Annotated in this window: 54 protein-coding genes, 2 tRNA genes and 1 pseudogene (2 of these 57 running past the window's edge); 27 read left to right on the top strand and 30 right to left on the bottom strand. The window is 66.0% G+C overall.

All coding sequences use genetic code 11. The features are described from left to right. Positions 1-1,388, bottom strand: partial view of an NAD-dependent succinate-semialdehyde dehydrogenase gene (locus MLD63_RS13290; protein WP_255330382.1) — the 5' portion only. The gene continues 88 nt to the left of window position 1, outside the view; only the first 1,388 of its 1,476 coding nucleotides appear in the window; the start codon lies at positions 1,386-1,388; its stop codon lies beyond the left edge, outside the window. A gap of 202 nt (positions 1,389-1,590) precedes the next feature. Between MLD63_RS13290 and MLD63_RS13285 the strand changes: the two genes are divergently transcribed. Further along, the gene (locus MLD63_RS13285; protein ID WP_255330381.1) at positions 1,591-2,244 is read left to right on the top strand and encodes a DUF1236 domain-containing protein; all 654 of its coding nucleotides are present in this window, start codon (positions 1,591-1,593) and stop codon (positions 2,242-2,244) included. A 53-nt stretch (positions 2,245-2,297) separates the two neighbouring features. On the opposite strand, the gene MLD63_RS13280 is transcribed toward MLD63_RS13285, so the two are convergent. Then, on the bottom strand, positions 2,298-3,284 hold the full coding sequence (locus tag MLD63_RS13280) for a P1 family peptidase (RefSeq protein ID WP_255330380.1): 987 nt from the start codon (positions 3,282-3,284) through the stop codon (positions 2,298-2,300). Next, positions 3,281-4,933 (bottom strand): thiamine pyrophosphate-binding protein, encoded by a 1,653-nt coding sequence (locus MLD63_RS13275; protein WP_255330379.1) that lies wholly within the window; start codon positions 4,931-4,933, stop codon positions 3,281-3,283. Before MLD63_RS13275 ends, MLD63_RS13280 begins: the two co-directional genes overlap by 4 nt. 108 nt (positions 4,934-5,041) lie before the next feature. Here MLD63_RS13275 and smpB point away from each other — a divergent pair, with 108 nt between their 5' ends. The 3 genes from smpB (at position 5,042) to MLD63_RS13260 (ending at position 7,626) form a co-directional block, all read left to right on the top strand. Beyond that, the gene (gene smpB / locus MLD63_RS13270) at positions 5,042-5,518 is read left to right on the top strand and encodes an SsrA-binding protein SmpB (protein ID WP_255330482.1); all 477 of its coding nucleotides are present in this window, start codon (positions 5,042-5,044) and stop codon (positions 5,516-5,518) included. Positions 5,519-5,590: 72 nt separating this feature from the next. Continuing rightward, entirely contained in the window at positions 5,591-6,445 is an 855-nt protein-coding gene (gene sseA, locus MLD63_RS13265; RefSeq protein ID WP_255330378.1) for a 3-mercaptopyruvate sulfurtransferase, read from the top strand. Next, complete coding sequence (locus tag MLD63_RS13260; RefSeq protein WP_255330377.1) at positions 6,445-7,626, top strand: amino acid aminotransferase; 1,182 nt, start codon at positions 6,445-6,447, stop codon at positions 7,624-7,626. Before sseA ends, MLD63_RS13260 begins: the two co-directional genes overlap by 1 nt. A gap of 19 nt (positions 7,627-7,645) precedes the next feature. Here the strand turns inward: MLD63_RS13260 and MLD63_RS13255 are convergent, their stop codons facing one another. Genes MLD63_RS13255 through ubiA form a run of 3 tightly spaced genes read right to left on the bottom strand, consistent with a single transcriptional unit; the run spans position 7,646 to position 11,226 of the window. After that, positions 7,646-7,987, bottom strand: coding sequence for a hypothetical protein (locus MLD63_RS13255; protein ID WP_255330376.1), 342 nt, complete (start codon positions 7,985-7,987; stop codon positions 7,646-7,648). Then, a complete protein-coding gene (locus tag MLD63_RS13250; RefSeq protein WP_255330375.1) occupies positions 7,984-10,188 on the bottom strand; it encodes an OmpA family protein in 2,205 nt (734 codons plus the stop codon). Before MLD63_RS13250 ends, MLD63_RS13255 begins: the two co-directional genes overlap by 4 nt. A gap of 60 nt (positions 10,189-10,248) precedes the next feature. Further along, positions 10,249-11,226: a 4-hydroxybenzoate octaprenyltransferase gene (ubiA, locus tag MLD63_RS13245; RefSeq protein WP_255330374.1), complete on the bottom strand. Its 978-nt coding sequence runs from the start codon at positions 11,224-11,226 to the stop codon at positions 10,249-10,251. Positions 11,227-11,238: 12 nt separating this feature from the next. Between ubiA and MLD63_RS13240 the strand changes: the two genes are divergently transcribed. Beyond that, positions 11,239-11,961, top strand: coding sequence for a 16S rRNA (uracil(1498)-N(3))-methyltransferase (locus MLD63_RS13240; RefSeq protein WP_255330373.1), 723 nt, complete (start codon positions 11,239-11,241; stop codon positions 11,959-11,961). 172 nt (positions 11,962-12,133) lie between these two features. Beyond that, on the top strand, positions 12,134-12,328 hold the full coding sequence (locus tag MLD63_RS13235) for a DUF1127 domain-containing protein (RefSeq protein ID WP_255330372.1): 195 nt from the start codon (positions 12,134-12,136) through the stop codon (positions 12,326-12,328). Between the two features lie 72 nt (positions 12,329-12,400). Here MLD63_RS13235 and MLD63_RS13230 read toward each other — a convergent pair whose 3' ends face one another. Beyond that, a complete protein-coding gene (locus MLD63_RS13230; protein ID WP_255330371.1) occupies positions 12,401-13,270 on the bottom strand; it encodes a 50S ribosomal protein L11 methyltransferase in 870 nt (289 codons plus the stop codon). Positions 13,271-13,277: 7 nt separating this feature from the next. Next, entirely contained in the window at positions 13,278-13,853 is a 576-nt protein-coding gene (msrA, locus tag MLD63_RS13225; protein ID WP_255330370.1) for a peptide-methionine (S)-S-oxide reductase MsrA, read from the bottom strand. A 124-nt stretch (positions 13,854-13,977) separates the two neighbouring features. Between msrA and MLD63_RS13220 the strand changes: the two genes are divergently transcribed. After that, the gene (locus tag MLD63_RS13220) at positions 13,978-15,060 is read left to right on the top strand and encodes a YeeE/YedE family protein (protein WP_255330369.1); all 1,083 of its coding nucleotides are present in this window, start codon (positions 13,978-13,980) and stop codon (positions 15,058-15,060) included. Positions 15,061-15,063: 3 nt separating this feature from the next. Here MLD63_RS13220 and MLD63_RS13215 read toward each other — a convergent pair whose 3' ends face one another. The 3 genes from MLD63_RS13215 to fsa are packed head-to-tail and all read right to left on the bottom strand — an operon-like array spanning position 15,064 to position 17,347. Then, complete coding sequence (locus MLD63_RS13215) at positions 15,064-16,005, bottom strand: tyrosine recombinase XerC (protein ID WP_255330368.1); 942 nt, start codon at positions 16,003-16,005, stop codon at positions 15,064-15,066. Beyond that, positions 16,002-16,685, bottom strand: a complete 684-nt coding sequence (locus MLD63_RS13210) for a DUF484 family protein (RefSeq protein WP_255330367.1) — start codon at positions 16,683-16,685, stop codon at positions 16,002-16,004. The genes MLD63_RS13215 and MLD63_RS13210 overlap by 4 nt, the downstream gene beginning before the upstream one ends. Next, on the bottom strand, positions 16,682-17,347 hold the full coding sequence (fsa, locus tag MLD63_RS13205) for a fructose-6-phosphate aldolase (protein ID WP_255330366.1): 666 nt from the start codon (positions 17,345-17,347) through the stop codon (positions 16,682-16,684). The genes MLD63_RS13210 and fsa overlap by 4 nt, the downstream gene beginning before the upstream one ends. A 132-nt stretch (positions 17,348-17,479) precedes the next feature. On the opposite strand from fsa, the gene MLD63_RS13200 reads away from it, so the two are divergent. Then, entirely contained in the window at positions 17,480-19,681 is a 2,202-nt protein-coding gene (locus MLD63_RS13200; protein WP_439957665.1) for a primosomal protein N', read from the top strand. A gap of 249 nt (positions 19,682-19,930) precedes the next feature. Continuing rightward, on the top strand, positions 19,931-20,884 hold the full coding sequence (locus MLD63_RS13195; protein ID WP_255330365.1) for a DUF4394 domain-containing protein: 954 nt from the start codon (positions 19,931-19,933) through the stop codon (positions 20,882-20,884). A 45-nt stretch (positions 20,885-20,929) separates the two neighbouring features. On the opposite strand, the gene MLD63_RS13190 is transcribed toward MLD63_RS13195, so the two are convergent. The 3 genes from MLD63_RS13190 to MLD63_RS13180 all read right to left on the bottom strand — a co-directional run bounded on the left by MLD63_RS13190 (position 20,930) and on the right by MLD63_RS13180 (position 23,734). Continuing rightward, positions 20,930-21,850: a lytic transglycosylase domain-containing protein gene (locus MLD63_RS13190; RefSeq protein ID WP_255330364.1), complete on the bottom strand. Its 921-nt coding sequence runs from the start codon at positions 21,848-21,850 to the stop codon at positions 20,930-20,932. 99 nt (positions 21,851-21,949) lie between these two features. After that, on the bottom strand, positions 21,950-22,765 hold the full coding sequence (locus MLD63_RS13185) for a hypothetical protein (RefSeq protein WP_255330363.1): 816 nt from the start codon (positions 22,763-22,765) through the stop codon (positions 21,950-21,952). Between the two features lie 120 nt (positions 22,766-22,885). Continuing rightward, positions 22,886-23,734, bottom strand: coding sequence for a L,D-transpeptidase (locus MLD63_RS13180; RefSeq protein WP_255330362.1), 849 nt, complete (start codon positions 23,732-23,734; stop codon positions 22,886-22,888). A 301-nt stretch (positions 23,735-24,035) separates the two neighbouring features. Between MLD63_RS13180 and MLD63_RS13175 the strand changes: the two genes are divergently transcribed. Both MLD63_RS13175 and MLD63_RS13170 read left to right on the top strand, forming a co-directional pair. Then, positions 24,036-24,287, top strand: a complete 252-nt coding sequence (locus MLD63_RS13175) for a GlsB/YeaQ/YmgE family stress response membrane protein (protein ID WP_255330361.1) — start codon at positions 24,036-24,038, stop codon at positions 24,285-24,287. A 149-nt stretch (positions 24,288-24,436) separates the two neighbouring features. After that, entirely contained in the window at positions 24,437-26,065 is a 1,629-nt protein-coding gene (locus tag MLD63_RS13170; protein WP_255330360.1) for an MFS transporter, read from the top strand. 12 nt (positions 26,066-26,077) lie between these two features. On the opposite strand, the gene MLD63_RS13165 is transcribed toward MLD63_RS13170, so the two are convergent. Then, the gene (locus tag MLD63_RS13165) at positions 26,078-26,533 is read right to left on the bottom strand and encodes a universal stress protein (protein ID WP_255330359.1); all 456 of its coding nucleotides are present in this window, start codon (positions 26,531-26,533) and stop codon (positions 26,078-26,080) included. A gap of 172 nt (positions 26,534-26,705) precedes the next feature. Here MLD63_RS13165 and MLD63_RS13160 point away from each other — a divergent pair, with 172 nt between their 5' ends. Then, a complete protein-coding gene (locus MLD63_RS13160) occupies positions 26,706-27,458 on the top strand; it encodes a sugar transferase (RefSeq protein WP_369697005.1) in 753 nt (250 codons plus the stop codon). Between the two features lie 3 nt (positions 27,459-27,461). Here the strand turns inward: MLD63_RS13160 and truA are convergent, their stop codons facing one another. The 8 genes from truA to MLD63_RS13120 all read right to left on the bottom strand — a co-directional run bounded on the left by truA (position 27,462) and on the right by MLD63_RS13120 (position 33,571). Further along, complete coding sequence (truA, locus tag MLD63_RS13155; protein ID WP_255330358.1) at positions 27,462-28,241, bottom strand: tRNA pseudouridine(38-40) synthase TruA; 780 nt, start codon at positions 28,239-28,241, stop codon at positions 27,462-27,464. A 1-nt stretch (position 28,242) separates the two neighbouring features. After that, positions 28,243-29,199 carry a 5-bromo-4-chloroindolyl phosphate hydrolysis family protein gene (locus tag MLD63_RS13150; protein WP_255330357.1) on the bottom strand — a complete coding sequence of 319 codons (957 nt, stop codon included), beginning with the start codon at positions 29,197-29,199 and terminating at the stop codon, positions 28,243-28,245. A 160-nt stretch (positions 29,200-29,359) separates the two neighbouring features. Beyond that, complete coding sequence (locus MLD63_RS13145; protein ID WP_255330356.1) at positions 29,360-30,139, bottom strand: NAD(P)-binding domain-containing protein; 780 nt, start codon at positions 30,137-30,139, stop codon at positions 29,360-29,362. Between the two features lie 50 nt (positions 30,140-30,189). Continuing rightward, positions 30,190-30,263 (bottom strand) — tRNA-Gly (locus tag MLD63_RS13140). Between the two features lie 44 nt (positions 30,264-30,307). Further along, complete coding sequence (locus MLD63_RS13135; RefSeq protein WP_255330355.1) at positions 30,308-30,913, bottom strand: HAD family hydrolase; 606 nt, start codon at positions 30,911-30,913, stop codon at positions 30,308-30,310. Continuing rightward, positions 30,910-31,362, bottom strand: coding sequence for a nucleoside deaminase (locus MLD63_RS13130; protein ID WP_255330354.1), 453 nt, complete (start codon positions 31,360-31,362; stop codon positions 30,910-30,912). The genes MLD63_RS13135 and MLD63_RS13130 overlap by 4 nt, the downstream gene beginning before the upstream one ends. After that, on the bottom strand, positions 31,359-32,336 hold the full coding sequence (gene lpxK, locus MLD63_RS13125) for a tetraacyldisaccharide 4'-kinase (RefSeq protein WP_255330353.1): 978 nt from the start codon (positions 32,334-32,336) through the stop codon (positions 31,359-31,361). Before lpxK ends, MLD63_RS13130 begins: the two co-directional genes overlap by 4 nt. Continuing rightward, complete coding sequence (locus tag MLD63_RS13120; RefSeq protein ID WP_255330352.1) at positions 32,336-33,571, bottom strand: 3-deoxy-D-manno-octulosonic acid transferase; 1,236 nt, start codon at positions 33,569-33,571, stop codon at positions 32,336-32,338. The genes lpxK and MLD63_RS13120 overlap by 1 nt, the downstream gene beginning before the upstream one ends. Positions 33,572-33,911: 340 nt before the next feature. Between MLD63_RS13120 and MLD63_RS13115 the strand changes: the two genes are divergently transcribed. Continuing rightward, positions 33,912-34,358, top strand: a complete 447-nt coding sequence (locus MLD63_RS13115; RefSeq protein ID WP_255330351.1) for a YtoQ family protein — start codon at positions 33,912-33,914, stop codon at positions 34,356-34,358. Positions 34,359-34,376: 18 nt separating this feature from the next. On the opposite strand, the gene MLD63_RS13110 is transcribed toward MLD63_RS13115, so the two are convergent. The 4 genes from MLD63_RS13110 to tsaD are packed head-to-tail and all read right to left on the bottom strand — an operon-like array spanning position 34,377 to position 37,081. Further along, the gene (locus tag MLD63_RS13110) at positions 34,377-34,790 is read right to left on the bottom strand and encodes an EVE domain-containing protein (protein WP_255330350.1); all 414 of its coding nucleotides are present in this window, start codon (positions 34,788-34,790) and stop codon (positions 34,377-34,379) included. Further along, positions 34,790-35,062 (bottom strand): YciI family protein, encoded by a 273-nt coding sequence (locus MLD63_RS13105; protein ID WP_255330349.1) that lies wholly within the window; start codon positions 35,060-35,062, stop codon positions 34,790-34,792. The genes MLD63_RS13110 and MLD63_RS13105 overlap by 1 nt, the downstream gene beginning before the upstream one ends. 1 nt (position 35,063) lies before the next feature. Further along, entirely contained in the window at positions 35,064-36,008 is a 945-nt protein-coding gene (locus MLD63_RS13100; RefSeq protein WP_255330348.1) for an NAD(P)H-dependent glycerol-3-phosphate dehydrogenase, read from the bottom strand. Beyond that, positions 36,005-37,081, bottom strand: coding sequence for a tRNA (adenosine(37)-N6)-threonylcarbamoyltransferase complex transferase subunit TsaD (tsaD, locus tag MLD63_RS13095; protein WP_255330347.1), 1,077 nt, complete (start codon positions 37,079-37,081; stop codon positions 36,005-36,007). Before tsaD ends, MLD63_RS13100 begins: the two co-directional genes overlap by 4 nt. A gap of 168 nt (positions 37,082-37,249) precedes the next feature. Between tsaD and MLD63_RS13090 the strand changes: the two genes are divergently transcribed. From MLD63_RS13090 to MLD63_RS13075, 4 genes are all read left to right on the top strand, one after another. Further along, positions 37,250-37,879: a uroporphyrinogen-III synthase gene (locus tag MLD63_RS13090; RefSeq protein WP_255330346.1), complete on the top strand. Its 630-nt coding sequence runs from the start codon at positions 37,250-37,252 to the stop codon at positions 37,877-37,879. A 72-nt stretch (positions 37,880-37,951) separates the two neighbouring features. Continuing rightward, entirely contained in the window at positions 37,952-39,685 is a 1,734-nt protein-coding gene (locus MLD63_RS13085) for a COG4223 family protein (RefSeq protein WP_255330345.1), read from the top strand. Positions 39,686-39,695: 10 nt separating this feature from the next. After that, complete coding sequence (locus tag MLD63_RS13080; RefSeq protein WP_255330344.1) at positions 39,696-41,477, top strand: heme biosynthesis protein HemY; 1,782 nt, start codon at positions 39,696-39,698, stop codon at positions 41,475-41,477. 95 nt (positions 41,478-41,572) lie between these two features. Beyond that, a tRNA-Thr gene (locus MLD63_RS13075) sits at positions 41,573-41,648 on the top strand. A 76-nt stretch (positions 41,649-41,724) separates the two neighbouring features. Here MLD63_RS13075 and MLD63_RS13070 read toward each other — a convergent pair. Next, positions 41,725-42,093, bottom strand: a complete 369-nt coding sequence (locus MLD63_RS13070) for a hypothetical protein (protein ID WP_255330343.1) — start codon at positions 42,091-42,093, stop codon at positions 41,725-41,727. A 140-nt stretch (positions 42,094-42,233) separates the two neighbouring features. On the opposite strand from MLD63_RS13070, the gene zapE reads away from it, so the two are divergent. Continuing rightward, complete coding sequence (gene zapE / locus MLD63_RS13065; protein ID WP_255330342.1) at positions 42,234-43,334, top strand: cell division protein ZapE; 1,101 nt, start codon at positions 42,234-42,236, stop codon at positions 43,332-43,334. Positions 43,335-43,344: 10 nt separating this feature from the next. Here zapE and MLD63_RS13060 read toward each other — a convergent pair whose 3' ends face one another. Beyond that, positions 43,345-44,616: a bifunctional folylpolyglutamate synthase/dihydrofolate synthase gene (locus tag MLD63_RS13060; RefSeq protein WP_255330341.1), complete on the bottom strand. Its 1,272-nt coding sequence runs from the start codon at positions 44,614-44,616 to the stop codon at positions 43,345-43,347. 13 nt (positions 44,617-44,629) lie between these two features. Then, positions 44,630-45,610 (bottom strand): acetyl-CoA carboxylase, carboxyltransferase subunit beta, encoded by a 981-nt coding sequence (accD, locus tag MLD63_RS13055; protein ID WP_255330340.1) that lies wholly within the window; start codon positions 45,608-45,610, stop codon positions 44,630-44,632. Between the two features lie 88 nt (positions 45,611-45,698). Between accD and cls the strand changes: the two genes are divergently transcribed. The 9 genes and pseudogenes from cls to MLD63_RS13010 form a co-directional block, all read left to right on the top strand. Next, positions 45,699-47,126, top strand: a complete 1,428-nt coding sequence (gene cls / locus MLD63_RS13050) for a cardiolipin synthase (RefSeq protein ID WP_255330339.1) — start codon at positions 45,699-45,701, stop codon at positions 47,124-47,126. Positions 47,127-47,171: 45 nt separating this feature from the next. After that, positions 47,172-47,513 (top strand): 4a-hydroxytetrahydrobiopterin dehydratase, encoded by a 342-nt coding sequence (locus tag MLD63_RS13045; RefSeq protein ID WP_255330338.1) that lies wholly within the window; start codon positions 47,172-47,174, stop codon positions 47,511-47,513. Between the two features lie 60 nt (positions 47,514-47,573). After that, positions 47,574-49,307: a dihydroxy-acid dehydratase gene (gene ilvD, locus MLD63_RS13040; RefSeq protein WP_255330337.1), complete on the top strand. Its 1,734-nt coding sequence runs from the start codon at positions 47,574-47,576 to the stop codon at positions 49,305-49,307. 10 nt (positions 49,308-49,317) lie between these two features. Then, positions 49,318-50,097, top strand: a pseudogene (locus MLD63_RS13035) (DUF6478 family protein). Positions 50,098-50,122: 25 nt separating this feature from the next. Then, positions 50,123-50,515: a hypothetical protein gene (locus MLD63_RS13030; RefSeq protein WP_255330336.1), complete on the top strand. Its 393-nt coding sequence runs from the start codon at positions 50,123-50,125 to the stop codon at positions 50,513-50,515. An 87-nt stretch (positions 50,516-50,602) separates the two neighbouring features. Next, entirely contained in the window at positions 50,603-51,721 is a 1,119-nt protein-coding gene (locus MLD63_RS13025; protein ID WP_255330335.1) for a carboxynorspermidine decarboxylase, read from the top strand. 30 nt (positions 51,722-51,751) lie between these two features. Then, positions 51,752-52,990 (top strand): saccharopine dehydrogenase family protein, encoded by a 1,239-nt coding sequence (locus tag MLD63_RS13020; RefSeq protein WP_255330334.1) that lies wholly within the window; start codon positions 51,752-51,754, stop codon positions 52,988-52,990. Between the two features lie 128 nt (positions 52,991-53,118). Next, positions 53,119-54,501: an AI-2E family transporter gene (locus tag MLD63_RS13015; protein ID WP_255330333.1), complete on the top strand. Its 1,383-nt coding sequence runs from the start codon at positions 53,119-53,121 to the stop codon at positions 54,499-54,501. 109 nt (positions 54,502-54,610) lie between these two features. Next, a protein-coding gene (locus tag MLD63_RS13010; protein WP_255330332.1) for a hemolysin family protein crosses the window boundary here: on the top strand, positions 54,611-55,601 show its 5' portion. Its footprint extends 308 nt past the window's final position; the window shows 991 of its 1,299 coding nt (coding positions 1-991); it begins with the start codon at positions 54,611-54,613; the stop codon falls past the right edge of the window.

Raw genomic sequence — 55,601 nt, 5'->3', positions numbered from 1 at the left:
CCGCCGAAGGGCGCGACCTCGGTCGAGATCAGTCCTGTATTCACGCCGACGATGCCGTATTCCAGCGCCTCCTGGACGCGGGTCATGCGGCTGACATCGCGGGCATAGAAATATGACGCCAGGCCGAAGATCGTGTCATTGGCCTTCTGGATCGCCTCTTCCTCGGTCTCGAAGCGGAACAGTGGTGCGAGCGGGCCGAAGGTTTCCTCGGTCGCGACCTTCATGCTGTCCTTGACGCCGGTCACGACGGTCGGCTGGAAGAACAGCCCTTCCATCCGCTTGCCGCCCGTCACGATCTGACCGCCGCCGTCCAGAACGTCCTTGATGTGTTCCTGAACCTTCTCGACCGCGTCTTCATTGATCAGCGGACCGGCCTTGGCGTCCTCGTCAGCAAGCCCGTCGCCGACCTTCAGATCATCCACGGCCTTCGCAAGCTTCTCGGCGAAGGCGTCGTAGACCCCCGACTGCACATAGATGCGGTTCGCGCAGACGCAGGTCTGACCGTTGTTGCGGAACTTCGACGCCATCGCGCCCTCGACCGCCTGATCCAGATCGGCGTCGTCGAAAACGATGAAGGGCGCGTTGCCGCCAAGCTCCATCGAGCATTTCATCACCTGATCGGCGGCCTGGCCCAGCAGGATGCGACCGACCTCGGTCGAGCCGGTGAAGGTCAGCTTGCGCACCAGATGATTTTCGCAGAATTCTTTGCCGATGTCGGACGACCGGCTGGATGTCACCACGCTGAACAGGCCCTTGGGCAGACCCGCGCGTTCGGCAAGAACCGCCATCGCCAGCGCCGACAGCGGCGTTTCCGCGGCGGGGCGCGAGACCATGGCGCAGCCCGCGGCCAAAGCCGGTGCGACCTTGCGGGCGATCATCGCGTTCGGGAAGTTCCACGGCGTGATCGAGGCGCAGACGCCGATCGGCTGGCGGATCACGGTGATCCGCTTGTCGGCCTGATGACCCGGGATCGTCTCGCCGTAGATGCGCTTGGCTTCTTCGCCGAACCATTCGATGAAGCTGGCGCCATAGGCGATCTCGCCCTTCGCCTCGGCCAGGGGCTTGCCCTGTTCGGCGGTCAGGATGCGGCCCAGATCGTCCTGATTTTCCATCATCAGGTCGAACCACGCGCGCAGGACCTTCGCGCGGTCCTTGGCGGTCTGCCCGGCCCAATCCTTCTGCGCCTTGGCCGCCGCGTCGATGGCGCGCGCGACCTCTGCCCGGCCCAGATCGGCGACCTTGCAGATCACGTCGCCGCGCGCGGGGTTCGTCACATCGAACGTGGCGCCGTCATCGGCATCCACCCACTCGCCCGCGACATAAGCGCGCGTTTCCAGCAGCGAGGGATCGTTCAGGAGCATCTTCAGATCGGTGGAATGTTTGGTCATCGTCGCCTCCAAGGCCGTATTCGGGCGCAGATCACCACGCGCCCCGCCCAATGTCAAAGCGACGCGCGCGCCGCCATCGCGCTCAAGCGGGCGTTAACCTTCGACGCAAAGATGTGAAGAGGGGAGCGGAACGATGCGCGCGGATCAAAGGTTGGATGGCCATGCGAGGCCCGCACGGGCCGGAAACAGAAGGAACAGTCTCATGCGTAACCTGTTCGCGACGACCGCCCTTATCGCGACTGCCATGGCGGGCGCAGCATCGGCACAGACCATGGCCACGACCAGCACCGATCTGAACGTGCGCTCGGGGCCCGGTGTCCAGCACGACGTGATCGGCTACATCGAAGGCGGCGACGAGGCGACGGTCGAAGGCTGCATCGAAAGCGCCAATTGGTGCGAAGTGCAATTCGAAGGCGGCACCGGCTGGGTCTATGGCGATTACCTGAACGTCGGGCTGGGTGAAGAGGTCAAGCCCCTTTACCCGAACCGGACCGAGGCGCAGGTCGCCGTGATCGAAGCCCCGGCTGAGGATACGAACGCCGCACAGGATACCGCGGTCGGCGGTGCGACCGGCGCCGCCATGGGCGCGCTGGTCGGTGGTCCCGTGGGTGCGGTCGGCGGCTCGACCGGGGCGGCAGCGAATGTCGAGCCTGCGCCGGAAGTTCAGACCTACGTGGTCGAAAACCCGCAGGAGCCGGTGATCCTGGATGGCGAAGTCGTCGTCGGCGCTGGCGTTCCCGATACGGTGACGCTGTACGATGTACCGGACTATCCGGATTATCGCTATGTCACCATCAACGGACAGACGGTGCTGGTCGAACCCGACAATCGCCAGATCGTCTATATCTATCGCTGAGACGTTCCCGCTTGGCGATCTGTGGGGGCGGGGCCGACAGGTCCCGCCCTTGCTCATGAGCTGAGGCTGGACCAGCAGGGTTGAAGGTCGCGGTCGGCAGGACGCGCGGCGTGAACGCCGCGCGCGATGGCGCGGGCCATACATGATGCGGCGGCGTGGCCGAGGCCATAGGGATCGGTCGCCGGATCCAGCGGGCGTGCGCCGGTCGAGACGGCGAAGATCAGGTCACCGTCGAACGGGGTGTGGCTGGGGACAAGCGCGCGGGCCATGCCGTCATGGGCTGCGGTCGCGAGCCGTTGCAGCCCGGCCTTGTCCAGCGCGGCGTCGGTCGCGACGATGGCGATCGTCGTCGCCTCTGCCAAGCGCTTGCCCGGCGTCGGCTCCGTCGCGGCGGGGAAGCGGTCCGGCAAACCGATGCCGCCGAATTCGTCGTCCAGCTCCCAAGGAGCCGCCCAGAAGTGGCGCGTCTCGCCCACGGTGGGCGAGCCGAGCGCGTTGACGACGACCAGTGCGCCGACGGTGTGGCCGCTGTCGAGGATCGCGGAAGCGCTGCCCAGCCCGCCCTTGAGCCAGCCGGTCAGGGCACCGGTGCCGGCGCCGTGCGTGCCGATGGCGAAATCCTGTTCCGCCGCCTCCAGCGCGGCACGGCCGAGCGCGGGGTAGGGGTTGTCGTCCCACGCCTTGTCGCCGCCGTTCAGCAGATCGAAGACGATCGCGCCCGGAACGATGGGCACCCGCGCCGCACCCACCGCAAAGCCCCTTCCGGCGGCAGCGAGGCCGGCCATCACGCCATCGCATGCGGCAAGCCCGAAGGCGGATCCGCCCGACAGCACCAGCGCATCGACGGCCGGAACCAGCTTGTCGGGAGCGAGGAGATCCGTGTCCCGCGTGCCCGGCGCCCCCCCCATGACGTGGACGGATGCGGCGAAGGGGGCGTCACCCGTCAAGATGGTCACGCCGGATTTGAGCCGCCCGTCCGCCGCATTGCCGACGCGCAGGCCCGCGACATCGGTGATCAGGTTGCGGGGTCCGGCTCTCATCCCGCCTGCGCCGCCGCGCGGGTCTCGGACAGCGTCGCGCCTGTGGTCAGCGCCTCGGGGTCGAGCCGCAGGTCGATCAGCGCCAGCGTGCCCGCGTCCCGCGCGCGGGCGAAGGCATCGGCGAAATCCGCCTGGGCCGTCACCGTCTCACCATGTCCCCCATAGGCGCGCGCGAGCGCCGCGAAGTCGGGATTGAAAAGGTCGGTCCCCGAGACGCGGCCGGGATAGGTGCGTTCCTGATGCATGCGGATCGTGCCGTAGCGGCCGTTGTTGGCGACCAAGACAATCACCGCGACACCGTGCTGGCGGGCGGTCGAAAGCTCGTTGATCGTCATCTGCAGATCGCCGTCACCCACGACCGCCACGACGACCCGGTCCGGGCATTGCAGCTTGGCCGCGATCCCGGCGGGCAGGCCATAGCCCATGCTGCCTGACGTGGGCGCCACCTGCGTGCTGGCGCGTTTGAAGCGGAAATAGCGGTGGATGAAGGATGCGAAATTGCCCGCGCCGTTGGTGATGATGGCATCATCGGGCAGGTTCGCGGACAGCCAGCAGATCACCTCTTCCAGCTTGACGTCGCCCGGTGTCTCTCGCGGGGTCTGCCACTCTTCGTATTGCGCGCGCAGCCTCGAGGTCCAGTCGTCCCAGCGGCGGCCGGGTGCGGGACGGCGCGACAGTTCCGCCAGCGCCTGGCGTGGGCAGGCCGGGATCGCGGGGTCCGCGCGCCACAGATGCCCGATCTCGTCGGGGTCGGGATAGACGTGGATGATGCGCCGGCCCTGATCCTTGGGGTTCATCAGCGTGTAGCCCGCCGTCAGGGTGTCCGAAAGCCGCGAGCCGAGCGACAGGATGCAGTCGGCCTGAGCCAGCGCCTTGCCGATGCGGTGGTTCATGCCGACGCCCAGATCGCCCGCGTAATGGGGCAGGCGATTGTCCATGTAATCCTGCCGCCGGAAGGGTACCGCGACGGGCAGCCCCCAATTTTCGGCAAAACGGGCAAGGTTGTCGGAATCGTCCTGCGTCCAGAACGCGCCGCCGGGGATGACCAGCGGGCGTTCCGAGGCCGTCAATGCCTCGGCGATGGCGTCGCACTGCTGCGCGGAAAGGCCGCAGATCGGCCGCGGACCGGGGGCAAGGTCTGGAACGTCGCATTCCTCGGCCAGCATGTCCTCGGGCAGGGCCAGGACCACGGGGCCGGGGCGACCCGACATCGCCAGATCGAAGGCGCGGGCGACATATTCCGGAATGCGGTCGGTCTGGTCGATCTCTGCCACCCATTTCGCGAGGCCGCCGAACATCTGGCGGTAATCGACCTCCTGGAAGGCTTCGCGATCGCGGTCGCCGCGCGCGATCTGTCCAACGAACAGGATCATGGGCGAGCTGTCCTGCTTGGCCACATGAACGCCCGCGCTGGCATTGGTCGCACCGGGACCCCGGGTCACGAAGCAGATGCCGGGGCGCCCGGTCAGTTTCGCATGAGCCTCTGCCATCATCGAGGCGCCGCCTTCCTGGCGGCAGACGACGTTCTGGACCCCGCTATCCACCAGCCCGTCGAGGACCGCGAGATAGCTTTCGCCGGGAACGGAAAAGACGCGCGATATGCCGTGCAGCCGCAAGGCGTCCACCAAGATCTGTCCGCCGTGTCGCATCGCCCGCTCCTTCCAACTGGTTCGGGGGGCACATTGGCCGGGCCGGGGGCGGGGGGCAAGGGGCGGGGCCTTTACACGCCGGTGAGGCGCGCCTATCTCTCGCCGGTCATGGCCCAGGATGCGGAAAACAAGAATTACAAGGTGATCGCCGAGAACCGGCGGGCACGGTTCGATTTCGCAATCGAAAGCGATCTGGAATGCGGCATCGTGCTGACCGGGTCCGAGGTGAAGTCGCTGCGCACCGGGCAGAGCAACATCGCCGAAAGCTATGCGACCGTCGAGGACGGCGAGTTGTGGCTGATCAACGGCCATATCGCCGCGCTTAACCAGGCCGGGGTGTTCGGGCACGAGGAACGGCGCAAGCGCAAGCTGCTGGTCAGTCGGCGGGAACTGGCCCGTTTGTGGCAGGCGATCGGCCGCGAGGGCATGACGCTGGTACCGCTGGTGATGTATTTCAACCATCGCGGGCTGGTGAAGCTGAAGATCGGCGTCGCCAAGGGCAAGAAGACCGCCGACAAGCGCGAAACCAGCGCCAAGCGCGACTGGAACCGCCAGAAGCAGCGGCTGCTGAAGCAGAACGGCTGACGCGGCGGCATTGCGAGCGCGGGCCGCAATCGCTAAACGGTGGGGCGTCCGGTCAATGGGGGGCGTGATCCGATGAGCGACGATCCGAAGGTGCTGGTCTCGACCGGCTGGCTGGCCGACCATCTGAAGGACCCGGACCTGCGTGTGATCGATGCCAGCTGGCATCTCCCCGCTGCCGGGCGTGATGCGCAGCGTGAATACGAGGCCGGGCATATTCCCGGCGCCCGCTTCTTCGATATCGACGCGATCAGCGACAAGCGCTCGACCCTGCCGCATATGGCGCCCACGTCCGAGCTGTTCATCAGCCGCCTGCGCGCGATGGGTGTCGGCGACGGTCATCAGGTCGTGGTCTATGACCAGTCGGACGTGCGAAGCGCCGCGCGCGTCTGGTGGACCTTCCGTCTGATGGGCAAGACCGATGTCGCGGTGCTCGATGGCGGTTTTGCCAAGTGGCAGGCGGAAGGGCGGCCGGTCGAGGACATGCCCCCGGTCATGCGCGACCGACACATGACGGTGCAGCGTCATGTCGGTCTGGTCCGCGACGTGACACAGGTCGCCGCGGCCGCGAAGCTGGGCGATCACGCCATCATCGACGCGCGCAGCCCGGAGCGCTTTCGCGGCGAGGCGCCCGAACCGCGCGAGGGTCTGCGCAAGGGTCACATCCCCGGCGCGCGCAACGTCCCCTTCGGCACGCTTTTCAACGCCGACGGCACGATGAAATCGCCCGACGACCTGCGCGCCATCTTCGAGGCGGCCGGCGTCGATCTGTCGAAACCCGCCATCACCACCTGCGGATCGGGCGTGACCGCCGCCGTGCTCAGCCTTGCGCTGGAACGGATCGGGCACCGCGACCATTCGCTTTATGACGGAAGCTGGACCGAATGGGGCAGCTTCCCCGACCTTGCCATCGCAACCGGAGACGCCTGATGCTGTCCAGCCTGCAACCCCAAGCCCCCGACAAGATCCTGATGCTGATGGAGGAGTTCAAGGCCGACAGTCGTCAGGGCAAGATCGACCTGGGCGTGGGCGTCTACAAGGACCCGCAGGGCGTGACGCCGGTGATGCGCGCGGTAAAGGCGGCCGAGAAGCGCATCTGGGAGGAACAGACCACCAAGGCCTATACCGGGCTGGCCGGCACGCCGGAATATCGCGCGGCGATGGCCGGGCTGGTGTTGGGTGACGCGCCCAAGGATCGGCTGGCATCGGTGGCGTCCGTCGGCGGGACCGGCGCGATCCGGCAGGCGCTGGAGCTGGCGCGGCTCGCGAATCCGGACCTGACCGTCTACGTGTCGGACCCGACCTGGCCGAACCACCTGTCGATCATGAAGTTCATGGGCCTGCCTTTCGTCGAATACCGCTATTTCGACAACGAGACCCGCGGCGTCGATTTCGAGGCGATGAAGGACGACATCGCAAAGGCGGGCAAGGGCGACATCGTGCTGCTGCACGGATGCTGCCACAACCCGACCGGGGCCAACCTGACGCTAGACCAGTGGCGCGAGGTGATTGCGATCCTGGAAAAGTCCGGCGCGGTGCCGCTGGTCGATCTGGCCTACCAGGGCTTCGGCGACGGGATCGAAGCCGATGCAGAAGCCACGCGGCTGGTCGCGAAAGGCCTGCCCGAGGTGCTGATCGCCGCATCGTGCAGCAAGAATTTCGGCATCTATCGGGAACGGACCGGCATCCTGATCGCGCTGGCGGATGGCGAGCAGGCGCGCGATCTGGCGCAGGGTTCGATGGCTTATCTGAACCGACAGAACTTCTCGTTTCCGCCGGATCACGGGGCACGGATCGTGACCACGATCCTCGAGGATCAGGCGCTGAAGTCGGATTGGCAGGCCGAGGTGGAAGAGATCCGCACCACGCTGCTGGCGCTGCGCGAACAACTCGCGTCGGAACTGCGCGACCTGTCGGGCAGCGACCGCTTCGACTTCATCGCGCGTCATCGCGGCATGTTCTCGCGGCTCGGCGCGACGCCGGAGCAGGTGGCGGCGATGCGCGAGGATGCGGCGATCTACATGGTCGGCGATTCGCGTCTGAACATCGCTGGACTGAACCGCGAGACAGTGCCGGTGCTGGCCCGCGCCATCGTGGAAGCCGGTCTTTAGGATCAGAACGGAGGGCGGGCTAGATGCCCGCCTTCTGACGGGCCAGCTTGGCTTCGATATAGTCGCGCAATTCCTCGACCTCGGTCCGGCTTTCGGCAAGCCCGTCCAGCGCGGCTTGCAATTCCGCCTCGGTCTCGGCCAGCTTGCGACCCAGATCGCGTTCCACCTCTTCCAGTCTTATCAATGCGCGGTCGCGCGCTTCCTCGGCATCGTGGATTTCCTGCGCCATCCGGTCCAGTTCACCGATATCGGCCTTGGTCGGACGGGTCAGACGGTGGATCAGCCAGCTTGCGAACCAGCCCAGAACGAAAGCCGCGAACAGGATGATCGCAGTGGCCGTGATGAATTCGGTCCGGTTCATTCGGCTGCCGTCCCATCCCCTGTTGGCGTGTCATCGGTTTCATCCGCGCCGACTTCGTCGGGCCGTGCAGTGGGGCGCGGCGTGTCGTCGTCGGGTGTCTCGACCGGTACCCTAGCGTTTTCGTCTTCGTCGGTGAAGGCCTCGGCGACATCCTCGTCCGCGCCGACGATGGCGGGGGCGATTGTTGGCATCTGCGGGCCGGCGAAGGCGGGCGCCTCGGTCTCCGATCCGGGTAGAGCGATTGCGCCGGCACGAACGGCCTCGGCGGTGATCGCCCCGTTGGGCTGGGCCGTCGCGACCTCGTCAGCAGCAGCGGCGGGGTCGGGTGCCGCGCCTGTCGTGCCGGTCACTGTTTCCGGCTCTGCGAGCGGTTCGGTGCGGACGGGAAGGGCGGACAGCAGCCGGAATTCGATACGGCGGTTCGCCTCACGCCCGGCTTCCGTCTCGTTGCTGGCGATGGGCTGGCTTTCACCGTAGCCGCGTGCGGTCAGGTTCGCGCCCGGTGCGCCGGCTTCGGTTATCGCGGTCAGAACCGCCTGCGCGCGGGCGCGCGACAGGTCCGCGTTGAAACCTTCGGACCCCTGCGAGTCGGTGTGGCCCGCCAGCTCGATCCGGAAGTCGCCGCAATTCTCCATCGTCTCTGCCAGGGCGGCGAGGGTCGGTTCCGCATCGCCGGCGATCACCGACTTGTTCGGTTCGAACCCGATCGCCGATTCCTGCATCGTGCGATTCAACGCATCGACGCATTCGGTCCCGTCAGGAAGTCCCAGGGTCGGGTCCAGACGCGGGTCGTACCGGATCGACAGCTCGTAGGCCGACCCCGCGCCCAGTCGCTGCGACAAGGCGGCGGTGATCTTGTCGGATGCCTGCTGATCGCCCGAGGTGCCGGAAAGTGTGACAAGGTCCGGGGTCACCGCGACGGTACCGTTCTTCAGGGGCGCCATCGCCTCGATCCCGGCGATCACCCGCAGCGCCCAGCCGGATGGCACCTCGACATCATTGCGCAGACGGGCATCGATGCTGCCGAACCGGGCGCGGGCAAGGCTTTCGACCGCCTCGCCCATGCGCTGGTCGCCGATCGGACCCTGCATCGTCAGCGTGCCGTCATTGCTGGCCGTGGCGGTGAATTCGGCCGGACCGGTGGGCGCGGCCTCGGCCTGTTCGTGGATCGTCTGCAGCGAGAAGACCGGCGGCAGCGCACCTTCCAGTCGCGCCGCGACCTCTGTCGCGCGCGGATCCTCGATACTGGCCGGGATGGTCAGCGCCACGTCGGCGTCCGCGATGGTGATCGTGCCCGCGCCAAGCGCCGCGACGGCATTGACGCCGGCGACGGCGGCGCGGCCCCAGTCGGGAGAGGGTGAGCCGAGGCCAATGGTGCAGCCGGGCTTGCCGGTGACGCCCGCGCGGATTGCGGCCTGCACGATCGCATCGCGGCTGTCTTCGGTATCGGCGGAGCAGGCGTCGAATCGCGCGCCCTGATCGTCGATGAGGAAGCGCAGGGTGAATGGCGCGATCACGGGGCGGGGGGCTGAAATGTCGGCGGCCAGCCGGACGCCGTCTGGGCGCGCGCGGTTCAACTCGGTCTGCAGCCTTGCCTTTTCGTCGGCGCTGTCGGTGATCGCCGTAACACTGACGGCGCCCGGCTGGATCGAGACCTTGGCGCGCGGCGCCATCTGCGCCACCCGCAATCCGTAATCGAGCGCCGGAGCCCAGCCATCGGGCACGGGGTAATCCGCCGCCTCCAACAGGTCCGTCACATCCGGTGCCGCCGTCTCGCTTTCCAGACGCCGCACCACCGCGGCACGGTCCGTCCCTGCGGGAACGAGCCCGATCAGCGAAATGCCGGCGTCGTTGCGCAACAATTCGACCTCGAAATCCGGGGGCGTGATCGGCTCGCGCGTGGCAATGTCCATCTGGTCCACGATGCGGTTCGCATCGACGGCCGTGGCCGCGCGGGTCATGGCGCGAAAGCGATCAGCCTCGGTCGGGGCGGTCCCGGCCAGCTGGACCTGCAGCCCGTCGGTAGCGACCTCTACCCAGTCGAGCCCCTCGGTCTGCAAAGCGAGCCGCACATCGGCGCGCGAGCGATCTTCCAGGACGGTCGCGGCGGCCTGCGCCCCGTACCAACACGCCGCGCCCGCGCCGCCCAGTGCCACGATCGTGGCCAGTGCAGAAGTCAGGCGGGAATGACGGGAGGGCATCGGCAGCCTCGGGATTGTTGACGATGCGCAGGATGTAGGCCCCGGTCCCCCGGATCGCAATTACACGATTCCGGCAATGGCGAGAAACAGCGCAAGGATCAGGCCTGCATCGCGGTTCGACTTGAAGAGCCGCAGGCATAGCGCACCGTCCGCCGTGTCGAGCGTGTGCATCTGCCACAGAAGATGCGCGCCGAATCCCGCGATGCCCGCAAGCCCGATCAGCGCGGCTGAAAACTCCCCGCGCGCCGCCAGCAGCATCGCGACGGTCAGGATGGCGAGCGCCAGCGCGGCGAAGCGGGCAAGCCAGCGCGGGCTGTCGTCGCCCCATAGCCGGGCGGTCGATTTCACGCCGATCAGCGCGTCATCCTCGGCATCCTGATGGGCGTAGATCGTGTCGTAGAAGATGGTCCAGGCGATCCCGCCCAGCCAGGCCACGAAAGGAGCGAAGTCCAGCCGCCCGGCATGGGCGGCATAGGCCAGCATCACGCCCCAGTTGAAGGCGAAGCCCAGAAACAGCTGCGGCCACCAGGTAAAACGCTTGGCGAAGGGGTAGATTGCGACCAGCGCGAGCGAGGCGATGCCAAGCCAGATCGCGGCGGGGCCAAGCGTCAGCAGGATGACGAAACCGATCAGCGACTGCGCGATCATCCAGGCATAGGCCGCGCGCAGGCTGACCCGACCCGAGGGCAGCGGACGTGACCGCGTGCGCGCCACCTGCGCATCGATATCGCGGTCGGTGATGTCGTTCCACGTGCAGCCGGCCCCGCGCATCACGAAAGCGCCGACGGCGCAGGCGATCACGATCCAGATGTCGAAAAGGCGTGGGCCATAAGCGATCATCGCCAGACCCACACCCCACCAGCATGGCAGCAGCAGAAGCCATGTCCCGATCGGCCGGTCGGCACGGCTGAGCCGCAGATAAGGACGCGTCGCGGGCGGGGCCAGCCGGTCCACCCAGTTGCCGGCGGCGGCATCGGCGACGCGGTCGCCTGACGGGGCATCCTCGACGCTGTCTGGCGTTTTCGTCTGCGCTTCCATAGCGTGCCCCCGATGGGAAAGGTCCGGCTGTACATAGATCACCCGCTGGCTGCGGGACAACCCGTGGCCCTTGGTGGGCCGCAGGCGCATTACCTGTCTGGGGTGATGCGGCTGGGACAGGGTGCCGAGATCGAGATCTTCAACGGTCGCGACGGTGCATGGTCCGCGCGGATCGATGCAGCGAACAAGCGCGGCGGCACGTTGACGGCCTTGGCGCAGGTGGCGCCGCAGCGCGACCCACCCGATCTGTGGCTGCTGTTCGCGCCGATCAAGAAGGCGCGGACGGACTTCATCGTCGAGAAGGCGGCGGAACTGGGCGCCGCACGGATCCTGCCGGTGCAGACCGAGTTCACCAATGCCGAGCGCGTCCGGCAGGACCGCCTGCAAGCCCACGCGGTCGAGGCGGCCGAGCAATGCGGCGGCACCTTCGTTCCGCCGGTCGATGATCTGCAGCCATTGTCGCGCCTGCTGGATGGCTGGAGCGCCGGACGCCGCATTCTGTGGGCGGATGAGGCGATGGCGGGACCTGCCGCGACGCTGGCCGGATTGGCGCCGGGCCCATGGGCGATTTTGATCGGTCCCGAGGGCGGCTTTTCGGATTCCGAGCGCGCGCGCCTTGCGGCGATGGATGGCGTGACGCGGATCAGCCTTGGCCCTCGCATCCTGCGCGCGGATACGGCGGCGGTCGCTGCGCTGACGCTTTGGCAATCGATGCTTGGTGATTGGGCAGTCTGAAACCGCTGGGCCGCAGCGCCCGATTGTAAAAATTTCGTTAAAACGGGCGCTTATGCAGATGCTGCATAGCGGCATTGCGGATTCTGTGGCTGGTGGGCGCTGGGCGCCGCACCTAGATGCAGGGCATCCGAAACCTGCCCGCCGGAAGGGCAGAACTGAAATCAGGTGACCTATGTCTGCGATCGATACAAACCGCACGCTGGCCGGTGTGGCTTGTCCGCCCTATGGCTACAATCTCTGGCTCAAGCTGACCGCGTGGAATGACGCGCGGGTGACACGCAACAGCCTGCACCGTCTGACCGACCGCGAGTTGGACGATATCGGCCTGTGCCGTGGCGATATCGAGGCCGTGGCGCGCCGCCGCTAAACCTCGGCCAACGCGAACGAATCGACCCCCGACCGTCCGGCGGGGGTTTTTCCATGCGCGATTGTCAGTGGTTCAGCCGCGGCTCATGGTCAGCGTGACCCACTCGCCCAGATCGTCGCGGCGATCCAAGCCGAAGCCAGCGGTCTTGTAGGCCTCGATGACATCCTCGGCCTGCTCGGTCAGGATTCCGGACAGGACAATCTTGCCGCCCGGCGCGACATGCTCAGCCATGTCGGGGGCCAGATCGATCAGCGGCTGCTTCAGGATATTGGCGACGACGAGATCAAAGGGCGCGGCTTCATCCAGGGTCGGATGGTGAAAACCGGTCGCCTCGATACAGACCACGCGTCCATCCAGCCCGTTCGCGATCACGTTGGCCGCAGCGGTGTCGACCGCGACCTCGTCGATGTCGCTTGCGAGCACGGTGATGGGCCACAGACGCGCCGCCGCCATCGCCAGAACCGCCGTGCCGCAGCCAATATCGGCGACGCGGTTGGGCGAAAATCCGTCGCGTTCCAGCCGGTCCAGCGCTTCGAGGCAGCCCTTCGTCGTGCCGTGATGACCCGTGCCGAAGGCCATCGCCGCCTCGATACACAGCGCCTCGACACCATCCGGGACGCGATCGGCGTCGTGACTTCCATGAACGAAGAAGCGACCCGCCTCGACTGGCGTCAATTCGCGGCGAACGTGGGCAACCCAATCGACGTCCGGAAGCTCGGAAACAACGAACGGGTTCGCGTCATGGGCTGCCGCCAACAGCGCCAGCGCGATTTCGTCGGGCGCATCGAGGAAATAGATGCCTACCTCCCACCGATCCGACCCGTCCTCGATCTCGAAGACGCCCGAGCCGACGGGCTCGGGCACCAGATCCTCGCAGGACTCCGCCAGCGATTCGGCGCGGGCGCGGCCTGCGACATGGGTCAGCGCGGTGAAAGTCGGCATCGGGGCCTCAGATCGGGTCGTGGTTGGGGACCGATGCCTTAACGCCCGTCCCCTTCATCGCGCAATAACCCGCGGGATTCTTGTGCAGATATTGCTGGTGCGATTCCTCGGCGGGGTAGAACGGCGCCTTGTCGATGATCTCGGTCGTGATCTCGCGATACCCTTCGACCGCAAGACGGTTGTTGTAGTCGATCATCGAGGCTTCGGCCGCCGCGCGCTGGCTGTCGTTCATCACCATGATCAGGCTGCGATACTGTGTGCCGACGTCGTTGCCCTGCCGGTTCCCCTGGGTCGGATCGTGGTTTTCCCAGAACAGTTGCAGAAGATGCTCATAGCTGATGCGCGAACTGTCGAAGACGATGCGCACGACCTCGGCATGGCCGGTATCGCCGTTGCAGACCTGACGATAGGTCGGGTTCTCGGTCTGACCGCCGGCGAAGCCGACCTCGGTCATCCAGACACCCTCCTGCTGCCAGAACAGCCGCTCGATCCCCCAATAGCAGCCCATGCCGAAGATCGCGACATCCATGCCGTGCGGCACCTCGGCGTCCATCGGCCGGTCGAAGATTGCATGATTGGTCATCACCCGAATCCTTTGTCGTTTGCGCCACAACGCAAAGCGGACCTTGCCGGTTCAGCTTGCGAAGAGCCTGCTTGAGACCCTATCTGGCGACGGATGCGGCGAATTGCCAGAGCCGGAGAACAGCATGATCGATCTTGCCGGATGGGCCGAGCGCCTGGGCGACCTGAACCTTGACCTGCTTTTCGGAGTGTTGACCGGATTGCTGCTGGGTTTTGCGGGTCAGCGATCGACCTTCTGCCTGCGCTCGGCGATGGTTGAATTGTCCCGTGGACAGGCACGGCGACGCTTTGCGATCTGGCTGCTGGCCTTCGGTGCTGCGATCCTGGCGGTTCAGGCCGCCGCGCTGGCAGGCTGGTTCGATTCCGATGCCGCGCAACTGATGCGCCAGCCCGGGACGCTGTCGGGCGCCGCCATCGGCGGGCTGGTCTTCGGCGTCGGCATGGTGATGGCGCGGGGCTGTTCGGGGCGGCTGCTGATCCTCGCCTCGACCGGCAACCTGCGTTCGGTCACGGCGGGTCTGATCTTTGCGCTGACGGTGCAGGCGACGATGTTCGGCACGCTGGCGCCGGCGCGCCGGCTGCTCGCCGGGCTGTGGACCACCGGGGTCGAGGGCAATGTCGATCTGCTGGCCGCGACCGCGACGGGTCCCTTGGGGGGCGCGATCCTCGGCGTTGCGCTGATCGCGCTGGCGGCCTTTCTGGCGCGCCGCCATGAGGTGTCGGTCACGACGGGAACCTGGGCGTTGCTGACCGGGGTCGCGGCGGCCGTCGGCTGGATCACCACCTATGCGCTGTCGCAGGTCGCGTTCGAGCCGATCACCGTTGAATCGGCCACCTTCGCCGCGCCGTCGGCCAACCTGCTGATGACGCTGCTGTCGGCCGATGCGGTCCGCAGCTTCTCGCTGGGGCTGATCCCCGCGGTCGTTGTCGGCGCATTCCTGGGCGCGCTGGTTGGCCGAGAGCTGAAATGGGAGGGTTACGGCAGTGCCGCCCAGATGCTGCGCTCGATGAGCGGCGGGGCATTGATGGGCTTTGGGGGCACCCTGGCCGGCGGCTGCGCGATCGGCGCGGCCTTGTCCGGGACCGCGATCTTCACGGCGAGCGCCTGGCTGGCGCTTTTGTGCTTCTTTCTTGGCGCGTGGGCGGGGGACTGGATCTTCGATCGTCGCGCCGCCGAAACGCACCAGCAGGTTCGCGTCCAGCGCTAGGGCCTAACCGCCGCTCCGTGGATGGGCGGCGCGATAGACCGCCATCAGATGCGCGTCGTCGACCCCGGTATAGACCTGGGTCGTCGAAAGCCGCGCGTGGCCCAGAAGCTCTTGGATCGTGCGAAGGTCCCCGCCTGCCGACAGCAGATGCGTGGCGAAGGAATGACGCAGCGCATGCGGCGTGGCGGTTGGTGGCAGGCCCAGCGAGTGGCGCGCGCGTTCCATCGCGGCGTCCATGACGCGAATGGCCAGCCGGCCGCCCCGGACACCCCGGAACAGCGGGAGGTCCGCCGCGAAGGGGTGCGGCGAAAGGCGCAGATAATCTGCGATCGCCTCGCGCGCGACGGGAAGCACCGGCACCTGCCGCTCCTTGCCGCCCTTGCCGCGCACGCGCAGCGCTTCGCCCATCGGCCAGTCGCGCCCATCCAGGGCCAGCGCTTCTGAAATCCGCAGGCCCGACCCATAAAGCAGCGTCAGCACCGCCGCGTCGCGGGCGGCGACCCAGGGCGTGTCATGACCCTCGCCCGCCATCGCGATCACGTCGCGGGCCTGAACCGGCGCCAGCGGGCGGGGCAGCGAACGGGCATATTTCGGGCTGCGCGCCGCTAGGGCAGGCGAAAGGTCCAGTCCTTCGCGATCCGCGATCCAGCGCAGGAAAGACCGCACCGCGGATTGCCGACGTGCCAGCGAGCGCGCGCCAAGCCCCCGTCCGCGTTCGGCGGCGGCGAAGGCGCGCATATCGGCGGTCTTCAGATCACCCAGCTTGCCGGGCAGGGCAGGCTCGCCCCGATACTCTCCCAGAAACATCAGGAAGGCCGAAACATCGGCGCGGTAAGCGGTGATCGTGTGATCGGACCGGTCGCGGGTCGCAGCCTCGGTGTCCAGCCAGCGGGCCAACGCCTCCGCCATCGCGGGGGCGAGCGCCAGCTGACGGTGCGCTGTCATTCGCGCAGCCAGCCGATCAGCACCAGCCGGAACACCTGCCCGAAGAAGCGCAGCAGGTCGGTCCCTTGCGAGGGCGAAAAGCGGCCCCGGTCCGAGCTGCCGATCAGCAGCAATGCGGGCGGATGGCCCGGCCCCAGATCAAGCGGGATCAGCGCTTCGGACGCGACTGGCTGGCTGTGCAATTCGGCGGTGATATCGGCGACCGGACGCAGCGCGATGTCGTCACCGCGCGGGGTCCGCCGACCGGCCTCCATCAGCGTCCGGATCGTGCCTTCGGGCAAAACGGCGATCTGCGGTGGCAGCGATTCGTCGGCTGGATCGGATTCAATCAACAGGCGCAGCGTCTCGACCCGCAAGATCGGTGCCACATCTTCCTGAAGCGCGTTGACGAAGCCCGCCGCATCCTGCGGCTCCAGCAGGGCCAGAACCGCCCGATGGACGACCGCCGTGCCCGACTGGTTTTCGTAAGCCGCCGAAATCACGCCCTCATGTGCGGTCTCCAGCCGGTCGAGGCGGCTTTCCAGCGCCTCCATCGCGCGGCCGCGGATATCGATGACGTTGGCGCCGATTTCCGCTTCGCGCGCGGCGATCAGGGCGCGCATCAACTCTCGATCGTCGAGAAGCGCGGCGGGATCGGCCAGAAGCTTGTCGCGCGTCGCGGCGTCGAGCGTCCCGCTCATCCGAGCTTCTGCCCGATCGTCTGGCCGGTCTTGGCCCAGTCTGAATTGAACTGCGCCAGACCCTTGTCGGTCAGGACATGATTGGCCAGCGACTTGATGACGGCAGGGGGCGAGGTCATCACGTCAGCCCCGATCTTGGCGCATTCGATGACGTGATTCACCGTACGGATCGATGCGGCGAGGATCTGCGTTTCGTAGCCGTAATTGTCGTAGATCTCGCGGATGTCGGCGATCAGGTCGATCCCGTCCAGATGGATGTCGTCCAGCCGGCCGATGAACGGGCTGATGAAAGTCGCGCCGGCTTTCGCGGCCAGCAGCGCCTGCGCGGGAGAAAAGCACAGCGTCACGTTAACCATGTGACCGTCATCCGACAGCGCCTTGCAGGCCTTCAGCCCGTCCCAGGTCAGAGGCACCTTGACCGCGATGTTTTCGGCGATCTTGGCCAGATGCTTGCCCTCGCGGATCATGTCCTCGGCCTTCTCGGCCACGACCTCGGCAGAGACCGGGCCGTCGACCATCTCGCAGATCTCGCGGGTGACCTCTTCGATGTTGCGGCCAGCCTTGAGGATCAGCGAAGGATTGGTGGTCACCCCATCGACCATGCCCAGATCGTTCAACTCGCGGATCGCGTCCACATCGGCGGTATCGACGAAGAATTTCATGGCTGGTGTTCCCGTTCGCTGCGGTGACTGATTGCGGCGGTTCTAACGCAGATGGTTCGACGCGGGAAGGGTTGGCGCTGCCCTTCCGGTTGTGACAGAACGGGGCGCGTCTTTTTCCGGTGAAGGTCTAGCGTGGCAATCGAGCCGATCCATTTCGGACATGGCACCCGCATCGGCGTGCTGACCACCGAGCCCGTTGGCGTGCTGGATTACCTAGCGCCCGAAGGCGGCGTCTTGTTGGGCCAGCCGGTGCTTTGTCCGCTGGGACCGCGCCGGGTGATGGGGATCGTCTGGGGGCCCGGTCTGGGCGATTTCGACGTGGCGAAGCTGCGGCCTGTCCTGCGGACGCTGGATGCGGCGCCGCTGTCGCCGGGCTTTGTCGATTTCCTGGGCCGGGCTGCCGAATACACGCTGACGCCCTTGCCCCTGATCGCGCGGATGGCGCTGCGTGCGCCCGATCTGGACCGCCCGCCCGCCGCGCGTAAGGTGATCGTGCCGGCCGGCGATCCGCCCGTGCGGATGACCGAGGCGCGGCAGCGCGTGCTTGACGTGCTGGACGAACATGGCGGCGCGTCCTTTGTGCCCTCAGAACTGGCGCAGTTGGCCGGGGTCGGTACCTCGGTCGTGAAGGGGCTGGTCACCGCGGGCACACTGGCCGAGATCGAGGCGCCGCGCGATCTGCCCTATCCGCGGCTTGATCCGGCGCTGCCCGGCAAGCCGCTGGCTTCCGATCAGCAGGCAGCGGCGGATGCGTTGCGCGACCGGCTGCGGCACGGTGGCTACGGCACCACGCTGCTGCGCGGCGTCACCGGATCCGGCAAGACCGAGGTCTATCTCGAGGCGGTCGCGGAATGTCTGCGGGCCGGGCGACAGGCGCTGGTGCTGCTCCCCGAAATCGCGCTGTCGGCAGAGTTCCTCGACCGGGTCGAGGCGCGGTTCGGCGCCCGGCCCGGCGAATGGCACAGTGGCATCACCCGGACCGAACGCCGCCGGTTGTGGCACATGGCGGCGACAGGCGAGGTCGGGATGGTCGTCGGCGCGCGCTCGGCGCTGTTCCTGCCGTTCCGCGACATCGGTCTGATCGTCGTCGATGAGGAACACGACAGCAGCTACAAGCAGGACGACACGGTCTATTACAGCGCCCGCGACATGGCTGTGCTTCGCGGAAACATCGAAGGGGCGCAGGTGGTGCTGGCCTCTGCCACGCCCAGTCTGGAAACCTGGGTGAATGCGGCCAGCGGCAAATACGACCGGTTGGACCTGCGTGCCCGCTACGGCGAGGCGGAACTGCCGGACATGGCGGCGATCGACCTGCGCGCCGAAGAGATGCCCGGCGGTCAGTGGATCTCGCCCACGCTTGCCGACGCGGTGGCGACGCGGCTGGTGAAGGGTGAGCAGTCGCTGCTGTTTCTCAACCGTCGCGGCTATGCGCCGGTGACGCTGTGCCGCGCCTGCGGCCAGCAGGTCGGTTGCGACGATTGCGATGCGCGCATGGTCGAGCACCGCTTCCAGAACCGGCTCGTCTGCCATCAATGCGGCGCGACGAAGCCCATTCCCACGACCTGCCCGTCCTGCGGAGTCGAGGGGCGGATGGCCCCGGTCGGGCCCGGTGTCGAGCGACTGGCCGAAGAGGTGGCGGCGCGCTTCCCGGACGCAAGGGCGACGGTGCTGTCCTCGGACCTGTACCATTCCGCCCGTGCGCTGAAGGCGACGATCGCCGAGATCGCCGAGGGCGGGACCGACATCATCATCGGCACCCAGATCGTGGCCAAGGGGCACAATTTCCCGAAGCTGACGCTGGTGGGCGTGATCGACGCCGATCTGGGCTTGCAGGGCGCCGACCTGCGCGCGGCCGAGCGCAGCTTTCAGCTGATGCGGCAGGTCGCGGGCCGGGCAGGGCGGATGCCGGGCGATGCGTCGGGCCTTGCCCTGTTGCAGACGCACCAGCCCGAGCATCCGGTGATCCGCGCGATCCTGTCGGGCGAGGACGAAACATTCTGGGACGCCGAGGCGGCGGGGCGTCAGGCGGCGGGCATGCCACCCTTCGGGCGGTTGGCGGGCATCATCCTGTCGCATCCCGACTTGGCGGTCGTCGCGGACTTTGCACGGATGCTTGCAGCGAGCGCCGGCCCGATCGCGGCCGTCGGCGCCGATCTGTGGGGGCCCGCCCCCGCACCCATTGCGCGCATCCGAGGCCGCCACCGTTTCCGGCTGCTGATCCGCGCACCGCGGCAGGCGCCGATCCAGAAGGCGATCGCCGACTGGCTGGCCCCGATCAAGCTGCCGACCAACCTGCGTCTGTCGGTCGACATCGATCCACAGAGCTTCCTGTAACGGCAGGCTTGCTTTAAAAACAAACACTTGCCAATATGATGGCCGATCGACGGCGAGCGACAGTGAGTCTGGGAAAGCCTTAGAACGGTCGCCTACGTTTTGTCGGCAAATAAGTTGCCGCCGTCGCTGCAAATAAAAAAAATAAACCATTCCGCCCCATGAACGGCCCGCTGTTAACCTTTTGCGGGGGTCTCGCGAGCTTTCTCGTGACGGCGTCTTCACAAGTTCTTGGTTCATGGGGAAAGCATTATGAGTAAGACGTTCCTGTTTGCCGGCGCGACGATCATGTTCGCCGGTTTCGCTGCAAACGCCGCGACCATTCCGCCCAACACAGTCGGTTATACGCTGGGCAACAATGGCACCACGCTTCTGACCATTTCCGATCTGTCGACGCCGGGCAGCGCGACAGCGACGGCGATCACCGATGGGGCGGGCAACAAGGTGGCCCTGCACGGGATCACCTATCGCCCGAAGACGGGCCAGCTTTACGGCTATTCCGACAATGACGACTCCGCCTACCTGCTGGACACGCGGACTGGCGTGGCCACGAAGCAGGCGACATTGATGGGCGGCACCAGCACGACCGCGCTGGATATCGACTTCAACAACGTCCTCGACGCGGCGCGCGTGGTGTCGGGTGCGGACCAGAACATCGTCTACCGTCCGAACAACATGCCGCAGGACTTCGTCACCGCGACCCCGCTGTTCTACGCCGCAGGTGACGCAAACGAGGGCAAGGATCCGCAGATCTTCGCCAACGCCTATACGAACGCGGTGCCGAACCCGACGACCACCGTCCAGTACGGGATCGATTCCGGAACGGACTCGCTGGTCACCATCGCGAACAATGCCGGCACGCTCGGGACCGTCGGACAGCTGTTCCTGGACGGCAATCCGTTCGACGTTAGCTCGGATGGCGGTCTCGACATCTTCTCGCCGGCCGAGGGTGAGAACTTTGCCTTCGCCGTACTCAATGGCGTGACCGAGGCGTTCTCGGGCCCGTGGCTGTTCAGCCTGCCGTTGGTCGCCGATGCGATGGGCCGGATCAATCTTGACCTCGTGGGCGCGCTGCCGCGGTCGTTCGGTCAGATCGACGGCTTCGCCATCGCCCCGGTGCCGGTCCCGGCGTCGCTGGCGCTGCTGGGCGGTGCCTTGGGCATGATGACCGTCATGCGTCGTCGTAGGAACAAGGCGGAAGCCTGATCGCGATGAACGGGTCCGGGCGCTTCAGGATGCGCCCGGACCACCTCAGTTCTTCAGAACGATGCAGCGCCCGCCGATCTGTTTGAAGCGGATGCAGAACGCGTTGGCGTCCCGGCGCGATTCATACCCGACCTGCGCCGTATAGACCGGGCGGACGCCGCCCCGCAGACGCTTGCGCACATAGCTGACCCGCTGCCCACCGAGGATCGGTCGCAACTGCCGGTTCAACCGCGTGACCTGTTGCGCAGCACCCGCGCGCGAGGGATGCGAGGCGATGATGACGCCCCAGGGAAAGACCCGCGGCTCGGACACGAATTCCCGAAGGCTGCGATTGCCCGCCATCTCGATACAGGCATTGAGAAAGGGCGCGTCGTCGGATAGCGCCAGCTTGATCGCCTCGGCCGGGGGCGGATTGTCGCGCCAGGCCCAGGCATTGTGACCGGTGATCGCCTCGACGTAATCCTGGGTCTCGTAAGGCAGCACGGCTTCCTGTTCGATGAAGCGACGGGCGCGGTTCTCGCCGCCGTTATAGGCGACCGCAGCCAGACCGATATTGCCGAACGCATCCGTCAGGAAGCGCAGATACCACGCCGCCTTCGCGATGGCCTGCGCCGGATTGAATGGATCATCCAGATCGTACATTTCGGCTGTCGAAGGGATGAACTGGGCAATCCCGATGGCCCCGGCCGGGCTGATGGCGCTTGGCTCGAACCGGCTTTCCTTCCACAGCAGGCGGGCCAGGAAGCTGGGGTCGAGACGCTGCTCGCCGGCATTACGCTCGATCATCCGGCAGACGTCGGCGACGTAATTGTCGAGACGGATACAATCGCGTCCGTCATCGGTGCAGCGGATGTTTTCCGACAGGCGCGGCGGAGGGCGACCCACGATCGCATCAACAGCGGGACGGGCGGTAGCCGGCAGCGCCATCTGCGTCAGGGTCAGAAGGGTCAGCAGAAGGCGGCGCAACGGGCGGACCTAGGCAAGGGAACGGATGATCCCTGTTAGCAAGATCGGGTCATCGGGGAAACCGTCGCGATGCAGCGGCGGCTGCGCATCATAGGTCGTTCAGCCCTTCTTCCTCGAGGTTTTCGCGCCGCCGGTCTTGTCCTTCTTGTCTGCCTTCGCCTCGGACTTGCGGCTTGCTTCGGCCTCTTCGCGTAGCGCCTTCTTGGCGGCCTTCCGCGCCTGTTTTTCGGCATCCTTGGCGGCGGCCTTCGCTTCCTTGCGTGCGGCCTTTTCCGCCTCCTTCGCGGCCTTCCGCTCTTCCTTTTCAGCCGCCTTCGCAGCCTTCTTCTCGGCCTTGCGCGCTGCTTTCCCGGATGATTTCGGCTTTTCCTCGACCCGGACCGGAAGCGGACTTGCCTGCGACGGTGTGGCCGGCATCGGGGTGACGGGCACCGAGGCCGTCGCCGGTTTGCCGGTCGCTGCGGGTTTGCCCTTGGGCTTGGCGATGCGCCGTGCCTCGGGCCGCGGATCGCGCCCGGGCTTCGACTTGGCCTTGCGCGCGCTTTCCGCGCGGGCTGCGGACAGCACCGGCGCCGCGTGTGGCGCAGCTTCGCTCGGTGCTGGCGATGACGTCGCAGCCCCGGTTTCGCCGGAGACTTTCGCCTTTCGGCTTTCTGCTCCGCGCACTGTGAGCCCACGACGGCGGCGCTCGTTCGTCGCCCGCCGCAGGGCCGCGGTCAGAAGCTGACGGGGCGATTTCGCGCCGTCGGTGCCGGGCTGATCGCTGGCAAGACTGGCGGCGCCCAGCAGCGACCGGATCAGTGAAAGCAGTTCGGCATCACCCAGGCGATTGACGGCAGGACGACGGGCCTGCGCGGCCAAGGCACGCTGCTCGGCGCTCAGTGCGTCCTTCTCGAGACTGACATAGTTCGGCATCGCAGGCCTCGCGTCGCGAAAGGATTGCGCAGAATGTGCGTCAACTCTGCGTGCAAGGCAACGACAAAGCCCCGGCCGAGAGGGCCGGGGCTTTGTAAAATCGATGCTACGCGGTGCGGCTTATTGCACAGCGCTTTCGACCGGGCTCATCGCGGCGTAGGGGTCCATCACCGCCGTCGGTGCGGCAAGGGCGGCCGTCTGCGCCGCTGGCGCCGCGGCGGGGGTGGCAGCCGCTGCGGGAGCCTGCGCCTGCGCGGCCGGAACAACGTAGCCCTGCGGCGTTTCCACCATCGGGCCTTCCAGCGCCAGGCTTTCAGCCGGCGTGCGGACCTTCACCTGCGTCCCGATCTCTGTGTCGTCGAACAGGTCGATGATGTCCTGCTGGAACAGCCGGATGCAGCCGGCCGAGGTGGCTTTTCCGATCGAAGAGGAATCGACCGTGCCGTGGATCCGGTAATAGGTGTCCTGGCCGTTGCGGTAGAGATAGAGGGCGCGGGCACCCAGAGGGTTGTCGAGACCGCCCGAAAGACCACCGCTGACCGGACCGTAAAGGGCCGGGTTCGTGCGGATCATGTTGGCCGTCGGGGTCCAGCTGGGCCACGCCTGCTTGCGCGAGATGACCCCGTTGCCTGCGAACCCGGTGCCGGCCTTGCCGACGGCGACGCCAAAACGCATCGCCTCGCCGCCGGGCATCACGTCATAGAGCACGCGCGCATAGGGATCGACGACGATCGTGCCAGGTTCTTCCGGACCGTTATAGGGCACACGCTGACGCTGATTGCGCTCGTTCAGGTAGGCGCGCTTGACGGCGTTGATGGTGATCGGCTCGCCGTTCGGACCAACGTCCTGACGGGCCTGGTAGTAGCTCGGCAGCGGGGCGTCGGCCACCGGGGCCGCGGTCTCGGGCGTGGTCGGCGCGCAGGCAGACAAGCCCACGACGAGCGCCAGGCTAAGCGAGGCGATGCGCATCATATCATCCTTTGTTTCGACGGTTCGCCGCAGAGCAAACGCGGCAACCCAAAGCAGCAAATATCTGGTCCGGCAGGCGCGCCTTCAGGCAGTGAAGACGCGACTCGGGGATGGTCCATCAGCCCGGCTAGCCCCTTGTGCGTCAAGCCTAGTTGCGGAAATGTGACAAACTTTGCCGCCTGCCGTGACATTCCTGCACGGCCAGCGCGAGTGCGGAACAATGCGATCACCTTGATGTTATGATTTCAGAAGATGCGCCGGTCGACGCATCGCCATTCTTGGGCTTTCGGAAGGAAATGCCATGTCAATTATCGTTGCGATCATCATCGGCGCAATTGCCGGCTGGCTGGCCGGCGAGATCGTCAAAGGCCACGGTCAGGGTCTGCTCATGAACATCGTTGTGGGTATCCTTGGCGCGCTTCTCGCTTCTTTCCTGTTCCCCGCAATCGGTCTGGGGATTGGCGCCGAAGGATCGATCATCGGTTCGATCATCTACGCCACGATCGGGGCGGTGATCCTGCTTCTGATCCTGCGGCTTGTCCGCCGCGCCTGACAGCGCGCGAATTTCACGAATTCGAACGGCCCCGTCCCATAATCGGACGGGGCTATTTCCATTTCAGACCCTACCGCGCCCGCCGGCCCGTGCCGGTTGCACCGCGACGCCGCTCTGCCTAAGCTTCAAGGCAGGTTCCAGGACATTCCATGCCCGCAAGCGATTCAGCTTTCGCCCCGTTTCGCCACCGTGACTTCCGTATCCTGTGGAGCGCGACGCTGGTCTCCAATTTCGGCGGGCTGGTCCAGGCGGTGGGCGCGGCATGGCTGATGACGCAGCTGACCGACAGCGCCACTCTGATCTCTCTCGTCCAGGCGTCGAACACGCTGCCCATCATGCTGCTGGCGCTGGTATCGGGTGCGCTGGCCGACATCTTCGACCGGCGCACGCTGCTGATGACGGCGCAATTGCTGATGGTCACGATCTCGGCGCTGCTGGCGATCGTCGCATGGCAGGGCTGGCTGACGCCGATGACGCTGCTGACCTTCACCTTCCTGATCGGCGCGGGGCAGGCGCTGTACAATCCGCCATGGCAGGCAAGCATGGGTGATTTGGTGCCGCGCGCCGACTTGCCCGCTGCGGTGACGCTGAACTCGGTCGGCTTCAACCTGATGCGCAGTGTCGGGCCGGCGGCGGGAGGGATCATCGTCGCGGTCTTCGGCGCAGCGGCGGCTTTCGCGATCAACGCGATCAGTTATGTTCCGCTGCTGTCTGCAATGGTGCGCTGGCGACCCCAATCGCCGCCGCGCACCACGACGCCGGAACCCTTTTTCGCGGCGGTGGGGGCAGGGCTGCGCTACGTCGCGCTGTCGCCGAACCTGTTGCGGGTCATGGGGCGAGGGGCGCTGTTCGGTCTTGCCGCGATCTCGATCCTGTCGCTGCTGCCCTTGGTCGCGAAATCGCATCCCGAAGGCGGCTCGACCCTGTTCGGCGCGCTTCTGGGCTGTTTCGGATTGGGTGCCATCTTCGGCGCGCTGGTCAGCCCCCGTGTTCGCGCGCGCTTGACGAATGAACGGGTGATCCGGCTGGCTTTCGCAGGCTTTGCCGTTGCGACCGCGATCCTCGGCCTCACGGATTCGGTCTGGCTGCACGGTCTGGCGATGCTGCCCGCGGGCGCCTGCTGGGTTCTGGCGCTGTCGCTATTCAATGTGACAGTGCAGCTCTCGACGCCTCGCTGGGTCGTGGCGCGCGCGCTTGCCCTGTATCAGACCTTCGTCTTCGGCGGCATGGCCGCAGGGTCGTGGCTATGGGGTGGGATCGCCGGCGCCTACGGTGTTCAGGCGGCTTTCCTGTGTGCGGCGGTGCTGCTGACGACGGGCGCGATCATCGGCCGCTGGTTTTCGGCGCCCGAATTCGGCACGCTCGATCTCGATCCCGTGCGCAGCTTCCGCGAGCCTGATCTGCGGCTGGACCTGCGCGGCCGTTCGGGGCCGATCATGGTCATGGTGGATTACCAGATCGCACAAGCGGATACTCGCGCGTTTCTGGACCTGATGCGCCAGCGGCGCCTGATCCGTAGACGCGACGGCGCCCGGAACTGGGCCCTGCTGCGTGATCTGGAAAATCCGGAAATGTGGTCGGAATCCTATCACATCGCGACTTGGGACGAATATGTGCGCCATAATCTGCGCCGCACCAAGTCCGATGCCGAGGTGACGGTGGCGCTACGCGCCCTGAACCGGGGCGAAGGCGGCCCGGTCGTCCATCGCCTGATCGAGCGTCATACCGTCACACCGTCCGACGACATGCCGCTGCGCGGGAAGATAGAGGTGCCGTAGGCCCCGTGGCCCTCAGGTGATCGCTTCCAGCCGTTCCTTCGACATGTCGCCTGGCACCAAGGTCAGCGGGCAATGAAGCGCCGAGACATCGCGCAAAAGCCGGCTCAGGATTGGGTTCTGGCCGCCCTTGTCGCTGGCGAGACCCAGAACGACGATCCCGATCTCACTGTCCTCGGCCACCTGCGCCAGCAATTCGTCGGCCGGATCGCCCTCGCGAATGACCAGTTCCGGCTCGACCTTGGGGCGGTCGCGCATCCATTTGGCGAAGACCTCGAAATGCGCTTCGATCCGTTCGCGCGCTTCGGCGCGCATCACTTCGGCCACGCCGAAACCGTGCTGAATGTCCTCGGCAGGGATCACGGCCAGCACGACCACGGCGCCGCCGGTGTTGGCCGCACGCATCGCTGCGAAGCGCATCGCGTTCAGGCACTCGCGCGAATCGTCCAGCAAGACCATGAATTTTCTCATGTCCGGGAAGTCCTTCGGCCAAATCTTGCCTGAATAACCGTCCAACAGTGGCCGATGTGCAAGCATCGTGCAAGTGTCGCCGCCGGGCGTCTTGCCTTCGGATGTTCATTGGTGAACGTCTATGGTAGCGACACGATGATGCAGGCGCGGCAAGCAGGTCTGGAAGAATTCTGTGACGATCCACCACGATTGGGACAATACCGACCTTCATCCGTTGGAAGGCTTTCAGCGCATTCCGACCGGCTGGTTGGGTGCAGGCCCCGCACGTGCGGCAGAGTTCGTCGCCATGCCCTGGTCCAAACGCATCTTTGACATCGTCGCGGCGCTGATCCTGCTCGTTCCGCTTTCGGTTGTCATGGTCGCCGTCGCGGTGATCCTGAAGATCTCGGAAGGCGGCCCGATCCTTTATCGCGCAGAACGCGTCAGCGCACCGGGCAAGCTGTTCATCCAGCTCAAGTTTCGGACGATGGCGCGCGATGAACAGGATCGCGGCGCGACCGGCGCGCACAAGCATTGGCGGATTACCAGGCTCGGCCATATCCTGCGTCGGAGCCGTCTGGACGAATTGCCGCAGCTTTTCAACATCCTGAAGGGCGACATGAGCTTCGTCGGCCCGCGTCCGCCGCTGCCGGAATATGTCGAGCGCTTTCCGATGGTTTATGCGCAGGTGCTGAAAAGCCGACCCGGCGCTACGGGCCTGGCGACGCTGATCTATCATCGGCACGAAGATCGGATCATGGCAGGCTGCCGCAGCGCTGAGGCGACCGAAGATGCTTATTACCGCCGCTGCCTTCCGGCGAAGCTGCGGATCGACCAGATCTATCAGCAGCATCGCACCATGGGCATGGACCTTTGGATCATCTGGCACACGATCAAGATCGTCGCCTCGCGTCGTGATGAACGCGTGCGGCGGCGTGGCCGCTAGGTGCTATTCCCTGAAAGGCTCGACCGGGTAATCGACGCCGGTCAGATACAGGCCCTGGGGCGGGCAGACCGGCCCGCACGCGGAGCGATCCTGCGCAGCAAGCGCGTCGGCGACGCGTTCCGGCGGCCAGGACCCCGCCCCGACCCGTTCCAGCGTACCCACGATAGAACGGACCTGATTGTGTAGAAATGACCGCGCGGCAAGGTGGAAGCGGAATTCCGCCCCGTGCGGCAGCGCAACCTCTTCGATCTCGATCGCATCGAGCGTCTTTACGGGACTCTGAGCCTGACACATGGTCGAGCGAAAGGTGGTGAAATCGTGCTGCCCGAGCAGATGTGCCGCGCCTTCACGCATTGCATCGGCATCGAGCGGATTCAGAACCTGCCAGACCCGTCCGCGATCATGGGTCACGGGTGCGCGACGTGCGATCAGGCGAAAGGTGTAGCGCCGTCCGACGGCCGAAAACCGCGCGTGGAAATCGTCGGGCACGCGCGCGGCGGACACCACGGCGACGGGGGCGGGCTTCAGGTGCCAGTTCAGTGCCTCGGACAGACGAAACGTGTCCCACTCCTTGGTCAGATCGGCATGGGCGACCTGACCGGTTGCGTGTACGCCCGCATCGGTGCGCCCCGCCGCAGCGATCCTCATGCCGTCGGCAAAGCCCGGATCAAGCGCTGCCAAAGCCGTCTCGACCGCAGCTTGGACCGAGGGTTGATCGGCCTGCGCCTGCCAGCCCGCAAACGGGCGCCCGTCATATTCAATCTTAAGCGCGTAGCGGGGCAAATCAGCGGCGAACCTTGGTGCGTTCGGGGTCCAGAAGGATGCCGGCCGCGAACGGGTCGTCGCTGCGATCCTCGACGGCCGGACGATCCGACGCGGTGACGCCTTCACGCGCGAGGCGGTCTCGCAGGACAGAGATCTCGATATCCAGATCGGTGCGCCCGCCCGAGATCAACTGTTTCGTGCGCGCGGCGAAATTCGTTTCCAGATCCGCCAGCAGATTTTCCCAATCGGCCCTTGCGCGATCGTCGTGCGTTTGTACGTAGAGATCGGCGAACTTCACCGTCGCGTCGCGTGCGCCCAGCAGATAGACGCCCATGTAGCGACGAACCGCGCCCAGATCGCCGGGATCCTGCTGCACCTGTTCGAAGAGATCGTGGACGATGGCCTGAAACATCGACACCCGCGCCTCGAGCCGCCGGTCGCCGGTCCTGGCGATGGCATCACGCATCCCGTCAAGGTGACGCTGCCCTTCCTCGACCATCCGGGCGACGCGATCCTGCTGAAAGCTGTCGACGCCCTCCATCCCTTTGTCGCGCATCGGATCGGGTCCGAAGGCCAGCCAATGCATCAGCGCGCCGGCAAAGCCGATGACCGCGGCGCCCGATATCGCCCCGGGCTCTGCCGCACCCACGGCAAGACCCACGCCGGTCAGGATCCCGCCAAACAGCTTGCGCGGGATCGCTGGGCGGCGCGCGGTGCGGCGGGCATCGTATTCCGCTTCGGCCTGCAGACCCTCGCGTGTCATCCACATGGCCGAGGCCATCATGCCGAACGCCGCGAGGTTCGCCACCATCTCGACGGGTGGCTGAAAGAATGCCGTCAGCAGGAAAGGCGTGGCCGCGGCGGTGATCCACCGTGTCCGTCCTGTGAAGCGGTGCCGCACCGGCTTGCGCGGGGGCCGAGCGTCACTGCCAAGAAGATTGCCGGGTGAAAAACGTCCGCCGAACCGTTCAGCCATGATCCTGCCTCAGCCCGCGCCCGCAAGCGAGGCGTAAAGCGTCAGGCCCATCAGCAGATAGAAGGACAGGCGGCGCATCGCGTTCTGTGACATCAAGGATCCTTGCGCAGGAAAGGTCGGCTGCACCGAAGATAGGGTCGGCGGAGCGTCGGTGAAAGGGTCAGCCTGCCTGTCGCCCCTGAACGCGCGCCAGCGCGGCGTCCAGCGCGGCGCCCAGTGCCTGTGGTCCGCCCTCATCGAAGGTCAGCCCTGCCAGTTCGTTCAGCCCGCCCGTCGTCTGGTGAGCCTTGCGCAGATCGGTAATGGGGTCCGTCCGGTCCCGCAGCGTGGCGCCAAGGTTTGCGAAGAGCGTGCGGACATACGTCTGCGCATCGTCCTGGGGCAGCCCGTTTGCCGACAGCCAGTCGGCAGCGGCCTGTGCAAAGGCGAAATAGGGTGCCATCAACGCGCTGGCGGCGCCATAAGTGTCGAAACTCGCCGCATCTTCGACGGCGAGCGCCTGGCCTAAAGCTTCGAAGAGCTTCATCGCCTCGGCGCGCGGCGGATAAACCGGTGTCGCGCAGGTGCGGGTCTCGGTCGAGGGAAGCGGGATCGCCCTGCAGATGTCGGTCGCGTCACGCCGAGTCCAATGGGCGATCGTCTGGATCGGCGTCGCGGCGATCAGACTTATGATCGGCTTGCCCGCAGGAAAGGTCAGCGGGCGCAGGATCTCGCCCGCATGCTGCGGCAGAACGGCGAGGATCAGAACATCAGCGCCGTCGATCACAGCCTGGTTGTCAGTTGCCACCGTGATGCCTTCCAAGTCGGCAGCCAGCGCGGCCGAAACGGACTGGCTGCGCGGCGACAGCAGGATCGGGCGATCCGCAAGCGGCGAGGTCTTCAGACCCCGCACGATGGCATCCGTGATCGCGCCCGTGCCGATGAAACCGTAGGTCGTCATCGCGCGACGCTGACCCGAGGGCATTGCGAGGTCAAGTCCTTGGGGGAAGGTGGAGCGGGTGATGGGAATCGAACCCACGTATTCAGCTTGGAAGGCTGCTGCTCTACCATTGAGCTACACCCGCGCCCCGCCGGTATAGGGCGGGGCCGGGCAGCGCGCAAGCCGGTCTCAGACCGCGATGCCACGACTGGCAAGCTCATGCATCAACGCATCGGCATCGGTGAAGCGGATCGCGTCCATCCCCAGATCGCGTGCCGCCGCGACATTGGCGGCGCTGTCGTCGATGAACAGGCAGTCCGCGGGATCAAGTCCGTTGCGAGTACAGAGAAGGCGGAAGATCGCCAGATCGGGCTTTGCCACCCGTTCACGCCCAGAGACGACGATGTCCAGGAACAGCGTACGCAGTTCCGGGTAAAGCGCCTCGGCATGATGGAAGGTCTCAGCACTCCAGTTGGTCAACCCGTAGAGCGGATGGCCTGCGTCCGAAAGCGCGTGAAGGACGTTCCAGGTTCCCGGAACCGGATCAGCAATGCTGGCCGCGAAGTCGTCGGCATAGCTGGCCAACGGTCGGGCGTCCTCGCCATGCTCGTCGCGGGCCGCCCGGGCGACGCTGGCCAAGTCGTCACCCGCGTCCAGCATCGCGTTCCAGCCGGGAAAGCCGATCCGTGCCATCCAGCCGCGCGCCTCGACGTCATTCGCGAAGTGCCGGGCGAAGGCCCGTTCCGCATGCCATTGGATCAGCACGCCGCCGAAGTCGAAGATGATCGGTCTCATCGTTTGCCTGCGAAAAACGATTGAAGAAGCTCGCGCGACGCTTGGCCGCCGATGCCGTCGTAGATTTCGGGACGGTGGTGGCATTGCGGGTGATCGAAGACGCGCGCGCCGTGGGTGACGCCGCCCATCCGCGGGTCAGACGCACCGTAGTAAAGCGTGGCGATGCGCGCAGCCGAGATTGCGGCCGCGCACATTGGGCAGGGTTCCAGCGTGACCCACAGAACATGGCCGGGCAGCCGTTCCGATCCGGCGGCGGCGCAAGCGGCGCGGATCGCGAGGATTTCGGCATGGGCGGTCGGGTCGCGCATTTCGCGCGTCCGGTTGCCGTCTTCCGACACGATCCGACCCGCGGCATCGATCAGGACCGCGCCGACTGGCACCTCGCCCCGATCTGCGGCGGCGCGCGCCTGCACCAATGCGCGATCCATGTGCGAGGTGAAGGCACTCATCCCGCGTCTCTGCCGAACAGCCGGTCCAGTGCCGCATCGAACGGTGCGAGATCATCCAGCGTCAGCCGCACGGGCAGGGTCAGCACCTTCGCGCGGAAAGACCCGGGCAAGCGGACGGCATCCTTTTCGGTCGAGACCAGCTGCGCACCGGCGGCCAACGCCTCTGCCTCCAGCCGGGCGAGAAGCTGCGGGGTAAAGGGCTGATGATCGTCCAGCGCCTCGGCGCGGACCAGATCGGCGCCAAGCTTGCGCAACGTTGTGAAAAACTTTTCCGGATGCCCGATTCCGGCAAAGGCCAGAACGCGATGATCCTGCCAGTCGAGCCCGGTCTGCAAAGGCTGCAAACGTCCGCGCACCAGCGGCGGGGCATCCGCAGGCGGGTTGAAGGGTGCGTCGCCAATGGCCAGCAGCAGGTCGGCCCGGGCAAGGCCGCTCGTAACGGGTTCGCGCAGCGGACCGGCCGGCAGGCACAATCCGTTGCCGAAACCGAGCGAAGCATCGACGGTAATGATGGCCAGATCATGGGACAGCGCGGGGTCTTGGAACCCGTCATCCAGCAGGATGGCCTCGGCCCCTGCCGCGACCGCGGCCTGCGCGCCTGCGGCACGATCCTTAGACACCCAGACAGGCGCGAAAGCCGACAGCAGCAGCGGCTCGTCCCCGGTCAGTGCCGCATCGTGCCGCCCCTCGTCGACGCGCAGCGGCCCCTTCGCGCGACCGCCATAGCCCCGGCTGACGACATGGGCCGTAATCCCGCGGGATTGCAGCGCCTGGATCAGGTGGATGACCGTGGGGGTCTTGCCGGTGCCGCCGGCATTCAGGTTTCCCACGCAGATCACGGGCGCGCCAGCGGATGCACGCACGCCCTGCGACAACCGCCGTGCGGTTGCCGCCGCGTAGATGCGGCCCAGCGGTGACAACAGGTGCGCCGTCAGCGTGGGCGGTCTGCTATACCAGAAGCCGGGCGGCCGCATCAGAGATCGACTCCCGTGCCGGAAGCGGGACGAGCGTCGGCTGACTGGGCGCGGCGGGACTTCGCCAGCAGCGCTAGAACCGGCGCCGCGATGTCCCGCGCCACCCCGGCGCCGCCGGTGCTGACCGACCATGCGTTGGCGGCGATCCGCGCGACGATGTCAGGCTGCGCCAGATCCGCCACGGCCTCGGCAAGGCCGGCCTCGCCGTCGACCGGACGGGTCGCGTCGGACCCGCTGAGTTGACGCAGCTCGTCGGCGAAAGGGGCAAGCTGCGGCCCATGGATGATCGCCGACCCCAGAGAGGCCGGCTCGAACGGGTGGCGCGGCGCCTGGGCCTCGCCGGACAGTGTGCCGCCGAGATAGGTGACGGTCGCCAGCCTGTACCACAGCCCCATTTCGCCCGGGTCATCCGCGATTAGGATCTGGATCTCGCCCGTCGGCTCTATCTCGTCGCTGCGCAGCGCGACGGTAAAGCCATCGGCTTCCAGACGCTCCTCCACCCCTCTGGCGCGATCGGGGCGGTCGGGGATCAGGATCAGAAGGGCACGGTGCGAATACCGCAAGGCGGCGCGGTGCGCGGCCATGATCGCCTGTTCCTCCGCCTCGGGTACGCTGACCGCCAGCCAGACATGGCGGCCCTGGAACAGGGTCGCAAGCTCCGCACGCTCGGCTTCGGTCGCGCGGGGCGGGTCGCGGGTCTCGGTCACCGGCCCAACCACGCGGATGCGCCCGGCGGGCACGCCCTGACGCAGCGCGGCGGCGCGACTGACCGGGTCCGCCACCAGAAGAAGAGAGAAACGACGCAGCAATTGCCGCCGCATCGCAAAGCGCATCGCGCCTCGCAGGATTCCACTGCCCTGTTCCTCCGCGATATGGGCATCCGCCAGCACCAGCGGAATTTCCGCCTGGGCCGCGGCTTCGATCAGCAGGGCGGGCAGGGCGTCGCCCAGGACCAGGATCAGATCGGGCCTCAGCCGGTCGAGCAACGCGGTGGACGCCGCATCGTCAGCCATGGACGGCAGGTTGTCGCGCCCCAGGATCGCCAGTTGCGGCTTGCCGCGCCGCGCGGTCAGGGCGGCAGCGACGCTGCGGACGCCATGCGCGTCGGGGTCTGGTGACGCGATCAGCAGTACCGGACCCGTGCCCGCAGGCAGTTCGGCCAGCACGTTCGCCGCATCGCCCGTGCCGCGGCGGCGGTCCAGCCACAGCCCCAAACGGCCCAGAGCGTCGATCATCGCCATCCTTACCCAGTGATCGATCGCAAGCCTATCGCGCGGCCCCGCCGAACCCAAGCTGGTTTGAATCGAATGCTGCGTGCTTGGTCTTTGCCGCGAATCGCGCGATCGGCTATCGGAAATGGAAGGCGACCAGTAGGTCAGTCCGCGAAATTCCTTCTCGAATGCGTGTGGTGGATGGGCACGCTGGGGGCGAAGGGTTCCGGCTGACTGGGCGGCCGGGACCCTTCGTTTTTTCGTCAGCGACCAATGATCCGCATCGCCTTCCGGCGCTGCGGGTGACATCCAGGCCCCGAAAGCCTATACCCGGCCCGACCGCAACAAAGGATCGGGTCCTTCCATGCTGACCGTCTATCTCTCTGGCGAAATCCACACCGATTGGCGCGAACAGATCGTCGACGGTGCGCACGGACTCGACGTCCGTTTCCACGGGCCTGTCACCGATCATGAAGCCAGCGACGATTGCGGCGTGGCGATCATGGGGGCAGAGGACGACAAGTTCTGGCACGATCGCAAGGGCGCACAACTGAACGCGATCCGCACCCGCAAGGGGATCGAGGATGCCGACATCGTCGTCGTCCGCTTCGGCGATCAGTACAAGCAATGGAACGCGGCCTTCGATGCGGGCTATGCTGCAGCTTTGGGCAAGTCGCTGATCATCCTGCACGGACCGGATCACGCGCATGCGCTAAAAGAGGTCGATGCCGCCGCGCTGGCCGTGGCCGAGCGGCCCGAACAGGTGGTGCAGATGCTGCGCTACGTTCTCAGCGGTGAACTGCCGGGATGATCGCGTGCCTGGCGAGCCTTACATTCCCGCCAGTTCCATCACCACGTTCCATTCCGCTTCGCTGACCGGCTGGACCGAAAGACGGGTGTTGGTGACTAGCGCCATGTCCTTCAGACGCTCGTCTTCCTTCGCCTGATCCAGCGAGACCGGCGTCTTCACCGGCTTCACCGCGCGGACGTCGACACATTCCCAGCGGGCATCGTCGGTGGTGCTGTCGGGATGCGCCTCGGCGATCACCTCGACGATGCCGACGATTTCCTTGCCCTTGTTGGAATGGTAGAAAAAGCCGCGGTCGCCCTTCTTCATCTCGCGCATGTTGTTGCGCGCCTGATAATTGCGCACCCCGTCCCATTCCTCGCCGGACTTGCCCTTGGCGACCAGATCGTCCCAGCCGAAGACGTCGGGTTCGGATTTGAACAGCCAGTAACGCATCAGCCGATCACCCTGACCCATTCGATGATCTCGACGCTGTCGAACAGCCCGGCGGCCTTGTAGGGGTCCTGCGCCGCCCATGTCTGCGCGTGATCCATCGAGTCCGCCTCGACCACGATCAACGAGCCGCAGGGATCGCCATTCTCGATCAGCGGGCCGGCAAGATGAACCACGCTGTCTTGGCGCAGGAAGGCCAGATGCGCCTCGCGCGTATCCTTGCGGGTCTGCAGCGCGCCGGCTTTGTCGCGGCAGATGATGGCGAACAGCGGCATGTCAGACCTCTTGCTTCAACGGACGGTTCAGAAGTTGGGTGATCGCGTTGTCCACGGAAACGCGACCTTCCGCAAGCGCGGCGACCATCGCGGCAATCGGCATTTCGGCCGTTGCGTCATCGGCCATCGCGGCGATGGCGCGTGCGGTCGCTGCACCCTCGACCGTGATCGCCGCGTCGAAAGCCTCGCCCGCGCCGAGCGCGTGGCCGAAGCGGAAATTCCGCGACTGGGTCGAGCTGCAGGTTAGGACCAGATCGCCGAGGCCCGAAAGGCCGCTTAGCGTTTCGGGACGCGCGCCAAGCCGCGCGGCCATGCGCGTCATCTCGGCGAAACCGCGCGTGACGATCGCGGCGCGCGCGCTGTCGCCAAGACCGGCCCCCGCGACGACACCCGCCGCGATGGCGATCACGTTCTTCAGCGCGCCGCCCAGTTCCGCACCGATGACATCCGTCGTTCGGTAAAGCCGCAGGGTTGGCGTGGACAATCGTTCCTGCAGCGTCTCCCCCACCTTCGCGTCCTCGCAGGCGAGTGTCAGCGCTGTCGGCAGATTGCGGGCGATGTCGGCGGCAAAGCTGGGCCCTGTCAGGACGGCGACCCGCGCCGCTGGACAGGCTTCGGCGATCAGGCGTGAAGGCCCGGTCAGTCGGTCCAGATCGATGCCCTTCGCGCAACTGACCAGATCGCGTCCGTCCAGCAGCGCCGCCTTATGCACCAGAAAGGTGCGAAGGCTTTGAGCGGGCAGAGCCAACAGGATCACCGGGGCCGCAACATGCGCCAGATCGTCGGTGATGGTGATCGTGTCTGGCAGCGAGACACCGGGCAGGCGCGGATTTTCGCGGCCCCAGGCAATATTGCGTCCCCATAATGTCACCGGCCCGCGGGCCGACAGCGCCACCGCCAGTGCCGTGCCGAACGCACCGGCGCCCAGGATCGCGACGTTGCTCATGCCTTGGCCCCGCGTTTGCCCGTCCCCAGCATCGGCGCGGCCCTGGTGTCGAGGGGCCAGCGCGGGCGTGCCACAAGATCCATGCCGTCGCGATTGCCTTCGCGAAACCGCTCGATTCCTGCCCAGGCGATCATCGCGCCGTTGTCGGTGCAAAGGGCTAGAGGCGGCGCCGTGAAACGCGCGCCCGCCGCCGTCGCTACATCCTGCAAAGCGGTGCGGATAGTCCCGTTTGCTGCGACCCCGCCCGCCACCGCCAAGACCGGCGCACCCGTGTGCTGCAGCGCACGTCGGGCCTTTTCGGCCAGCACCTCTGACACGGCATTCTGAAAAGCGGCGCAAAGGTCTCCCCGGTCCCGCGCGCGCAGCCCGCCCTGCGCGGCGACCAGCCCGTCACGCGCGCGCAGGACAGCCGTTTTCAGACCCGAAAAGGACAGATCGCAGCCCTCGCGATCCAGAAGCGGACGCGGCAGCGCGAAGCGCAGCGCGTCGCCGTCCCGGGCCTCGGCCTCGACCGCCGGTCCGCCGGGCTGGGCTAGCCCCAAGAGCTTGGCGACCTTGTCAAAGGCCTCGCCCGGCGCGTCGTCGATGGTCCCGCCGATCCGCGTGAAATCGTCGGGTCCCGTAACGTGCAGGAACTGGCAATGACCGCCGGATACCAGCAGCATCAGATAGGGAAAGGCCAGATCGTCGGTGAGGCGGGGCGTCAACGCGTGACCGGCCAGATGATTGACGCCGACCAGCGGCAGACCCGTCCCGGCCGCCAAGCCCTTGGCCAGCATCACGCCCGCCATCACGCCGCCGATCAGGCCCGGGCCGGCCGTCACCGCAATACCATCGAGATCGTGAAGATCCGCACCGGCCTCTGCCAGCGCGCGTTCGACGCACAGATCCAGCCGCTCGGCATGGGCGCGGGCCGCGATTTCGGGAACGACGCCGCCGAACTCGGCGTGCAGCGCAGTCTGGCCGTCGACGATTGACGACAGGATCGTGCGATCCCCGCGCACGATCGCGGCGGCGCTGTCGTCGCAGCTGCTTTCGATGCCGAGAAAGACAAGCTTGGATGGGGCGGGCATGAAGCGGGGCGGCCTTGCGGGGTGCGCCGGGGGCGCTTACCCCTGTGGTGGTAACAAAAGAGCGGCGCGAATGCCATGCCGAGTGACCCGCCCGAAGCAGACCCGCACCATTCCGTTCCGTGTGTTCTGATCACTCGGCCAGAACCACAGGCGCGCGCTTTCGCTACGATGCTGGCGGCCGAGCGGGTCGTGATCTCATCCATCCTTCGGATCGAGCCGGTCGCGCACGATCCAACCTTGATACAAAGAGCCGAGGGGGTGGTACTGACGTCTGTCCACGCCGTGCCAGCATCGCTGCCTTCGCGCGGCCGGCCTGCCTATTGCGTCGGGCCCGCGACGGCCAAGGCCGCGCGCGACGCGGGCTTTCGGGTGATCGAAGGATCCGGCGATCTGGCCGGACTGAAACCGCTGATCGCCGTCTCCGGGCTGGATCTCATCCACCCGCACGGACGCCATGTCGCGGGCGACAGCGGTGTGCCCGGCATTGTCGTCTATGACCAGTTGGAGGTGCCGTTGAACGAGGCGGCACAGGCCCTGCTGGCCGGAAGGACACCTGTGATCCTGCCGCTCTTTTCGCCCCGCGCCGCGCGTCTCGTCGCAGCGGAGATCGGGGACGCGCCGGCACCCTTGAGCGTGGTTGCCTTGAGCGAGGCTGTCGCGCAATCATGGCGGTCCGTCGCCGGCGATCGCGGCAGCATGACGATTGCTGCGGCCCCCACTGCGGCGGCGACGCTGGATGCAATTAGGCCCCTGCTTTCAGGGAACATTCCTGATAGAGACGGGTTGAACCGAACGTGATCGCGCGCGTCGCATGATGGCCGACCATCTGCCATGCGACCGGCTGAATGACTGCTTTGACGGGGAAGAGACGTGAAAAAACCGACCGAGGCTGACGAAACCACCCCGAAGAAGAACACGCGGAAGAAACCGGCCGACCAGGAAAAGACGGTAACCTCGACGCCGGTCGATGCCGCGGGATCGGATAAGAAGGAGAAGCCCGACGTCGGGCCTGTCCAGCCCGCATCCTCGGCGCTGGTCGGCGAGGCGCCAGGGGACGGTGCCATTCCCGCAACCAAAAAGAAGACGACTGAACCTTGGAATGCCGGCGAAGCATCTTCGATGGAAACCGCGCCGGCTAACAGGGGAAGCGCCGATGCCTCTGCTTCGGACAACGCCAGGTCATCTGCCGAGACGCCGCCTGACCTGACGGGGCCAGCACGTGAAGAGGCGACACCCGCGGAATCCGAACCGATCACGCGTCCCAGCGAGCCGCCGGTGTTGCCGGCGTCGGGTTCGGCGGATGTCAAACATCGGTCGGGCTTCTGGCCGCTGGTGCTGGGTGGCGTCATTGCCGCCGGTCTTGGATCGGCCGTGACAATCGTCGCCCTGCCGTCGTTGCCGCCTGGCTGGCTGCCGCAATCGGGGTCTTCGGATAACGAGGCGCTGCTGGCAGAGGCGCGCAGCGCCGCCGAAGATGCCGCTCGAAACATCATCGCGGACATGCCAGAGGGCGCCGACACCACGCCCGAACTACAGGCTGCCATCGAAGCACAGGCACAGCGGATCGACACTCTGGCGCAGTCGATCGAGCAGTCTGGGGGCGATGGCCAAAGCAGCGGTGCGCAGGACGTCGCAGCATTGCAGGCGCGCCTGGAGGAAATGGCGCAACAGATGCAGGCCCTTTCTGAACAATCGAGCAACGATGCCGCTTCGGATCAGGCACAGGCGTTGAACGAGCAGGTCTCGGAAGCGCAAGAGCAGATCCGCGCCGCGGCCGAAGAGGCCACTCAGCAGATCGAGGCGGCGCGCGCGGAAGCGGAATCGTTGCAGCAGGCTGCCGAAGAGTCGACCCGCCGCGCCGAGGCTATCGCCGCGGTCGCGGCACTTCAGAATGCGCTCGACCAGGGCGTGTCCACCGAGGCGGCGATCGATGACCTCCGTGAGGCCGGAATCGAACCGCCAGCAGCGGTCACGGCAGAAGCGCCGACGCTCGCCACCTTGCAGGAAAACTACGACCCCGCGGCACGCCAAGCGCTGCGCGCCGCGCTTCGCGACGGTGCGCCCGACGAAGGCGCGGGCGGCGTGATCGCGAACTTCCTTCGTGCGCAGACGGGTGCGCGATCGGTGGAGCCACGTCAAGGGGATGACCCCGACGCCGTTCTTTCGCGAGCAGGAGCAGCAGTCGCCGAAGGTGATATCCAAGCCGCGCTGAGCGAACTCGACACGCTTCCCGAGCCTGCCCGCAACGCCCCTGCAATGGCCGAATGGCTGGCTGGCGCCCAAGCCCATACCGAGGCGCGGGCTGCGGTGGCGGAACTCGCGGGTGGTGGAGAGCCTGTGACCGATGCTGCTGCCGGCTCGGACGCGACGAGCGAGGCAGACGCCGCTACACCAGAGGCGGCCGACGAGGCCGGCCAGGGCAGTCTAACTGACACCTCGGCAGGCGACGAAGCCAATCAAGTTGATGCTGAGGCCCCGTCGCAGCCAACGAGCGCGCCAACCGAGCCAACCGAAGCCCAAGATGGCGTTCCGGCCTCGGAACCAACAGGCGAGCCGACCGCCGCAGAACAACCGGCTGCTGAGCCGGCGCCAGAGACGAATTGAGAGGATTGCAATGCTACTGTCCCTGCTGAAAATCCTCTTCTTCTTTGCCGTCGTACTGGCCATCGCGTTGGGCGCGAACGAGTTGGCGCAGACCGATCAGGCGCTGCGCCTGCAATTCAACGGTACCGAATTCTATCTGGGCCCGATCCAGATGATCATCGGCCTACTCGTGCTGATGGTTCTGGCGTGGGTCGCGTTCAAGATTCTCGGTCTGTTCTTCGCGTTTCTGCGCTTTCTCGCCGGGGACGAGACCGCGATCAGCCGTCATTTCGCTCGCTCGCGGGAACGCAAAGGGTATGAGGCCCTGGGCGAAGGGATGCTTGCTGTCGCCGCTGGTGAAGGTCGTCTTGCGCAGGAAAAGGCCGCGAAGGCAGAGAAGTATCTCGACAAGCCGCACGTCACCAACCTACTTGCCGCTCAGGCAGCGGAAGTCGCCGGCGACAACGCTCGCGCCGGTCAGGTCTATCGAAAGCTGCTAGATGACGATCGGACCCGTTTCGTCGGCGTGCGCGGCCTGATGCGCCAGAAGCTTGCCGAAGGTGATACGGCGACTGCCTTGCAACTGGCGCAGAAAGCCTATGCCATGAAGCCGCGCCACGCTGAGCTGCAGAACCAGTTGCTGGAACTGGAGCTGAAGCAGGGCGACTGGAAAGGTGCGCGCGGCCTGTTGAAGGACAAGCGCAAGCAAGGTGAATTGCCCAAGGACATCCATATTCGTCGCGATGCAGTGCTGGCGCTTCAGGAGGCGCGCGAGGTTCTGGCCCAGGGCAACTCGATCAGCGCACGTGAGGCTGCGATCTCTGCAAACCGTGCCTCGCCTGACCTTATCCCGGCCGCGATCCTCGCAGCGCGCAGCTACCTCGCCCAGAAGGATTATCGCAATGCCAGCCGGGTTCTGGAAAAGACCTGGTCGGTCCGGCCACATCCCGACGTCGCGGCCGCCTATGCCGAGATCGCGCCGGACGAAACGCCGGCCGCACGTCTCAAGCGCTTTGACGGGTTGATGCGCAAGAACGCAGATCACGAAGAAACGCGGCTGTTGAGGGCAGAACTGCTGCTGGCAGCGGAAGACTTCCCCGGCGCGCGCCGTGCCTTGGGCGATCTGGCCGAGGTTCATCCGACGGTGCGAACGCTGTCGATCATGGCGGCGATCGAACGGGGTGAGGGTGCCGACGACGCCGTGGTGCGCGGCTGGTTGGCGCGTGCGCTGACGGCCAGCCGTGGTCCGCAATGGGTTTGCGATACCTGCCAGAACGTGATGGTCGAATGGGCGCCGGTCTGCGACAAGTGCGGTGGCTTCGATACGTTGAGCTGGCGTGAACCTGACGAGAAGCTGGCACCCGCTGGGGCAACCCCGGGTGCCGAGATGCTGCCCTTGCTCGTTGGTCCCCGGCCGCAACCCGAAAAGCATGATGTGCAGATCGAAGACGCGCAGGAGGCGGCGCCATCCGCGACCGTTGATGTGGATCACGGAAGTGAGCCCTCCAGGCCTATGGCCGCGCCGGAACCCTCCGCAGCGCCGCTGCGGGATACGCCGGCTGCGCCGGATGCAGAGCCAAAAGCATCCGACATTCAGAGCGGGTCGGTGAACCAGAGCGTCCCACCGAAATCTGGCGCTCGGATCGAGGTACCGCTGGTCGCTCCGGGCATGGTGCCGCGCGAAGATGAATACGTTTCGGTCGTCGCAGAGGCTGAGCCAAAGCCCGAGCCTGAACGGCATCCGATCCGCAGCGCGGAGTTTGACGTGCCCGCCCGCGAGGCCGAAAACCGCGCGACACGTCAGGGCAAGTAGAGCGGAAATGAGACAGGGCGGACACCGTTGCAAAAAACGGTGGCGCCCCCTTTTCGACCCGCGCGGAACCTGCTATCCGCCGCGGCACACCAGATGCCGGTGTAGCTCAGCTGGTAGAGCACGTCATTCGTAATGATGGGGTCGGGGGTTCGAGTCCCTTCACCGGCACCAGGATTTCCCAAGATCCGCACAAGCAAAAAACCGCGCCGTTTCCGGCGCGGTTGCTGCATCGCGAATGCTTACTGACTTAGGCCCGTGTTTTGCGACGACGGCGAATGGCTGCGCCACCCAAGGCTGCGATGCCGGTCGCTGCACCGATGAATGCCGCGGGCACCGGAACCGGCGTCACCGGTGGAATGACCGGGTTGTCGTCGTCATCGTCGTCATCCGAGCCACCGCGAGCATCATCATCATCGCCACCACAGACGATCAGGCAGAGAACGCCGAGTGCGGCGACCCCACCGATCAACCACCAGTTCGGGGCGGTTGGAGGGGCCGGCATGTCGACGGGTGGAATTATCTCGACCACCGGAGCCACGTAACCACCGGCGTGGACAGGCTGCGCGATGCTCAGGAGGACGGCCAGCGATGCGGCCGCGGGGACTCGACTCGTCATGTGTCACTCACTCGTTACGTGTGTAACAACGTATCTCGCCCCCCGATGTTCCGCTAGCTGGCGCGATGAATATAGGCGAGGCGTGTCTTTGATGCCGATCGACCTTGCGAGCGGTGCGCGACGCGTGGCATCGGAAGCCCATGAAGACGGTCAGTCAGTTATACGAAAGCCGTGTCGCCGCAGGTGCGATCGAGGCAGATCCTGCGCAACGGGGTGTCCTGCCGGTCCTGGATGCGCTGCTGGTGGATTTGGGCCGCCCGCCCGAGCGCAGTGCAGGATGGCGGTCGTGGTTTTCTCGCGACAGCGCCTCTGCGCCGCAGACAGGATCGGGCGGGGTCTACCTGTGGGGCGATGTCGGGCGTGGCAAATCGATGCTGCTCGATCTGACGATGGAGGCGGCGCCGATCGAGGCCAAGCGACGGGTCCATTTCCACGCCTTCATGCAGGAGGTTCAGGCCGGGCTGGAGCAGGCCCGCAGTCGCGGCGATCAGGACGTCGTGCGGCCGGTCGCCGAAGGGATTGCGCAGCAGGCGCGGCTTCTGTGCTTCGATGAAATGCAGATCACCGATATCGCCGATGCGATGATCGTCGGTCGACTGTTCCAGGTGCTGTTCGAGCGGGGTGTGCGCATCGTCACCACCTCGAACCGGGCGCCCGCCGACCTCTACAAGAACGGGCTCAACCGCGATCTGTTTCTTCCGTTCATCGATCTGATCCAGCAGCGTATGGACGTCTGCGAGTTGGCCAGCGCGACGGATTATCGTCTGGACGGCGAGGCGGGTGATCAGGTCTGGTTCACGCCGCCTGACGAGAATGCAGACGCGGCGCTGGACCGGATCTGGGCCGCTTTGACCGATGGGGCGGCGCCCGAGCCGGGCAAGATCACCGTCGGAAGGCGGGAACTGAGCCTTGCGGCCAAGTCGGGGCGTATCGGCCGCGCTTCGTTCCAGGACCTGTGCGGGCAGCCGCTGGGTCCAGCCGATTATCTGGCACTGGCCGAGGCGCTGGACGTGCTGATGATCGACCGCATTCCCCGGCTGGGTCGCGAGACCTTCGACAAGGCCAAGCGTTTCGTCACGCTGATCGATACGCTTTACGAGGCCAAGGTTCGCCTGATCGCCAGCGCCGAGGCGGTGCCTGACGCGCTTTATCCGGAAGGCGAGGGAAGCTTCGAGTTTCGGCGTACCGCCAGCCGTCTGGCCGAGATGCAGGAGGCGGGCTGGGGCGACGCGCAGGGGTGATCGCGGCGCGTCAGCCGTTCTGCTGCAGCACGCGCCCCGCCAGATACAACGAGCCGCAGATCAGGATCCGGCTGGCCGGTTCCGAGGCGACGATGTCGCGGATCGCGGTCTCGGCATCGGGCGCGGTGCCAGCGACCAGACCGGCGCGATCGGCGGCGGAGGCCGTATCCTCGGCAGGCAGCGTGTTCGGCTCGCCCGGGATGGCGATCGCGGTCAGGCTGTCGGCGACAGCGGCCAGCGGCCGCATGTAGCCTGTCACGTCCTTGGTGTTCAGCATCCCGCAGACCAGATGCGTGGGCCGTCGCGGCATTGCGCCAAGCGTGGCGGCCACCGCTTTGCCACCCGCGGGGTTGTGGCCCCCGTCCAACCAGATTTCAGCCTGCGGTCCCGCCAGATCGACCAGCGGGCCGTGGCGCAGGCGCTGCATCCGCGCGGGCCATTCGGCGTGGGTCACGGCGGCCTCGGTCTGTTCTGCGGTGGCGCCGAGCGCCCGCAGCGCGGCCAGCGCGGTCCCCGCATTCTCGATCTGATGCGGGCCGGGCAGGTTGGGCAGCGGCAGATCCAGCAGGCCGCGCTCGTCCTGATAGATCAGCGCATCGCCCTCGCGCCGAGCATGCCAATGCTGTCCTGCGATCGACAGCGGCGCACCCAGCTTCGCGGCGCGCGCTTCGATCACCGTCAGCGCCTCGTCGGGCTGCGGTGCGACGATGCCCGGCACACGACGCTTGAGGATGCCGGCTTTTTCGCCTGCGATCAGCGTCAGCGTGTCGCCCAGATATTGCGTATGATCGATACTGATCGGCGTGATGACGCTAAGCCGAGGCGCATCGATCACGTTGGTCGCGTCCAGCCGCCCGCCAAGTCCGACCTCCAGCAGCGTGTAATCGGCGGGGCTGCGCGAAAAGGCGAGAAACGCCGCTGCCGTCGTGATTTCGAAGAACGTGATCGGCAGGCCGCCATTCGCGGCTTCGCACTCCTGCAGAATTGCGGCCAGATCAGGCTCGGCGATCAGATCGCCCGCCAGCCGGATACGCTCATGAAATCGCGCGAGGTGCGGCGAAGTATAGGCGTGGACGCGCGCACCTCCGGCCTCGAGTCCGGCGCGGATCATCGCCTGGGTCGAGCCTTTGCCGTTGGTCCCCGCAATGTGAATGACCGGCGGGATGCGCCGCTCGGGGTTGCCCAAGGCGGACAGGATGCGCTCCATCCGGTCTAAGGAAAGGTCGATGACCTTCGGGTGCAGGCTCAGCAGCCGTTCGAGGATCGCGTCCGAGCCGCTCATGTCGGATATGCCGTCAGGATGCGTCGGCGCTGGCCGGTCGCGGCGCGGCCTTGTCGCCCGTTGCGGCACCGGCCGGTGCTTCGGATGGTTGAAGCGGCGGCTGCGGCGTGGGTGCGGGCGCAGGCAGATCGCCCGCAACCGGGGCCGGCTGACCAGTCATCATCCGTAGAAGCGAGACCAGTTCCTCGCGCAGCTTCTTGCGATGGGTCACCCGGTCCAGCATGCCGTGTTCCAGAAGATACTCGGCCCGCTGAAAGCCCTCGGGCAGCTTTTCGCGAATGGTCTGTTCGATCACGCGCGGGCCGGCAAAGCAGATCAGCGCGCCTGGTTCCGCGATCTGGACATCGCCCAGCATCGCATAACTTGCGGTGACGCCACCGGTGGTCGGGTGGGTCAGCACGACGACATAGGGCAGGCCCGCTTCCTTTAGCATCTCGACCGCGACCGTGGTGCGCGGCATCTGCATCAGGGACAGAATCCCTTCCTGCATCCGTGCGCCGCCTGCGGCCGAAAACAGGATCAGCGGGCGCTTGCGCTTCACCGCGCGTTCGGCCGCCGCGATGATCGCGTTGCCGACATACATCCCCATCGAGCCGCCCATGAAACTGAAATCCTGCGCGGCGATGACGACCGGCGTGCGCGCGATCTCGCCTTCGGCGACAAGCATCGCCTCTTTTTCGCCGGTGGATTTCTGCGCGGCCTTCATCCGCTCGGGATAGCGTTTCTGGTCGCGGAACTGCAGCGGATCGGCGATCGGTTCGGGCACCTTCACTTCGGTGAAGACGCCCCCGTCGAACAGCGCTGTCAGGCGATCACGCGGGGTGATCGCCATGTGATGATCGCAATTCGTGCAGACGTTCAGGTTTTCCGTCAGCTCGCGATGGAACAGCATCGTTCCGCATTCGGGGCATTTCGACCACAGATTTTCCGGCACCTCGCGCCGCGAAAACAGCGAGTTGATGCGCGGCCGGACGTAGTTGGTGATCCAGTTCATCGGATGGGAGCCCCGTCTTCGTGCCGCACCCAGATAGGCCCGCAGGTGCGGAATTGCAATCGGCCAGCCCGCGGGCGTAGATGGCCCGATGTGGGGCCAGATCCTCTTCCTGATGCATATGCTCGCGGCGCTGGCCATCGTCGTGCGCGTGCTCATGCGCCCCCGAATGGAACCATCGGCGCGGCTTGCCTGGATCATGGTGGTCGAGGCGCTGCCGCTGATCGGCATCGCGGCCTATCTGCTCTTCGGCGAGGTGCGGATGCGCAGTGCCGAGGTTCAGCAGATGTCCGATGTCCGGGATCGCCTGACCGGCCTCAGGCGACCCAGCCCGCAGCTGGTGAAGGATTCGCCGCGCATCGCCCGTCCCGTCATCGACGCGAATCTCGCGACCGGCGGGATGGCCGCCGTCCACGGCAACGCGCTGGCGCTGCTGCCCGAAGATGACGGGGCGGTGGATGCGCTGGTCGCGGCGATCGACCGTGCCCGCGATCACGTCCACATCCTGTTCTATATCTGGTTGCCCGATCACAGCGGCGGCGCCGTCGCTGGCGCCATCGCCCGCGCCAGTGCGCGCGGCGTTCGCTGCCGGGTGATCGTCGATGCGTTGGGGTCGCGGTCCTTCGTCCGTTCGCCCCACTGGAACGAGATGCGCGAGGCGGGCGCCGAATGCGTGACCGCGTTCCCGTGGGGGATGCCGCTCATCTCGATGATCTTCCAGCGGCTGGACCTGCGAAACCACCGCAAGATCGTGGTGATCGACAGCACGCTGGGCTTCACCGGCAGTCGAAACTGCTCGGATATGGCCTTTGCGGTCAAGCCGCGCTTTGCGCCCTGGGTCGATGTGTTCTTCGAGGTGCGCGGACCGGTCCTGCGGCAGTTGCAGTCCGTTTTTCTGGCCGACTGGATGTCCTATACCGGCGAGGATCTGGGCGACATGCTGGACATGGTCGATCCCGTCGACGATCCGGGGATGATCGCGCAGGTGGTTGCGACAGGGCCGGACCGTCGGTCCGGCACGATATCGGACTGCCTCGCCACGATGATCCATGCTGCGCGCGAGCGGGTGACGATCACGACCCCCTACTACGTCCCCGATGCGCCGCTCGACGCGGCGATCCGTTCGGCTGCGCGGCGAGGTGTGCACGTCACCCTGATCCTGCCAGAGCGGAACGATTCCCTGACCGTGACCGCGGCCAGCGAGGGTTTCTATTATGGCCTGCTCAGCGCGGGGGTGCGGCTGATGCGATTCCGGCCGGGCCTGCTTCATGCGAAGATCATCACCGTTGACGGGCGCATGGCGATGATCGGCAGCGCCAATCTTGACCGGCGCAGCTTCGAGCTGAACTACGAGGTCAACATGCTGGTCGTGGACGAGTCGTTTTGCGCGAAGCTGGATGCGCGCCAACACAGCTATGTCGAGCGCGCCGACCCGCTGACGCTGGCGGAGGTGCGCGCCTGGGGCGCATTGCGCCGCATTCGCAACAACGCGTTGGCACTGGCTTCGCCGCTTCTGTGAACCCAGGGGGCGGGCGTGCGTTGGGCCCGCGAAGGAGGATCCGCCATGACCGATGCTACGACGCTGGCCAGCCGCAGCTGCGAGGCTTGCGAGAAGGGCACCCCGCCGTTGGACGCCGACAAGGCGCGTGAGATGCTGCAGCAACTCGACGGCTGGAACATCAAGGACGATGGCAGGGCCATCACCAAGCGATGGGAGTTCAAGGGTTTCCTGAAGGCTCAGGGGGTCGCGAACCTCGCCGCCGCGATCGCCGACCGGCAGGGCCACCATCCCGATATCCGCTTCGGCTGGGGATATTGCGAAGTCGATTTCACCACCCACGCGGCGGGTGGGTTGACCGAGAACGACTTCATCTGCGCCGCAAGGATCGACGCCGCCTTGGCATGAGCTACGCTTGCCCCTGACCCCCGGCTTGATTATCGAAAGCAAAGCCAGAGGGGACGAGCCATGACCAACACCCGTTTCGACAAGACGAAGCTGCCAAGCCGCCATGTGACCGAGGGACCGGCGCGCGCGCCGCACCGCAGCTACTTCTACGCGATGGGCATTTCGGAAGAAGAGATTCATTCTCCCTGGGTCGGCGTCGCGACCTGCTGGAACGAGGCGGCGCCCTGCAATATCGCGCTGGCGCGTCAGGCGCAGTCGGTCAAGCAGGGCGTGAAGAAGGGCGGCGGGTGCCCGCGCGAATTCACCACCATCACCGTGACCGACGGGATCGCGATGGGACACGAGGGGATGCGCTCGTCGCTCGCCTCGCGCGACGCCATAGCCGACACGGTCGAACTGACCATGCGCGGTCACTGTTACGACGCCATCGTGGGTCTTGCCGGCTGTGACAAGTCGTTGCCCGGCATGATGATGGCGATGGTCCGGCTGAACGTGCCTTCGGTCTTCATATATGGCGGTTCGATCCTGCCCGGCACGTTGAATGGCCGCGATGTGGTGGTGCAGGACGTGTTCGAGGCCGTGGGACAGCATCAGGCGGGCAACATGTCGGACGCTGAGCTTGAAATTCTGGAACGGGTGGCCTGCCCGTCGGCAGGGGCCTGCGGCGGTCAGTATACCGCGAACACCATGGCCTGCGTCAGCGAGGCGATCGGGCTGGCGCTGATGAATTCGTCCGGGATGCCCGCACCCTATGAGAGCCGCGACCAGTATGGCCTGGCCTCGGGCGAGGCGGTGATGCGGCTGATTGAAAGCAATATCCGCGCCCGCGACGTGGTCACGCGGAAATCGCTGGAAAATGCCGCGCGCGTCGTCGCCTGCACCGGCGGCTCGACCAATGCCGGCCTGCACCTGCCCGCCATCGCGCATGAGGCTGGGATCGACTTCGACCTGTTCGACGTCTGCGAGATTTTCCGCGACACACCCTATTTCGTGAACCTGCGTCCGGGCGGCGATTACGTCGCCAAGGATCTGTTCGAAGCCGGCGGCGTTCCGGTCGTGATGCGCGAATTGCAGAAGGCGGGCCTGATCCACGAAGATTGCATCACCGCATCCGGCCGGTCGATCGGCGAGGAACTGGACCGCGTCACGCGCGAGCCTGACGGCAAGGTCATCCACCCGGTCGCCACCCCGCTGTCGAAGACGGGCGGCGTCGTCGGCTTGAAGGGCAACCTTGCGCCTGACGGGGCCATCGTGAAGGTCGCCGGCATGAAGCCCGAGGATCAGGTCTTCACCGGTCCGGCCCGTGTCTTCGAAAACGAAGAAGAGGCGTTCGAGGCGGTTCAGAACCGCGCCTACAAGGAAGGCGAGGTCATCGTCATCCGCAACGAGGGCCCCGCAGGCGGCCCCGGCATGCGCGAGATGCTGGCGACGACCGCCGCTTTGTCGGGTCAGGGGATGGGCAAGAAGGTGGCGCTGATCACGGACGGGCGCTTCTCGGGTGCGACGCGTGGCTTCTGCGTTGGCCATGTCGGTCCCGAATCCGCGCATGGCGGCCCGATCGCCCTGTTGAAGGATGGCGACTTGATCACCATCGATGCGATCCAGGGTGAGATCAGCGTGGACCTGTCAGATGCCGAGTTGGCCAGCCGCAAGGCGGCGTGGGCGGGTCCGCGCAAGACAGACTATGCCTCGGGCGCACTGTGGAAATACGCGCAGCTTGTCGGCGGCGCGCGGCAAGGCGCGGTGACGCATCCGGGCGCCGAGCACGAGACGCACATCTACATGGATCAGTAGGGCGGGCGCGATGCTCGGCCCGCGAAACTGGTTGTCCCGACAGGCGCGCACGATGGGCGCGCGTGTCTGGGCGGCCCGGATCGCGCGGTCGGGCCGCGATGCGCCAGCCGAATTGCGCCTGCTGCGCGACGAGGCACGCCAGCAGATGCGGGCGCTCCGCGATTTCCTTCATGACAGCTCGCCTGCGCGCTTCAGCGGCATGGCCCGGCTGAAGGCGCGTCGTCTGCCTGCGGGCACGGATTGGCGCTGGCGGCCTGAAATCGTGACGATGCCGCTTCATACATCATCAGGGATCGCGGCGCCCGCTAGCGGAACGATGCTGACGGACGAGATCAAGCTGTGGCACGATTGTCCCGACCGCGCCCTGGTGCTGCGGCAATTTCCGACGCCGCCGGGTGATCCGACGCTGGCACCCTTCACCCTGCGGCTTGAAGGGTTCGGCTTCGGTGGGGGCTACCTGTCGCTGTCGATCGACATCCCCGACGCCGGACGCGTCGGGCTTGGCCGCGACCATATCATCCGCCTGGACGTGGCGCACGCCGCCGAGCGCCAGGCCCTCATCCACCTGCGGCTGAACCTCAGCGCTGGTCCGAATACCGAGCAGGTGCTGGCAGAATTGTGACCGGGCGCGTCGGCGGGACATTTCAAGGCGGAGTTCGACCTTGCGTCGATGGAGATGAGCACAGCACCGGACAAGCTGTGGCTGGACCTGATCATCGAGGCGCCGAGAATGAATCGCATCGACATCCAGGACCTGGTCCTGTCGCGACGTCCGCGCGCACATGTCTGAACATCTGCCGCAACAGGAGGCGCCGATGAACCGCTTCGAGCCTGATCCGCTGGTCGACGGTCGCTGGGGCGGCCTGCTGACCGCAAAATCCGCGCCGCGCCGTGTCCTGCTGATCCATGAGGGAGTTGCAGTGGCGCAGGCGGATGTCGTTGCGGCGGGTGACGATTTGTGGCGCGTGACCGTCGCGCTGCCCGCAACGGTTCTGCGTGACGGCACCCAAAGCCTGCTGCTGGTCGCAGATGCAGGCGGGCCGGATGCGTCCGCCGACATGGCGCTGCCGGGGTCAGAGGTGCTGAGTCGGCTGGTCCTTTTGGCTGGCCGCCCGCTGGAACAGGACCTGCAGGCCGAGATCGCCCTGATCCGGGCCGAGCTTGACCTGCTCAAGCGCGAATTCCGACGATTGGCGACCGAAGGCTGACCGGCCTGCGGTGCCGTCGTTTCCTTGCGTCGCCCGCGCCTCGCCCTTATATCCGCCCCTTCCTGCTTTCCGACCAAGGGCTTCGCGATGACCGAACCGACGCGTGACCTGCCGACGCCACATTATCTGATCGACATGGCCACGCTGCGCCGGAACATGGAGCGGGTGGCCCAACTTCGCGAAGCGTCCGGTGCGAAGGCCCTGCTGGCGCTGAAATGTTTTTCCACGTGGTCGGTCTTCGACTTCATGCGACAGTTCATGGACGGATCGACCTCGTCGAGCCTGAACGAACTGCGCCTGGGAGCCGAGGAATTCGGTGGGGAGACGCATGCCTATTCCGTCGCCTGGGCCGATCATGAGATCGACGAGGCGCTGGGCTATGCTGACAAGATCATCTTCAACAGCCTCGGCCAGCTCGACCGCTTTGGTGAAAAGGCCGCTGCCAGGGGTATCGCGATCGGTCTGCGGCTGAATCCCCGCTTTTCGACGAGCGGCTTCGATCTTGCCGACCCGGCACGGCCCTTCAGTCGGCTGGGTGAGTGGGACGCGGCCAAGCTGGAAGGCGCGCTCGATCGGATCAGCGGCGTGATGATCCACTACAATTGCGAGAACGACGATTTCGACCTGTTCGACCAGCAGCTGTCGCGGATCGAGGCCGAGTTCGGCGCGATCCTCGACCGACTGGACTGGGTCAGCCTCGGCGGCGGCATCCACTTCACCGGCGAAGGTTATCCGCTGGATCGGCTCGCCGCGCGGCTGCGCGCCTTTGCCGACGCGCATGGTGTGCAGGTCTATCTGGAGCCGGGCGAAGCCAGCATCACGGGCGCCGCGACACTGGAAGTCAGCGTGCTGGACATCCTCGACACCGGCAAGCAGGTCGCGATCGTCGATTCCAGCACCGAGGCGCACATGCTGGACCTGCTGATCTATCGCGAGGACGCGAAGCTGCCCCGACAGGGCGAGCATGAATACCAGGTCGCCGGAAAGACCTGTCTTGCGGGCGACATCTTCGGCGAGGCGCGGTTCGATCAGCCCCTGAAGATCGGCGATCGGATCAGCATCGCAGATGCCGCCGGTTACACGATGGTCAAGAAAAACTGGTTCAATGGCGTGGCGATGCCCGCCATCGCCATCCGGGAAGAGGACGGAACGATCCGGCCGGTCCGCCGGTTCGACTACGACGATTACAAGGCCGCGCTATCCTGAGGCGAGGCCCTACCATGAGGGGAGAGACGATTGGCTGACAGCAACGGCAAGCGGAACCTTCTGATCATCGGCGCGGGTGGCGTGGCGCAGGTCACCGCCCACAAGGCCGCACAGTGGAAGGGCGAGTTCGGCAGCATCCATATCGCCAACCGGACGCTGTCCAAAGCCGATGCCATCGTCGCCAGTATGAAGGACAAGGGCCACGATATCGAGGTCGGCACCCATGCGCTCGACGCGATGGATGCCCAGGCGGTTGCCGACCTGATCCGCAAACTGGAGGCGGGGATCGTGATCAATGTCGGCTCGGCCTTCATCAACATGACGGTCTTGCAGGGCTGCATCGACGCAGGCGCGGCCTATATCGACACCGCGATCCATGAAGAACCGGACAAGATCTGCGAGACGCCGCCCTGGTACGCGAACTATGAATGGAAGCGGCGAGAGGCGGTTGAAAAGGCTGGCATCACCGCGATCCTCGGCGCCGGTTTCGATCCCGGCGTGGTCAACGCCTATGCGCGCCTGGCCGAGGATGAGTATTTCGATCGGATCGACAGCATCGACATCGTCGATATCAATGCCGGCTCGCACGGTCGCTACTTCGCGACCAACTTCGACCCTGAAATCAATTTCCGCGAGTTCACCGGCACGGTCTATTCGTGGCAGGACGGCGCATGGCAGTCGAACAAGATGTTCGAGGTCGGTCGCGAATGGGATCTGCCGGTCGTCGGCAAGCGCACCGCCTACATGTCTGGCCATGATGAGGTTCACAGCCTGTCCGCGCGTTATCCGCAGGCCGATGTCCGGTTCTGGATGGGGTTCGGCGACCACTACATCAATGTTTTTACCGTGCTGCAATCGCTGGGGCTGCTGTCCGAGCAGCCGGTGACCACCGCCGAGGGGCAGGACGTCGTGCCGCTGAAGGTCGTGAAGGCGGTGTTGCCTGATCCGGCGAGCCTTGCGCCCGATTACGAGGGCAACACCTGCATCGGTGACCTCGTCAAGGGCGAGACAGATGGGCAGGCAGGCGAGGTGTTCATCTACAACGTCGCCGACCACAAGGCGGCGTATGACGAGGTCGGCAGCCAGGGCATCAGCTACACCGCCGGTGTCCCGCCTCTCGCCGCGGCGGTCCTGATCGCGCGCGGCATATGGGATGTGAAGCGCATGGCGAATGTCGAGGATTTGCCCGCGCGCCCCTTCCTCGATCTTCTGGGCGAGATGGGTCTGCCGACCCGCGTGATCGACGCAGAGGGTGACCACCCGATCTGATCCCGCCAGCGGGGTCCGATAAAGCTTTGTTTGCCAACCGGAACCCCGCAGCCAAGCGACGCGTTCGGCGCAGACGGTGACGGCTGCCTCTGCCGAAGCACCGCAAGCTTGCCCGGGGAGGCATGGCAATGGCGCAATTTCCGCGCAGGGACAGTGATGAGCATGCGATGGTGGTCGTGCCGCGATGGGCCATCATCGGGGTCTTCCTGATCGCCCTGACCTATTTCGTCGCCGAAGCGCGATCATTCCTGATGCCGGTCATGCTGGCATTTCTTCTCTTCTTCGTCTTCACCCCGTTCCGTCGTTACATGCAAAAGCTGGGTGTTTCGTCGACGCTGACGGCGGCGGTGGTGACGCTGGGCATGATCCTGGCCGTCGGCGGCTTGGGGATGGCGGCGTCTGCGCCGATCTCGCGGGTGGTGGACAACATGCCCACGATCTCGCAGCGGTTGAAGGACCGGTTTGGCGAGATGCAGGAAAACCTGCGTCCGATCCAGGAAGCGGCCGAACAGATCGACGCCGTCACCTCGGGCGGGGGCGCCGAAGCGACCATCGACACCGGCGGCGGGCTGGGCGAGACCGAAGAGCCGGTTCCCACCGCGACTCCGGGCGAGGTCATCCCGCCCGACGCGACCGTCATCGCCGATGGCAGTACGGCAACCGTGACCGCTGACATGTCTCCCACGACCGTTTCGCCGGATGGGATCATCAGCACCGGGTCGCAGGACATCACGGTCCAGATCGCCCCAAGTTCGGAAAATACCGCGGCCGCGCGCTTGATGTCGTTGGGTCCGGCCTTCTTGGGTCAGACGGTCTTCACCCTGGTTCTGCTGTTCTTCATGATCGCCTCGGGCGATCTTCTTTATCTGAAGATCGTGCAAAGCTTCGACCGTATGCGCGACAAGCGCCGCGCCTACGCTGCCCTGCGAGAGATCGAGGACTCCTTGGGTGCCTATCTCAGCGCGATCACGATCATTAACGCCTGCCTCGGCTTCTGCATCGGGGTCGCCATGTGGTTGTGGGGGATGCCGAGTCCGCTGCTGTTCGGCCTGGCGGGGTTCCTGCTGAACTTCATTCCTTATCTGGGTGCGATCTTCGGCACGATCATGTCCGCAGTGATCGCGCTTTTCATCTTCCCGGATCTTTGGAACCCCATGCTGGTCGCCGCGACCTACATGGCCTTGACCGCTGTCGAAGGGCAACTGATCACCCCCTATTTCGTTTCGCGCCGTCTGAAGATGAACGAGGTGGTGGTGTTCCTGACGGTGGCGCTGTGGGCCTGGCTCTGGTCTGTCCTGGGCATGGTCGTCGCCGTTCCGGTTCTGGTCGTCCTGCGGGTCCTGTGTGCGCATATCCCGGGGATGGAGAAGTTCGGGAACTTCCTGTCGGGCGGCAAACCTCCGCAGCTTGAGGATGAAGACGAGGACACGGCCGACACCGGCCCGGGCGTCCCCAAACCGATCGACCGCAAGTCCCGCCACGCGGCAGAGGAACTGGCAACACGGCAGTAGGGTTGAAGAGGTCTGCGTGCCTGTCACAACGACATCCATCCAGGTCATACGCCCGTTGCCGTAGCCGGCGGCACCGACTGACAACCTTCGCTTTGAAAGGCCCCCTTCTTTGTTTCTCGAGATCCTGCTGGTTCTGATCCTGACGCTGGTCAACGGGGTTTTGGCCATGTCGGAATTGGCCATCGTGTCGTCTCGGACAGCGCGGCTGAAGGTCATGGCCGAAGGCGGAAGCCGTGGCGCCGCCATCGCGATGAAGCTGGCGGCGGAACCGGGCCGCTTTTTGTCGAGCGTCCAGATTGGCATCACTTTGGTCGGGGTGCTTGCCGGGGCCTTCTCGGGCGCAACGCTGGGCGTTCGCCTGTCATCAGCGCTGAGTCAGGCGGGTCTCAGCCCCTCGCTCGCCCAGACATTGGGTGTGGGCGGCGTTGTGATGGCGATCACCTATCTGTCGCTCATCTTCGGCGAACTGGTGCCCAAGCAGATCGCGCTGCGCGCCCCCGAAGCGGCCGCTGCGCGGATCGCTCCGTTGCTCAACATGATCGCGATGGCCACGGCGCCGCTGGTCTGGGTGCTGGATCGGTCCGGAAGACTGGTTCTGACCCTGATCGGCCAGGCAGGACCCGCGGACCGAACGATGACGGATGACGAGGTGCGGCTGGTGATCAGCGAGGCGCGCAATGCTGGCGTGATGAAGAAGGCCGAGACAGAGATGATCGCCGGGGTGATGCGGATCGCTGACCGGACCGCGCGCGGGCTGATGCTGCCCCGGCACGAGGTCGAGACCGTCCCGCTTGCTGCATCTCGCGCCGAGATCGTCGCGCGCTTCCGCGAAACGGGCAGGTCCCGACTGCCGGTCGAAGACGGCAGTGCGGATGCGATCGTCGGCGTGTTTCGTTCAGCCGATTTTCTGGAAGCGGACGGCGAAGGGAACTCGCCTGCGCCGGCCGATCGACTGGTCGAAGCCCCTGTCGTGCGCGAGCGAATGGGCGCCCTTGATGTCCTGGAAATTCTGCGGCGAAGCCCTGCCCATATGGTTCTGGTCTATGACGAATACGGTCATTTCGAAGGGATCGTGACCGCCATGGATATCCTGCAGGCCA

The sequence above is a fragment of the Paracoccus albicereus genome (genome assembly GCF_024359525.1).
GTDB classification, from domain to species: Bacteria; Pseudomonadota; Alphaproteobacteria; order Rhodobacterales; family Rhodobacteraceae; genus Paracoccus; species Paracoccus albicereus.
This window is presented reverse-complemented; position numbering and strand designations above follow the sequence as displayed.

Coding starts and splice junctions, on each gene's coding strand:
- lpxK (WP_255330353.1), bottom strand. CDS start 32,336: ATGCGGCCGCCCGGCTTCTGGTATAGCAGACCGCCCACGCTGACGGCG.
- MLD63_RS13250 (WP_255330375.1), bottom strand. CDS start 10,188: ATGCCCTCCCGTCATTCCCGCCTGACTTCTGCACTGGCCACGATCGTG.
- tsaD (WP_255330347.1), bottom strand. CDS start 37,081: ATGCCCGCCCCATCCAAGCTTGTCTTTCTCGGCATCGAAAGCAGCTGC.
- MLD63_RS13220 (WP_255330369.1), top strand. CDS start 13,978: ATGATCGATCTTGCCGGATGGGCCGAGCGCCTGGGCGACCTGAACCTT.
- zapE (WP_255330342.1), top strand. CDS start 42,234: ATGAAGACGGTCAGTCAGTTATACGAAAGCCGTGTCGCCGCAGGTGCG.
- ilvD (WP_255330337.1), top strand. CDS start 47,574: ATGACCAACACCCGTTTCGACAAGACGAAGCTGCCAAGCCGCCATGTG.
- MLD63_RS13180 (WP_255330362.1), bottom strand. CDS start 23,734: ATGCGCATCGCCTCGCTTAGCCTGGCGCTCGTCGTGGGCTTGTCTGCC.
- MLD63_RS13210 (WP_255330367.1), bottom strand. CDS start 16,685: ATGAGCGGGACGCTCGACGCCGCGACGCGCGACAAGCTTCTGGCCGAT.
- MLD63_RS13070 (WP_255330343.1), bottom strand. CDS start 42,093: ATGACGAGTCGAGTCCCCGCGGCCGCATCGCTGGCCGTCCTCCTGAGC.
- MLD63_RS13145 (WP_255330356.1), bottom strand. CDS start 30,139: ATGACGACCTACGGTTTCATCGGCACGGGCGCGATCACGGATGCCATC.
- MLD63_RS13235 (WP_255330372.1), top strand. CDS start 12,134: ATGTCTGCGATCGATACAAACCGCACGCTGGCCGGTGTGGCTTGTCCG.
- MLD63_RS13255 (WP_255330376.1), bottom strand. CDS start 7,987: ATGAACCGGACCGAATTCATCACGGCCACTGCGATCATCCTGTTCGCG.
- MLD63_RS13110 (WP_255330350.1), bottom strand. CDS start 34,790: ATGCGTTACTGGCTGTTCAAATCCGAACCCGACGTCTTCGGCTGGGAC.
- MLD63_RS13135 (WP_255330355.1), bottom strand. CDS start 30,913: ATGAGACCGATCATCTTCGACTTCGGCGGCGTGCTGATCCAATGGCAT.
- msrA (WP_255330370.1), bottom strand. CDS start 13,853: ATGACCAATCATGCAATCTTCGACCGGCCGATGGACGCCGAGGTGCCG.
- MLD63_RS13170 (WP_255330360.1), top strand. CDS start 24,437: ATGCCCGCAAGCGATTCAGCTTTCGCCCCGTTTCGCCACCGTGACTTC.
- MLD63_RS13115 (WP_255330351.1), top strand. CDS start 33,912: ATGCTGACCGTCTATCTCTCTGGCGAAATCCACACCGATTGGCGCGAA.
- MLD63_RS13130 (WP_255330354.1), bottom strand. CDS start 31,362: ATGAGTGCCTTCACCTCGCACATGGATCGCGCATTGGTGCAGGCGCGC.
- MLD63_RS13090 (WP_255330346.1), top strand. CDS start 37,250: ATGCTGGCGGCCGAGCGGGTCGTGATCTCATCCATCCTTCGGATCGAG.
- MLD63_RS13240 (WP_255330373.1), top strand. CDS start 11,239: ATGGGAAAGGTCCGGCTGTACATAGATCACCCGCTGGCTGCGGGACAA.
- MLD63_RS13215 (WP_255330368.1), bottom strand. CDS start 16,005: ATGACAGCGCACCGTCAGCTGGCGCTCGCCCCCGCGATGGCGGAGGCG.
- MLD63_RS13280 (WP_255330380.1), bottom strand. CDS start 3,284: ATGAGAGCCGGACCCCGCAACCTGATCACCGATGTCGCGGGCCTGCGC.
- accD (WP_255330340.1), bottom strand. CDS start 45,610: ATGAACTGGATCACCAACTACGTCCGGCCGCGCATCAACTCGCTGTTT.
- MLD63_RS13015 (WP_255330333.1), top strand. CDS start 53,119: ATGGCGCAATTTCCGCGCAGGGACAGTGATGAGCATGCGATGGTGGTC.
- MLD63_RS13185 (WP_255330363.1), bottom strand. CDS start 22,765: ATGCCGAACTATGTCAGTCTCGAGAAGGACGCACTGAGCGCCGAGCAG.
- MLD63_RS13100 (WP_255330348.1), bottom strand. CDS start 36,008: ATGAGCAACGTCGCGATCCTGGGCGCCGGTGCGTTCGGCACGGCACTG.
- MLD63_RS13260 (WP_255330377.1), top strand. CDS start 6,445: ATGCTGTCCAGCCTGCAACCCCAAGCCCCCGACAAGATCCTGATGCTG.
- MLD63_RS13195 (WP_255330365.1), top strand. CDS start 19,931: ATGAGTAAGACGTTCCTGTTTGCCGGCGCGACGATCATGTTCGCCGGT.
- MLD63_RS13175 (WP_255330361.1), top strand. CDS start 24,036: ATGTCAATTATCGTTGCGATCATCATCGGCGCAATTGCCGGCTGGCTG.
- MLD63_RS13045 (WP_255330338.1), top strand. CDS start 47,172: ATGACCGATGCTACGACGCTGGCCAGCCGCAGCTGCGAGGCTTGCGAG.
- ubiA (WP_255330374.1), bottom strand. CDS start 11,226: ATGGAAGCGCAGACGAAAACGCCAGACAGCGTCGAGGATGCCCCGTCA.
- MLD63_RS13165 (WP_255330359.1), bottom strand. CDS start 26,533: ATGAGAAAATTCATGGTCTTGCTGGACGATTCGCGCGAGTGCCTGAAC.
- MLD63_RS13285 (WP_255330381.1), top strand. CDS start 1,591: ATGCGTAACCTGTTCGCGACGACCGCCCTTATCGCGACTGCCATGGCG.
- MLD63_RS13275 (WP_255330379.1), bottom strand. CDS start 4,933: ATGCGACACGGCGGACAGATCTTGGTGGACGCCTTGCGGCTGCACGGC.
- smpB (WP_255330482.1), top strand. CDS start 5,042: ATGGCCCAGGATGCGGAAAACAAGAATTACAAGGTGATCGCCGAGAAC.
- MLD63_RS13230 (WP_255330371.1), bottom strand. CDS start 13,270: ATGCCGACTTTCACCGCGCTGACCCATGTCGCAGGCCGCGCCCGCGCC.
- MLD63_RS13080 (WP_255330344.1), top strand. CDS start 39,696: ATGCTACTGTCCCTGCTGAAAATCCTCTTCTTCTTTGCCGTCGTACTG.
- MLD63_RS13030 (WP_255330336.1), top strand. CDS start 50,123: ATGAACCGCTTCGAGCCTGATCCGCTGGTCGACGGTCGCTGGGGCGGC.
- sseA (WP_255330378.1), top strand. CDS start 5,591: ATGAGCGACGATCCGAAGGTGCTGGTCTCGACCGGCTGGCTGGCCGAC.
- MLD63_RS13150 (WP_255330357.1), bottom strand. CDS start 29,199: ATGGCTGAACGGTTCGGCGGACGTTTTTCACCCGGCAATCTTCTTGGC.
- MLD63_RS13025 (WP_255330335.1), top strand. CDS start 50,603: ATGACCGAACCGACGCGTGACCTGCCGACGCCACATTATCTGATCGAC.
- MLD63_RS13060 (WP_255330341.1), bottom strand. CDS start 44,616: ATGAGCGGCTCGGACGCGATCCTCGAACGGCTGCTGAGCCTGCACCCG.
- fsa (WP_255330366.1), bottom strand. CDS start 17,347: ATGAAATTCTTCGTCGATACCGCCGATGTGGACGCGATCCGCGAGTTG.
- MLD63_RS13120 (WP_255330352.1), bottom strand. CDS start 33,571: ATGATCGACGCTCTGGGCCGTTTGGGGCTGTGGCTGGACCGCCGCCGC.
- cls (WP_255330339.1), top strand. CDS start 45,699: ATGTGGGGCCAGATCCTCTTCCTGATGCATATGCTCGCGGCGCTGGCC.
- MLD63_RS13105 (WP_255330349.1), bottom strand. CDS start 35,062: ATGCCGCTGTTCGCCATCATCTGCCGCGACAAAGCCGGCGCGCTGCAG.